This window comes from Pseudomonas sp. CFII64 (genome assembly GCF_000416235.1).
GTDB lineage: Bacteria > Pseudomonadota > Gammaproteobacteria > Pseudomonadales > Pseudomonadaceae > Aquipseudomonas.
In genome coordinates this window covers 1-56,998 of sequence record NZ_ATLO01000032.1, presented here as the reverse complement: position 1 = coordinate 56,998, position 56,998 = coordinate 1, and the positions used below count along the sequence as shown (strand labels likewise).

51 protein-coding genes and 2 pseudogenes (1 of these 53 cut by a window edge) are annotated in these 56,998 nt (G+C 58.0%); 31 read left to right on the top strand and 22 right to left on the bottom strand.

All coding sequences use genetic code 11. The features are described 5' to 3' along the window. Both CFII64_RS14840 and CFII64_RS14835 read right to left on the bottom strand, forming a co-directional pair. A protein-coding gene (locus tag CFII64_RS14840) for a D-hexose-6-phosphate mutarotase (protein WP_020291611.1) crosses the window boundary here: on the bottom strand, positions 1 to 66 show its beginning. Its footprint begins 858 nt before the window's first position; the window shows 66 of its 924 coding nt (coding positions 1-66); it begins with the start codon at positions 64 to 66; its stop codon lies beyond the left edge, outside the window. A 97-nt stretch (positions 67 to 163) separates the two neighbouring features. Beyond that, positions 164 to 565 carry an acyl-CoA thioesterase gene (locus tag CFII64_RS14835; protein ID WP_020291610.1) on the bottom strand — a complete coding sequence of 134 codons (402 nt, stop codon included), beginning with the start codon at positions 563 to 565 and terminating at the stop codon, positions 164 to 166. Positions 566 to 1,007: 442 nt separating this feature from the next. Here CFII64_RS14835 and CFII64_RS14830 point away from each other — a divergent pair, with 442 nt between their 5' ends. After that, a complete protein-coding gene (locus CFII64_RS14830; protein WP_020291609.1) occupies positions 1,008 to 2,309 on the top strand; it encodes an MFS transporter in 1,302 nt (433 codons plus the stop codon). Positions 2,310 to 2,363: 54 nt separating this feature from the next. On the opposite strand, the gene CFII64_RS14825 is transcribed toward CFII64_RS14830, so the two are convergent. After that, positions 2,364 to 3,734, bottom strand: a complete 1,371-nt coding sequence (locus CFII64_RS14825; RefSeq protein ID WP_020291608.1) for a hypothetical protein — start codon at positions 3,732 to 3,734, stop codon at positions 2,364 to 2,366. Between the two features lie 265 nt (positions 3,735 to 3,999). Here CFII64_RS14825 and CFII64_RS14820 point away from each other — a divergent pair, with 265 nt between their 5' ends. The 7 genes from CFII64_RS14820 to CFII64_RS14790 all read left to right on the top strand — a co-directional run bounded on the left by CFII64_RS14820 (position 4,000) and on the right by CFII64_RS14790 (position 13,080). Further along, positions 4,000 to 4,995 (top strand): phosphate ABC transporter substrate-binding protein PstS family protein, encoded by a 996-nt coding sequence (locus CFII64_RS14820; RefSeq protein WP_020291607.1) that lies wholly within the window; start codon positions 4,000 to 4,002, stop codon positions 4,993 to 4,995. 413 nt (positions 4,996 to 5,408) lie between these two features. After that, positions 5,409 to 7,418, top strand: a complete 2,010-nt coding sequence (locus CFII64_RS14815) for an ABC transporter permease subunit (protein WP_177325426.1) — start codon at positions 5,409 to 5,411, stop codon at positions 7,416 to 7,418. 69 nt (positions 7,419 to 7,487) lie between these two features. Beyond that, positions 7,488 to 9,104, top strand: coding sequence for a phosphate ABC transporter permease PstA (gene pstA, locus CFII64_RS14810; protein WP_177325425.1), 1,617 nt, complete (start codon positions 7,488 to 7,490; stop codon positions 9,102 to 9,104). 72 nt (positions 9,105 to 9,176) lie between these two features. After that, positions 9,177 to 10,010 (top strand): phosphate ABC transporter ATP-binding protein PstB, encoded by an 834-nt coding sequence (pstB, locus tag CFII64_RS14805; RefSeq protein ID WP_020291604.1) that lies wholly within the window; start codon positions 9,177 to 9,179, stop codon positions 10,008 to 10,010. A gap of 75 nt (positions 10,011 to 10,085) precedes the next feature. Then, positions 10,086 to 10,847 (top strand): phosphate signaling complex protein PhoU, encoded by a 762-nt coding sequence (gene phoU / locus CFII64_RS14800; RefSeq protein WP_020291603.1) that lies wholly within the window; start codon positions 10,086 to 10,088, stop codon positions 10,845 to 10,847. A gap of 205 nt (positions 10,848 to 11,052) precedes the next feature. After that, positions 11,053 to 11,946, top strand: coding sequence for a response regulator (locus CFII64_RS14795; RefSeq protein ID WP_020291602.1), 894 nt, complete (start codon positions 11,053 to 11,055; stop codon positions 11,944 to 11,946). Positions 11,947 to 12,183: 237 nt separating this feature from the next. Further along, positions 12,184 to 13,080, top strand: a complete 897-nt coding sequence (locus CFII64_RS14790; RefSeq protein WP_020291601.1) for a M23 family metallopeptidase — start codon at positions 12,184 to 12,186, stop codon at positions 13,078 to 13,080. A gap of 1,114 nt (positions 13,081 to 14,194) precedes the next feature. Here the strand turns inward: CFII64_RS14790 and CFII64_RS14785 are convergent. The 3 genes from CFII64_RS14785 to phoB form a co-directional block, all read right to left on the bottom strand. Continuing rightward, positions 14,195 to 15,535, bottom strand: a complete 1,341-nt coding sequence (locus tag CFII64_RS14785; protein WP_020291600.1) for a hemolysin family protein — start codon at positions 15,533 to 15,535, stop codon at positions 14,195 to 14,197. A 110-nt stretch (positions 15,536 to 15,645) separates the two neighbouring features. Continuing rightward, positions 15,646 to 16,959, bottom strand: a complete 1,314-nt coding sequence (gene phoR, locus CFII64_RS14780; protein ID WP_177325423.1) for a phosphate regulon sensor histidine kinase PhoR — start codon at positions 16,957 to 16,959, stop codon at positions 15,646 to 15,648. Between the two features lie 51 nt (positions 16,960 to 17,010). After that, entirely contained in the window at positions 17,011 to 17,700 is a 690-nt protein-coding gene (gene phoB, locus CFII64_RS14775) for a phosphate regulon transcriptional regulator PhoB (protein ID WP_020291598.1), read from the bottom strand. Positions 17,701 to 17,860: 160 nt separating this feature from the next. Here phoB and CFII64_RS14770 point away from each other — a divergent pair, with 160 nt between their 5' ends. Further along, positions 17,861 to 18,241 carry a hypothetical protein gene (locus CFII64_RS14770; protein WP_020291597.1) on the top strand — a complete coding sequence of 127 codons (381 nt, stop codon included), beginning with the start codon at positions 17,861 to 17,863 and terminating at the stop codon, positions 18,239 to 18,241. Positions 18,242 to 18,280: 39 nt separating this feature from the next. On the opposite strand, the gene ubiA is transcribed toward CFII64_RS14770, so the two are convergent. After that, positions 18,281 to 19,171, bottom strand: coding sequence for a 4-hydroxybenzoate octaprenyltransferase (gene ubiA / locus CFII64_RS14765; RefSeq protein WP_020291596.1), 891 nt, complete (start codon positions 19,169 to 19,171; stop codon positions 18,281 to 18,283). Continuing rightward, positions 19,171 to 19,731 (bottom strand): chorismate lyase, encoded by a 561-nt coding sequence (locus CFII64_RS14760; protein WP_044901409.1) that lies wholly within the window; start codon positions 19,729 to 19,731, stop codon positions 19,171 to 19,173. The genes ubiA and CFII64_RS14760 overlap by 1 nt, the downstream gene beginning before the upstream one ends. A gap of 202 nt (positions 19,732 to 19,933) precedes the next feature. On the opposite strand from CFII64_RS14760, the gene CFII64_RS14755 reads away from it, so the two are divergent. The 3 genes from CFII64_RS14755 to CFII64_RS14745 all read left to right on the top strand — a co-directional run bounded on the left by CFII64_RS14755 (position 19,934) and on the right by CFII64_RS14745 (position 21,752). Beyond that, positions 19,934 to 20,101 (top strand): rubredoxin, encoded by a 168-nt coding sequence (locus CFII64_RS14755; RefSeq protein WP_003437744.1) that lies wholly within the window; start codon positions 19,934 to 19,936, stop codon positions 20,099 to 20,101. Between the two features lie 38 nt (positions 20,102 to 20,139). Then, positions 20,140 to 21,288 carry an NAD(P)/FAD-dependent oxidoreductase gene (locus CFII64_RS14750; protein ID WP_020291594.1) on the top strand — a complete coding sequence of 383 codons (1,149 nt, stop codon included), beginning with the start codon at positions 20,140 to 20,142 and terminating at the stop codon, positions 21,286 to 21,288. Positions 21,289 to 21,476: 188 nt separating this feature from the next. Further along, on the top strand, positions 21,477 to 21,752 hold the full coding sequence (locus tag CFII64_RS14745) for an HU family DNA-binding protein (protein WP_003213368.1): 276 nt from the start codon (positions 21,477 to 21,479) through the stop codon (positions 21,750 to 21,752). Between the two features lie 82 nt (positions 21,753 to 21,834). Here the strand turns inward: CFII64_RS14745 and CFII64_RS14740 are convergent, their stop codons facing one another. The 4 genes and pseudogenes from CFII64_RS14740 to CFII64_RS14730 form a co-directional block, all read right to left on the bottom strand. Further along, positions 21,835 to 22,125: a hypothetical protein gene (locus CFII64_RS14740; protein ID WP_020291593.1), complete on the bottom strand. Its 291-nt coding sequence runs from the start codon at positions 22,123 to 22,125 to the stop codon at positions 21,835 to 21,837. Positions 22,126 to 22,427: 302 nt separating this feature from the next. Next, a pseudogene (locus CFII64_RS30060) lies at positions 22,428 to 22,706 on the bottom strand (type VI secretion IcmF C-terminal domain-containing protein); the annotation flags it as partial. Further along, positions 22,645 to 22,860, bottom strand: a pseudogene (locus CFII64_RS29785) (type VI secretion system baseplate subunit TssF); the annotation flags it as partial. The pseudogenes CFII64_RS30060 and CFII64_RS29785, both read right to left, overlap by 62 nt. Before the next feature lie 286 nt (positions 22,861 to 23,146). Then, positions 23,147 to 23,665 (bottom strand): Hcp family type VI secretion system effector, encoded by a 519-nt coding sequence (locus tag CFII64_RS14730; RefSeq protein ID WP_020291591.1) that lies wholly within the window; start codon positions 23,663 to 23,665, stop codon positions 23,147 to 23,149. A gap of 444 nt (positions 23,666 to 24,109) precedes the next feature. Between CFII64_RS14730 and tssA the strand changes: the two genes are divergently transcribed. The 17 genes from tssA to CFII64_RS14645 all read left to right on the top strand — a co-directional run bounded on the left by tssA (position 24,110) and on the right by CFII64_RS14645 (position 44,330). Next, a complete protein-coding gene (tssA, locus tag CFII64_RS14725) occupies positions 24,110 to 25,663 on the top strand; it encodes a type VI secretion system protein TssA (protein WP_020291590.1) in 1,554 nt (517 codons plus the stop codon). Between the two features lie 33 nt (positions 25,664 to 25,696). After that, positions 25,697 to 26,203 (top strand): type VI secretion system contractile sheath small subunit, encoded by a 507-nt coding sequence (gene tssB, locus CFII64_RS14720; RefSeq protein WP_020291589.1) that lies wholly within the window; start codon positions 25,697 to 25,699, stop codon positions 26,201 to 26,203. A 28-nt stretch (positions 26,204 to 26,231) separates the two neighbouring features. After that, positions 26,232 to 27,707 carry a type VI secretion system contractile sheath large subunit gene (gene tssC, locus CFII64_RS14715; protein WP_020291588.1) on the top strand — a complete coding sequence of 492 codons (1,476 nt, stop codon included), beginning with the start codon at positions 26,232 to 26,234 and terminating at the stop codon, positions 27,705 to 27,707. 13 nt (positions 27,708 to 27,720) lie between these two features. Then, the gene (tssE, locus tag CFII64_RS14710; protein WP_020291587.1) at positions 27,721 to 28,128 is read left to right on the top strand and encodes a type VI secretion system baseplate subunit TssE; all 408 of its coding nucleotides are present in this window, start codon (positions 27,721 to 27,723) and stop codon (positions 28,126 to 28,128) included. A 164-nt stretch (positions 28,129 to 28,292) separates the two neighbouring features. Continuing rightward, positions 28,293 to 30,080, top strand: coding sequence for a type VI secretion system baseplate subunit TssF (gene tssF, locus CFII64_RS14705; RefSeq protein ID WP_020291586.1), 1,788 nt, complete (start codon positions 28,293 to 28,295; stop codon positions 30,078 to 30,080). Then, a complete protein-coding gene (gene tssG, locus CFII64_RS14700; protein ID WP_020291585.1) occupies positions 30,044 to 31,057 on the top strand; it encodes a type VI secretion system baseplate subunit TssG in 1,014 nt (337 codons plus the stop codon). Before tssF ends, tssG begins: the two co-directional genes overlap by 37 nt. Further along, positions 31,057 to 33,678 (top strand): type VI secretion system ATPase TssH, encoded by a 2,622-nt coding sequence (tssH, locus tag CFII64_RS14695; RefSeq protein ID WP_177325422.1) that lies wholly within the window; start codon positions 31,057 to 31,059, stop codon positions 33,676 to 33,678. The genes tssG and tssH overlap by 1 nt, the downstream gene beginning before the upstream one ends. 89 nt (positions 33,679 to 33,767) lie before the next feature. After that, positions 33,768 to 33,908: a hypothetical protein gene (locus tag CFII64_RS14690; protein WP_020291583.1), complete on the top strand. Its 141-nt coding sequence runs from the start codon at positions 33,768 to 33,770 to the stop codon at positions 33,906 to 33,908. Positions 33,909 to 33,928: 20 nt separating this feature from the next. After that, complete coding sequence (gene tagH, locus CFII64_RS14685) at positions 33,929 to 35,137, top strand: type VI secretion system-associated FHA domain protein TagH (protein WP_020291582.1); 1,209 nt, start codon at positions 33,929 to 33,931, stop codon at positions 35,135 to 35,137. Positions 35,138 to 35,147: 10 nt separating this feature from the next. Next, complete coding sequence (gene tssJ / locus CFII64_RS14680; RefSeq protein WP_020291581.1) at positions 35,148 to 35,624, top strand: type VI secretion system lipoprotein TssJ; 477 nt, start codon at positions 35,148 to 35,150, stop codon at positions 35,622 to 35,624. Further along, on the top strand, positions 35,621 to 36,952 hold the full coding sequence (tssK, locus tag CFII64_RS14675; RefSeq protein ID WP_020291580.1) for a type VI secretion system baseplate subunit TssK: 1,332 nt from the start codon (positions 35,621 to 35,623) through the stop codon (positions 36,950 to 36,952). Before tssJ ends, tssK begins: the two co-directional genes overlap by 4 nt. A gap of 6 nt (positions 36,953 to 36,958) precedes the next feature. Beyond that, positions 36,959 to 37,828 (top strand): type IVB secretion system protein IcmH/DotU, encoded by an 870-nt coding sequence (icmH, locus tag CFII64_RS14670; protein ID WP_020291579.1) that lies wholly within the window; start codon positions 36,959 to 36,961, stop codon positions 37,826 to 37,828. A gap of 14 nt (positions 37,829 to 37,842) precedes the next feature. Then, complete coding sequence (gene tssM, locus CFII64_RS14665) at positions 37,843 to 41,355, top strand: type VI secretion system membrane subunit TssM (protein ID WP_020291578.1); 3,513 nt, start codon at positions 37,843 to 37,845, stop codon at positions 41,353 to 41,355. Then, a complete protein-coding gene (locus CFII64_RS14660; RefSeq protein WP_044901407.1) occupies positions 41,355 to 42,080 on the top strand; it encodes a PP2C family serine/threonine-protein phosphatase in 726 nt (241 codons plus the stop codon). Before tssM ends, CFII64_RS14660 begins: the two co-directional genes overlap by 1 nt. Next, on the top strand, positions 42,077 to 43,057 hold the full coding sequence (locus CFII64_RS14655) for a serine/threonine-protein kinase (protein WP_020291576.1): 981 nt from the start codon (positions 42,077 to 42,079) through the stop codon (positions 43,055 to 43,057). The genes CFII64_RS14660 and CFII64_RS14655 overlap by 4 nt, the downstream gene beginning before the upstream one ends. Positions 43,058 to 43,288: 231 nt before the next feature. Further along, the gene (locus CFII64_RS14650; RefSeq protein WP_020291575.1) at positions 43,289 to 43,744 is read left to right on the top strand and encodes a hypothetical protein; all 456 of its coding nucleotides are present in this window, start codon (positions 43,289 to 43,291) and stop codon (positions 43,742 to 43,744) included. 208 nt (positions 43,745 to 43,952) lie between these two features. Next, on the top strand, positions 43,953 to 44,330 hold the full coding sequence (locus tag CFII64_RS14645; protein ID WP_020291574.1) for an SCP2 sterol-binding domain-containing protein: 378 nt from the start codon (positions 43,953 to 43,955) through the stop codon (positions 44,328 to 44,330). Positions 44,331 to 44,476: 146 nt separating this feature from the next. On the opposite strand, the gene CFII64_RS14640 is transcribed toward CFII64_RS14645, so the two are convergent. From CFII64_RS14640 to CFII64_RS14595, 10 genes are all read right to left on the bottom strand, one after another. After that, entirely contained in the window at positions 44,477 to 46,438 is a 1,962-nt protein-coding gene (locus CFII64_RS14640) for a DUF4105 domain-containing protein (protein ID WP_020291573.1), read from the bottom strand. Then, positions 46,435 to 46,755 (bottom strand): DUF2388 domain-containing protein, encoded by a 321-nt coding sequence (locus CFII64_RS14635; protein WP_020291572.1) that lies wholly within the window; start codon positions 46,753 to 46,755, stop codon positions 46,435 to 46,437. Before CFII64_RS14635 ends, CFII64_RS14640 begins: the two co-directional genes overlap by 4 nt. Before the next feature lie 39 nt (positions 46,756 to 46,794). After that, positions 46,795 to 47,100, bottom strand: coding sequence for a DUF2388 domain-containing protein (locus tag CFII64_RS14630; RefSeq protein ID WP_044901413.1), 306 nt, complete (start codon positions 47,098 to 47,100; stop codon positions 46,795 to 46,797). Between the two features lie 103 nt (positions 47,101 to 47,203). Further along, the gene (locus CFII64_RS14625; protein WP_020291570.1) at positions 47,204 to 47,521 is read right to left on the bottom strand and encodes a DUF2388 domain-containing protein; all 318 of its coding nucleotides are present in this window, start codon (positions 47,519 to 47,521) and stop codon (positions 47,204 to 47,206) included. Positions 47,522 to 47,883: 362 nt separating this feature from the next. Then, positions 47,884 to 48,099 (bottom strand): DUF1127 domain-containing protein, encoded by a 216-nt coding sequence (locus CFII64_RS14620; protein WP_020291569.1) that lies wholly within the window; start codon positions 48,097 to 48,099, stop codon positions 47,884 to 47,886. A gap of 319 nt (positions 48,100 to 48,418) precedes the next feature. Next, positions 48,419 to 49,912 (bottom strand): acetyl-CoA hydrolase/transferase family protein, encoded by a 1,494-nt coding sequence (locus tag CFII64_RS14615; protein WP_020291568.1) that lies wholly within the window; start codon positions 49,910 to 49,912, stop codon positions 48,419 to 48,421. A 183-nt stretch (positions 49,913 to 50,095) separates the two neighbouring features. Next, positions 50,096 to 51,541 carry an NAD(P)(+) transhydrogenase (Re/Si-specific) subunit beta gene (locus CFII64_RS14610; protein ID WP_020291567.1) on the bottom strand — a complete coding sequence of 482 codons (1,446 nt, stop codon included), beginning with the start codon at positions 51,539 to 51,541 and terminating at the stop codon, positions 50,096 to 50,098. Further along, a complete protein-coding gene (locus tag CFII64_RS14605) occupies positions 51,538 to 51,861 on the bottom strand; it encodes an NAD(P) transhydrogenase subunit alpha (protein WP_003438157.1) in 324 nt (107 codons plus the stop codon). Before CFII64_RS14605 ends, CFII64_RS14610 begins: the two co-directional genes overlap by 4 nt. Positions 51,862 to 51,872: 11 nt before the next feature. Continuing rightward, positions 51,873 to 52,994: a Re/Si-specific NAD(P)(+) transhydrogenase subunit alpha gene (locus CFII64_RS14600; protein ID WP_020291566.1), complete on the bottom strand. Its 1,122-nt coding sequence runs from the start codon at positions 52,992 to 52,994 to the stop codon at positions 51,873 to 51,875. A gap of 415 nt (positions 52,995 to 53,409) precedes the next feature. Further along, positions 53,410 to 54,330, bottom strand: a complete 921-nt coding sequence (locus CFII64_RS14595; protein ID WP_020291564.1) for a LysR family transcriptional regulator — start codon at positions 54,328 to 54,330, stop codon at positions 53,410 to 53,412. A 159-nt stretch (positions 54,331 to 54,489) separates the two neighbouring features. On the opposite strand from CFII64_RS14595, the gene CFII64_RS14590 reads away from it, so the two are divergent. Both CFII64_RS14590 and CFII64_RS14585 read left to right on the top strand, forming a co-directional pair. Beyond that, the gene (locus CFII64_RS14590) at positions 54,490 to 55,671 is read left to right on the top strand and encodes an acyl-CoA dehydrogenase (protein ID WP_020291563.1); all 1,182 of its coding nucleotides are present in this window, start codon (positions 54,490 to 54,492) and stop codon (positions 55,669 to 55,671) included. Between the two features lie 11 nt (positions 55,672 to 55,682). Further along, a complete protein-coding gene (locus tag CFII64_RS14585) occupies positions 55,683 to 56,906 on the top strand; it encodes a CaiB/BaiF CoA-transferase family protein (protein WP_177325424.1) in 1,224 nt (407 codons plus the stop codon). The last annotated feature ends 92 nt before the right edge of the window (positions 56,907 to 56,998 follow it).

Here is a 56,998-nt window from a genome sequence, read left to right as displayed (position 1 = left end):
GCCGTGGCGGATGCGCCAGCAATTCAGCTCATCGATAGTGACGGTTTCAACCTGGGGCGTTGGCATCAGTAAGTTCTCGCTCAAGGACGGTGACAGAAATAGACCGTACAAAAGTCGTCGAGTTTACCGTGAAGCGGCCACTGCATGCCTCAGGTGCGGCAAATTACCGCCGTGCGGGGACCGAACGCGTGCGGCCGCTGCCGTCAATGGCGACGAATACGAACACCGCTTCAGTGACCTTGCGCCATTCGCTGGACAGCGGATCATCGCTCCACACTTCAACCATCATCTGGATGGAGCTGCGGCCGATTTCCAGGGCCTGGGTGTAGAACGACAACTGCGCGCCAACCGCCACCGGCACCAGAAACGCCATGCGGTCGATGGCGACGGTGGCGACGCGTCCGCCCGCGACTTTGCTGGCCATTGCGGTGCCAGCGAGGTCCATCTGGGATACCAGCCAGCCGCCGAAAATATCGCCGAAACCATTGGTTTCACGGGGCAACGCGGTGATTTGCAAGGCAAGGTCGCCCTGTGGAATTGGATCTTCTTGTTCGAGCTCGATCATTGCATAGGGTGCCTCTGACCCATGACGCTTAAGTCTTTGCCGCGGTGAATAGACGACGCTGTTACGAGCCGGTTGATGGTTCGAAGCGTCTGAAGGGAAACTCTGCGAAAGCGGCTGTCGGACAGTTGATTTCGCACAGCACCCCCGATACTTTTTCACACACGCTGTAGCCATTCGCGATCTGCGAGTATATCGGGCCGTGCGTCAGGCTACGACCCGTGGACAGGCGATTTAGACCACTTGCAGCTTCTATCTGTGTGCATTTTGAAACAATTTGCTATCGTGCCGGACCCGATCAGGCGGCATGACTGCTTGTATCACGCAATTTTGGTGCCTATCCGCACCCATTGCTTGAGAGAATCGCGGCTGTACGCCATCCCGCCGCAGTCAGCATTGCTATCGCTTACCCATAAGAGACGTCCCTAAGAGAAGAAGCCTTGCCATGTCCTCAGTGCCCTCAAGTATTGCGCAACCGGCGCGCCCGCTGACCCGAAACGACTACAAGACGTTGTCTTTGTCCGCTCTGGGCGGCGCGCTGGAATTCTACGACTTCATCATTTTCGTGTTTTTCGCGACGGTGGTCGGCAAGCTGTTCTTCCCCGTGGACATGCCGGAATGGCTGCGCATGATGCAGACCTTCGGCATCTTTGCTGCCGGTTATCTGGCTCGGCCGCTGGGCGGCATCATCATGGCGCACTTCGGCGACCTGCTGGGGCGCAAGAAAATGTTCACCTTGAGCATTTTCATGATGGCGGTCCCGACCCTGATCATGGGTTTGTTACCGACTTACGCACAAATCGGCATGTGGGCACCCATCCTGCTGTTGCTGATGCGCGTCATTCAAGGTGCAGCCATCGGCGGCGAAGTGCCGGGTGCCTGGGTGTTCGTTTCCGAGCACGTTCCGGCGCGCCACATCGGCTACGCTTGCGGCACGCTGACCTGCGGCCTGACGGCGGGCATTTTGCTGGGTTCGCTGGTCGCCACCTTCATTAACAGCATCTACACCCCGATTGAGGTGGCCGATTACGCCTGGCGTATCCCGTTCCTGCTCGGCGGTGTGTTCGGCCTGTTGTCGGTTTACCTGCGTCGCTGGCTGCACGAAACGCCGGTGTTCGCCGAACTGCAACTGCGCAAGGCCTTGGCCGAGGAAGTGCCGCTCAAGGCGGTGTTGCGCGACCATCGCGGGGCGGTCGCCATTTCGATGTTGCTGACCTGGCTGCTGTCGGCGGGCATCATCGTGGTCATTCTGATGACCCCGACCATTCTGCAAAGCGCGACGTTCGGCTTTCCGGCTGCCGTGGCGTTGAAGGCCAACAGCCTGGCGATTGTCTTCCTGAGCCTGGGTTGTGTGGGCGCCGGTGCGCTGGCCGACCGTTTCGGCGCTGGCTGGGTATTCCTGCTGGGCAGCCTTGGTCTGTTGATCAGCTCGTGGACGCTGTATCACAGCCTCGGCGCGCATCCTGACTGGCTGTTCCCGCTGTACGCCGTGACCGGTCTGTTCGTCGGCACCATCGGCGCGGTGCCATACGTCATGGTCAAGGCCTTCCCGCCAGCGGTGCGCTTCTCGGGTCTATCGTTCTCCTACAACCTGTCCTACGCCATCTTCGGCGGACTGACGCCGATGGTCGTGACCTTCATGCTCAAGTCCAGCCCGATGGGGCCATCGTGGTATGTGGGGATTCTGTGTGTGATGGGCATGGGGATGGGGCTTTACCTGCTGAAGACCGAAGTACGTCGCGGGTAAGCGATTGCACGGATACAAGGCACAGGCCTGCTTTCACAGGCCTGTGCTCTGACTTCAAACCTTGATGGCCAGTACCGCGCCGGAACCTTCGGCTGCGCCAGCGCACAGGATTGTTCGCGGATCTGCACCCTCTACGTAGTTGCCATTGAATGAAAACACTGCGTTCGAGGGTGAGCCGACACTCGAACCGTCGGTAAAACTGGTATCGGGTTTACCTGTTGCATGGAATCGGCCAGCCACTGACCAAGTGTCGATTCCTACTCCACCTCTGCCGAAAGCCACGATCTTCCCGGCCTCGTCTATTAGTGTTCTTGCGTAGTTCCAGGCGTCCCCCGTCGAGGTTGGATGACACCTCAAATACACCGGTTTACCTTGATTGAAACGTTCATCGGCCTTGCCATTGGCCGAGCGCCTCGCAAGCAGGCTTTCCACAATGTCCAACGTCCGATTGAAATGTGAGCCGCTGACCAATAGATGTGTTTCATCACTAGAAATCGAAACATCCTGTATGTGGATTACCTCATCAGGCTCCAGGTCGACAAAACCATCCTGACCAAAGTCAGGGTCAAGGTTGCCATCAGTGTCTAATCGGGCCATGAATCCCACTTTGTGTCCTGTGGGCACATCGTAATAACCGTAGGTGAATAGGTGAGAGCCCATTGCATTCAGCTTTAAGCCATAGAGACGAGTCCCTTTCGCTGCTGAGCGTTGAAACTCCAGGATGCCTCGGTCGGCGAAACTTTCATCCAGTTGCCCGTTGGCGGTAAGCCGTATCAAGAGTGAGCGGGTTTCTGCCACTCCCCGGATGGATGCCGCAAAAATGATCTTTCCATCAGGTAACACGACCGTGCCGACGACCCAGATTGTTTTCTCGGTAAGTGCGGTAAGGTTGAGTACTCCGTCATTGCCAAAACTTTTGTCCAGGCGACCGTCGGATTCAAGTCGCGACATCATCATATTTTCAAAATCGTCTACTTCGGCTTCTGCAAACCGCCTATGGCGTCCGCCGACTAATAGTTGACCATTCTCGAGTTCGATAATCTGCTGCAGCAGTGAATAGTGGGTCGTGCCAAACCTCACCTCAACTGTGCCGTCACCACGCGTGCCGAATGAAGTGTCAACTTTGCCGTCCGAATCAAAACACACCAGCCCGGCATTGTTTGTATAAGGGTCGGGGTTGCCTGGAGTCAGACCTTCATAATAAGTGGCCAGATACCTTAAGCTGTTGCGCATCTGTACGATAGATGACACCGAGTGCGTCTTGCGTCCTCCCATATCGATCAGCAACTTTCCATTGCGACCAAAAGTTTCGTCATACTGCAGCGGATTCAGAGGCGAGGCGCGATCTGAATGACTGCCGTGGCTGGGCGCTTTGAATGCCTGTTCTTCCATCTCCAAGTGTTTACTGCTGAATGTGGGTTCCATGTGTTAAGTCTCCATGACTTATAAGTATTAAAAAGTGATAACGCCTGTTAAGCATAATCAGCGGCTGAAGTGCAATAATATTTTTTGGCAATTGGTGGATAGAAAATTATCGCGAAGCGCTATGTTGCTCAGCCCGTGACAGCAGGCCCAAGCCCTGTTGGTGAAAGAGTCATGCAACTGTCACAATCTTTTCATAAAGTCGTCACGCCGCCCGCCAATACTGACGGCCACGGATTTTTTTGACTCACCTCGCTCGGAGCCGGGTATGAAACTCAAGCGTTTGATGACTGCACTGACCTTCGTAGCCGCTGGCGTGGCGACTGCCCATTCCTTTGCCGCTGTTGATCCTGCGATCAAGCCTTATGTGAAGACCTCCGGCGTGTCGGGCAATCTGTCCAGCGTGGGTTCCGATACGCTGGCAAACCTCATGACCTTGTGGGCCGAGGCCTACAAAAAGGAATACCCCAGCGTAAACATTCAGATTCAGGCGGCTGGCTCGTCCACTGCGCCACCGGCCTTGACCGAAGGCACCGCCAACCTTGGGCCGATGAGCCGCAAGATGAAGGACGGCGAGCTGTCGGCTTTCGAGCAACGTCACGGCTACAAACCTACGGCGATCCCGGTTGCGGTCGACGCGCTGGCGGTTTTCGTCCACAAGGACAACCCGATCAAAGGCCTGACCATGGCGCAAGTGGACGCGATTTTCTCCGTCACTCGTCTGTGCGGTGCCAAGGCTGATGCCAAGACCTGGGCCGACGTCGGTGTCACCGGCGATCTGGCAGGCAAGCCGATCCAATTGTTTGGTCGCAACTCGGTGTCCGGCACGTATGGCTACTTCAAGGAAGAAGCGCTGTGCAAAGGCGACTTCAAGGCCAACGTCAACGAACAGCCCGGCTCGGCGTCGGTGGTCAGCTCCATCAGCAGTTCACTGAACGGCATCGGTTATTCGGGTATCGGTTATAAAACCTCCAGCGTGCGCACGGTGCCGCTGGCCAAGAAAGAAGGCGCCGAGTTCGTCGAAGACAACGAAGCCAACGCACTCAACGGCACCTATCCGCTGGCGCGCTTCCTTTACGTCTATGTTAATAAAGCGCCCAACAAGCCACTGGCCCCGCTGGAAGCTGAATTCATCAAGCTGGTGCTGTCCCGACAAGGCCAGGAAGTGGTCATGAAAGACGGCTATATTCCGCTGCCGTCGAAGGTCGTGACCAAGGCATTGGCGGATCTGGGCTTGCAGGAAGGTGCGGTCGCGGCGAAATAATCGTGAATGCGGCGAGGGCTGCTTGAATCAGGCCTCGCTATTAACTGTACAGTCCGCTGCCAGGATCGTGGGTGGCGGGCTTTTTTGCGTCACCTCGCTGTAATGTTTTTGTCATACAGGACCGCTAGGGTGTGCGCATGAATGATTTGGCCAAGCCTTCGATGAATCAGAATTCACCCGCCAAGCGCATTGATTTCAATACGCCGCAGATGCAGCGCAAGCGCCGCGTGCGTGCTTTCAAGGACCATTTGACCCGTTGGTACGTGGCCATCGGCGGCCTTGCCGTGCTCGCTGCAATCACGCTGATCTTCTTTTATCTGGCCTACGTCGTCGCGCCGCTGTTTCAAGGCGCGACCCTGACTCAGGAAACCCCGGTCAAACCGGGGTGGCTGAACGACGCCGGCAAGCCGCTGATGCTGTCCATCGAGGAACAGAATCAGGTCGGCATGCGGATTTCCGATCTGGGTGAAGCCGTATTTTTCAATGCCCAGACTGGCGCAGAACTGCAACGCATCAGCCTGCCGTTGCCTGCTGGCGTGACAGTCGCGTCCATCGGCAAGGACCAGCCCGGCACTCCCTTGATTGCGTTGGGGTTGTCCAATGGTCAGGTGCTGGTGTTCCGCCACAGCTACCAGATCACCTATCCCAATGACCTGAAAACCATCACCCCCGCGCTGCTCTGGCCCTACGGTGAAGCGCCGCTGACCGTTGATGATCAAGGCCGGGCGCTGGATCACGTGACCCTCAATGCCAATGGCGAAAGCTTGTTGATCGCCGCGTCGACCGGTCCGCAGCTGCATGTGCTGGCCGTTGAACAGAAAGAAAACATGATGACCGGCGAAACCAGCAGCGAGCTGAGCCGCATCGAATTGCCGCAGTTATCGGAGGCGGTCAAAGCGATCTATGTCGATCCGCGCCAGCAATGGCTGTATGTGATCAACGGGCGCGCCCAGGCCGACGTGTTCAGCCTGCGTGATCGCACGCTCAACGGGCGCTACAAACTGCTTGAAGACGGCAATGCCGAAATCACCGCCAGCACGCAACTGGTGGGCGGTATTTCGCTGATTATCGGCAATTCCAAAGGCGGCATGGCCCAGTGGTTCATGGCCCGAGACGTCGATGGCGAACAGCGCCTGATGCACATCCGCGACTTCCAGATGAGCACCGCGCCTATCGTGCAGATCCGTGCCGAGCAGCGGCGCAAGGGTTTCATCGCCATGGACGCTTCCGGCAAGCTGGGCGTGTTCCATAGCACCGCGCATCGCACCTTGCTGGTTCAACAAGTCGCCGACGGCGCAGGGCTGATTACCTTATCGCCGCGTGCCGACCGGATCATGGTCGAGCAGGGCGGCGCGTTGTTGCCGATGGTCCTGAAGAATCCGCATCCGGAAGTGTCCTGGAGTTCGCTGTGGGGCAAGGTCTGGTACGAAAACTATGACGAGCCTAAGTACGTCTGGCAGTCCACCGCCTCCAACAGCGACTTCGAACCCAAGCTGAGCCTCGCGCCACTGACTTACGGCACGCTGAAGGCCGCGTTCTACGCCATGTTGCTGGCCGCGCCGCTGGCCATTGCCGCCGCCATCTACACCGCTTATTTCATGGCTCCGGGCATGCGCCGCAAGGTCAAGCCGGTGATCGAATTGATGGAAGCCATGCCGACTGTGATCCTCGGCTTCTTCGCCGGACTGTTCCTGGCGCCGTATCTGGAAGGCCATTTGCCGGGGATTTTCAGCCTGTTGCTGCTGACGCCGATTGGCATTCTGGTGGCCGGTTTCGCCTGGAGTCGTTTGCCTGATTCGATTCGTCTGCGCGTGCCCGATGGCTGGGAAAGCGCGATTCTGCTGCCGGTCGTCCTGCTGGTTGGCTGGGCGTCGCTGGGCATGAGTCCGCATCTGGAGAACTGGTTCTTCGGCGGCGACATGCGCATGTGGATCTCCAATGATCTGGGCATCACCTACGATCAGCGCAATGCGCTGGTGGTCGGCATCGCCATGGGTTTCGCCGTCATCCCCAATATTTATTCGATTGCCGAAGACGCCGTGTTCAGCGTGCCGCGCGGCCTGACGCTTGGCTCGCTGGCGCTGGGCGCAACACCTTGGCAGACCTTGACCCGCGTGGTGATCCTCACCGCCAGCCCGGGGATTTTCTCGGCGCTGATGATCGGCATGGGCCGCGCGGTGGGCGAAACCATGATTGTGCTGATGGCCACCGGCAACACGCCGATCATGGACATGAACCTGTTTGAAGGCATGCGCACACTGGCGGCGAACGTCGCGGTGGAAATGCCGGAGTCGGAAGTGGGAGGCAGTCATTATCGAGTGTTGTTCCTCGCAGCCCTGGTGCTGCTGACGTTCACGTTCGTGATGAACACCTTGGCGGAGCTGATTCGTCAGCGTCTGCGCAAGCAGTACTCGTCTCTCTAAGGAAGGTAGAAGTTCGTGAAAAAGAACTCCCTCAAGAGTTGGTTCAAAAGTGGCGCCCCCGGCGTCTGGATGAGTGCGGGTGCCGTTTCCATTGCCGTGATCATGACCATTGGCCTGCTGGCGGTGATCGCCGTGCGCGGCCTCGGGCATTTCTGGCCGGCGGACCTGACCTACGCGCAGTACGACGTACCCAATCAGGAAAAGCATGTTCTGATCGGCGAAGTGGTCGAGCAGGAACAAGTGCCGCGCGCCCGCTTGAAAGGCTCAGGCTTGCCGGTGCCCGATACCGGTCCGGAATTCATGACCCGCGAACTGGTCAAGGTCGGCAACCGCGACCTCAATCCCAGTGACTTCACCTGGGTGGTGGGCGAATGGTTGACCCAGCAGAGCAAACCGCAGGAACTGATGACCCTGGAACGCCGCGAGTGGGGCAACTTCTACGGTTATCTGGTCAATGTGAAGGAAAACGGCAAGATCGTTGCCGAAGGCGAAGCGGCCTGGCCGACCCTGCAGGAGCGCATCCAGCGCATCAATAGCCTGGCGCGCGAACTGTACGGGCTGGAAAAGAAAGACATCGGCGCCATCAACCATGGCATCGAGCGCTTGCGCCTGCAGGCGCGCAAACTGGAGCTGCAAGGCACGCTGGACCCGCAAGCCCAGGCCGACATGGCCAGCGAACGCGCCGAACTCGACAGCCGCTATAAAGACATCGAAGCGCAACTGGGCGCGCTGCACACCGCCTTCAATCGCGACAGCCTGACCGCGCGGGATGCCAACGGCCAGGAAGTCGAAATCAGCCTCGGCAAAGTGGTGCACGCCTATCAGCCCAACGCCATGGGCACGTTCACCAAGCTGGGTTTCTACTTCAAGAAGCTCTGGGAATTCCTCAGCGAGGACCCGCGTGAAGCCAACACCGAAGGCGGCATCTTCCCGGCGATTTTCGGCACGGTGATGATGACCTTGATCATGGCGGTGATCGTCACCCCGTTTGGCGTGCTGGCGGCGGTCTACTTGCGCGAATACGCCCGACAAGGCCCGGTGACGCGGCTGATCAGAATCGCGGTGAACAATCTGGCCGGCGTTCCGGCGATTGTCTACGGCGTGTTCGGCCTGGGTTTCTTCGTTTATGTGCTGGGTGGTTCGGTAGATCGCTTGTTTTTCCCCGAAGCCTTGCCCGCGCCGACCTTTGGCACGCCGGGTTTGCTGTGGGCGTCCTTGACGCTGGCGCTGCTGGCCGTGCCGGTGGTGATTGTCGCCACCGAAGAAGGTCTGGCGCGCATCCCGCGGACCTTGCGCGAAGGCTCGCTGGCGTTGGGCGCAACCAAGGCTGAAACCCTGTGGAAGATCGTTTTGCCCATGGCCAGCCCGGCGATGATGACCGGCTTGATCCTCGCCGTGGCCCGTGCGGCTGGCGAGGTGGCGCCGCTGATGCTGGTGGGCGTGGTCAAGCTCGCACCATCGCTGCCGGTGGATGGCAACTACCCTTATCTGCACCTGGATCAGAAGATCATGCACCTGGGGTTCCATATTTACGACGTCGGCTTCCAGAGCCCGAATGTCGAGGCCGCACGTCCGCTGGTGTATGCCACGGCGTTGCTGCTGGTCTTGGTGATCGCCTTGCTCAACCTGTCTGCGGTGACGATTCGTAACCACCTGCGCGAGAAATACAAAGCGCTGGATATCTGATTGGCAACAGCACCGCTCCCTCGAAGAGGCGGGCGGTTCGATGAACAGAATGCTTGGCAACGGGAGCAATCCATGCAGCACGACAACCCGACTCACGGCGTCAACATGACGACCCTGGGCCGCAAGCGACAAGGCCTGCATCTGGCCGACGAGACCGTGGCCATCGAAGTGCCGGGTCTGAATCTGTTTTATGACAACAAGCAGGCACTGTTCGATATCAGCCTGAATATTCCCAAGCAACGGGTCACGGCGTTCATCGGGCCGTCCGGTTGTGGCAAGTCGACGCTGCTCCGCACCTTCAACCGCATGAATGATCTGGTCGATGGTTGCCGGGTCGAGGGTGAAATCAACCTGTGGGGCCATGACATCTATCGCAAGGGCGAAGATGTTGCCGAATTGCGCCGCCGTGTCGGCATGGTGTTCCAGAAGCCCAATCCGTTCCCCAAGACCATCTACGAAAACGTGGTCTACGGCTTGCGCATTCAGGGCATCAACAAGAAACGCGTGCTCGATGAGGCCGTGGAATGGGCGCTCAAGGGTGCAGCGTTGTGGGACGAGGTCAAGGATCGCCTGCACGAGTCCGCGTTGGGCTTGTCCGGTGGTCAGCAGCAACGTCTGGTCATCGCCCGCACCATCGCGGTCGAGCCTGAAGTGTTGCTGCTGGACGAACCCTGTTCGGCGCTTGATCCGATTTCGACGCTAAAAGTCGAAGAACTGATCTACGAACTGAAATCCAAATACACCATTGTGATCGTTACCCACAACATGCAGCAGGCGGCGCGGGTCTCGGATTACACCGCATTCATGTACATGGGCAAGCTCGTCGAGTTCGGTGATACAGACACGTTGTTCACCAATCCGGCGAAAAAACAGACGGAAGACTACATCACCGGTCGTTATGGCTAGGTGAGATGTGCTTCGTCAGCCCCTGAACCACCGCTGCGTTTTTGCACTCAATCGGACGTTCCAAGGACACCAAGCATGATCCATAAAGACAGCCTCACGCATCACATCTCACAACAGTTCAACGCCGAGCTCGAAGAAGTGCGTAGCCATTTGCTCGAAATGGGCGGATTGGTCGAGAAGCAGGTCAATGATGCGGTGACCGCCTTGATCGAAGCCGACTCGGGGCTGGCCCAGCGGGTTCGTGAGGTCGACGACCGCATCAACATGATGGAGCGCAATATCGACGAGGAATGCCTGCGCATTCTTGCCCGTCGTCAGCCAGCGGCTTCTGACTTGCGCCTGATCATCAGCATCTCCAAGTCGGTGATCGACCTGGAACGCATCGGTGACGAAGCCACCAAGATCGCCCGTCGCGCCATTCAACTGTGCGAAGAAGGCGAATCGCCGCGCGGTTATGTCGAAGTGCGACACATCGGCGATCAGGTCCGCAACATGGTCCGCGATGCGCTGGATTCGTTCGCGCGCTTCGACGCCGAGCTGGCCTTGTCGGTTGCCCAATACGACAAGATCATCGACCGCGAATACAAAACCGCGCTGCGTGAGCTGGCGACCTACATGATGGAAGACCCGCGCTCCATTTCCCGGGTTCTCAATGTGATCTGGGTGCTGCGCTCGCTGGAACGCATCGGCGACCATGCGCGTAACATTTCCGAACTGGTCATCTATCTGGTGCGCGGCACCGACGTGCGTCACATGGGCCTCAAGCGCATGAAAGAAGAAGTGCAGGGTATATCGACCGAAACTCCTAATGTTCCGGCCCAGCCTGACGATAAATAAGACTGCCTGCGAAAAAAACGCCCAGCATGCTGGGCGTTTTGCATTCCAAGGCTTTGAATTTTTCAGCCGCCCGCGAATTAAATGTCCTGGCGTCGTCAACAGTTTGGCCGCTGGCCATCAGCCAGCGCTATGCTTGCCGAAATAAAGGGCGTATCAGCATCACCGCAGTTCGCCAGTCATGGCGGATACGCCCGCAGGAGCGTCGATGAGTAAAGTCAGTGTATTGATTGTGGATGACGCGACTTTCATTCGCGATCTGGTTAAGAAAGGCCTACGCAACTATTTTCCGGGGATTCACACCGAAGACGCCGTCAACGGTCGCAAGGCCCAGACCATGCTGACTCGGGAGAGCTTCGACCTGATTCTGTGCGACTGGGAAATGCCGGAAATGTCAGGCCTTGAGTTGCTGACCTGGTGCCGTCAGCAGGACGGCTATCTGAAGACCGTCCCTTTCATCATGGTGACCAGCCGTGGCGACAAGGAAAACGTCGTACAGGCGATCCAGGCAGGTGTTACCGATTTCGTCGGCAAGCCGTTCACCAATGAACAGCTGCTGACCAAGGTCAAGAAGGCGCTGGCCAGGGTCGGCAAGCTCGATGCAGTAATGACCAGTGCGCCAAGCCGGATGGCATCGCCCATCAATGAGTCGCTCAGCGCGCTCACCGGTGGCAGAGCCGAAGTTATCAGGCCAGCGGCAACGGCCTCGGCCGGCATCGCCAAGCCGCCTCCAGTGGCCGCTGCAGCGTCTTCACAGGCGCCGACCGGGCGTGGGCAGGGTCAGTTGCGTCTGTCCAGCGGCATCCAGCAGTGTGTGATCAAGGCGCTGACCCTCAAGGAAGCCTTGCTGATCGTTCGCCGCACCGACAACCTGCCGCAGATTCTGGAGCAGGCGGTGCTGGACCTGGAACAGGGCGAAAACGCCGAGGTTGCCCGTCTCAATGGTTATCTGCACGCCATCGTGGCGTTCGAGCAGAAACCTGACAGCGACTGGCTGCAACTGACCTTCCGCTTTACCGATCAGGATGCACAAAAGCTGGATTACGTGTCCCGCCTGATCGCGCGCGGCACCGCTCAGAAGCACTTTGTGCCGGGCGGTTGATCGCGGTTGATACAACCCCATAGGACCGGCTTTAGCCGGGAGCAGACAGGTACATTCGCAGCGGTTGTGTCGTCAGACGGACCGCCCTCCCGGATGAATCCGGCCTACGGGACATCAACCCTGATCTGGCGCGATTTCCTTGACGCTCCTTCTATTACCGATTGAAACAGCTGAGTCCTCAACAGCACGGATCGCTGGTAGTCTGGCCCAACATCTTTACAACCCAGACTGAATCCCATGCTCGAGCGCTTACTGATCCTGTGTGCTCTGTTGCTGGCCGCGCAATCGGCCGGGGCCGTCACCATCTATAAATTCACCGATGCCAACGGCGTCGTGTCGTTTACCGACCGGCCGACACCAGGCGCTTCGGTGGTGAAGTTTCGTGATCGCATGGTCGAGCACATCGAGCGTCAGGTGCGTCTGAGCACCAAGAAAGAAAAGGGCGTGGACAGCCTGTACGTGCGCAACGATTTGTACGCGCCAGTTGAAGTCGAACTGAAAATTTCCGGTGTGAAGAACGTGCTCGGCGTGTCGGACCAATCCATCCGGCGCACTATCGCCCCGCGCAGTAACGAGCGGCTATTGGTGTTGAGTCCGCAGGTGGCCAGTCGGGCCATGAGTTACAAGACCAACCTGCGCTCTATCGTCGGCGATCCCCAGCGGTCGAGCCTGGCTTACCGCTACCCGCTGCCGTGGATTGGCGGACCCTTTCGCCTGAGCCAGGGGCCGAACGGCAAATACAGCCATTTCGGTGCCAAGGGGCGTTACGCCATGGACATCGCCATGCCCGAAGGCACGCCCATCGTCGCAGCGCGCAGCGGCGTCGTGATCAAGACCGAAAATGAGCAGAGCGGCAAGGGATCCAACGCCTCAGGCAACTTCGTGCGCATCCTGCACGACGACGGCACCATGGGCGTCTATCTGCACTTGATGAAAGGCTCGGTGAGCGTCAAGGAAGGTCAGCATGTGACGGTCGGCAGCGCCCTGGCGCGCTCCGGCAATACCGGCAACAGCACCGGCCCACACCTGCACTTCGTGATCCAGCGCAACGTCGGCCTGGCGCTGGAATCCATCCCCTACGAATTCGCCCAACCCGTACAAAGCCTGCCCAACTTTGCGGTAGGCGGGAATTGAATAGCGCTAGAGCTTGGGACGTGCCACCGGCCCGTAGGACCGGCTTTAGCCGGGAGGGCGTCGGTCGCTTCGACGCATCCTCGTTGCCGCAAAGGGCGCTCTCCCGGCTGAAGCCGGTCCTACGGTTCAATCGATCAATCGAGCTTGACCACCTTGGCCAGCACGATTTTCGGTAGGCGGGAATTGAATAGCGCTGGAGCCTGGGACCTGCCACCGGCCCGTAGGACCGGCTTTAGCCGGGAGGGCGTCGGTCGCTTCGACGCATCCTCGTTGCCGCAAAGGGCGCTCTCCCGGCTGAAGCCGGTCCTACGGTTCAATCGATCAATCGATCAGGCAATCAATCGAGCTTGACCACCTGGCCAGCACGATTTTCGGTAGGCGGGAATTGAATAGCGCTAGAGCCTGGGACCTGCCACCGGCCCGTAGGACCGGCTTTAGCCGGGAGGGCGTCGGTCGCTTCGACGCATCCTCGTTGCCGCAAAGGGCGCTCTCCCGGCTGAAGCCGGTCCTACGGTTCAATCGATCAATCGATCAGGCAATCAATCGAGCTTGACCACCTGGCCAGCACGATTTTCGGTAGGCGGGAATTGAATAGCGCTAGAGTCTAGGACCTGCCACCGGCCCGTAGGACCGGCTTTAGCCGGGAGGGCGTCGGTCGCTTCGACGCATCCTTGCTGCCGCAACGGGCGCTCTCCCGGCTGAAGCCGGTCCTACGGTTCAATCGATCAATCGATCAGGCAATCAATCGAGCTTGACCACCTGGCCAGCACGATTTTCGGTAGGCGGGAATTGAATAGCGCTAGAGCCTGGGACCTGCCACCGGCCCGTAGGACCGGCTTTAGCCGGGAGGGCGTCGGTCGCTTCGACGCATCCTCGTTGCCGCAAAGGGCGCTCTCCCGGCTGAAGCCGGTCCTACGGTTCAATCGATCAATCGAGCTTGACCACCTTGGCCAGCACGATTTTCGGTAGGCGGGAATTGAATAGCGCTAGAGTCTAGGACCTGCCACCGGCCCGTAGGACCGGCTTTAGCCGGGAGGGCGTCGGTCGCTTCGACGCATCCTTGTTGCCGCAACGGGCGCTCTCCCGGCTGAAGCCGGTCCTACGGATCAATCGATCAATCGAGCTTGACCACCTTGGCCAGGACGATTTTCGGGCCTTTCATCTTTTTGATGATGATGCGCAGCCCTTCGACTTCCATGACTTCCTCGACTTCCGGTACCCGCTTGAGCGAGTCGTAGATCAGGCCGGCCAGGGTTTCGGCTTCCACGTGGTCCAGATCGATGCCCAGCAGGCGCTCGACCTTGAACAGTGGCGTGTCACCGCGTACCAGCAGCTTGCCCGGTTGATACGCGAGAATGCCGCGCTCGACCTTGCGGTGTTCGTCCTGAATGTCGCCGACCAGCACTTCCAGCACGTCTTCCATGGTCAGATAACCGATGATCTTGCCGTCGGCTTCCTCCACCAACGCAAAGTGCGCGCCGCCCTGGCGGAACTGCTCCAGCAGGCGCGACAGCGGCATGTGCTTGGAAACACGCTCCAGCGGGCGGGTCAGCTCGGCCAGATTGAACGACTCGGGAATGTGATCCAGCGCGGCCAGCTCCAGCAGCAGATCCTTGATGTGCAGCAAGCCGACAAACTCGCCACGCACCGCGTCGTAGACCGGATACCGGCTGAACTTGTGACGACGAAACAGCGCGAGGATTTCCTTGAGTGGCGCGTTGCAATCCAGCGTCACCAGGTCTTCACGGGAATTGGCCCAGTCGACCACTTCCAGCTCGCCCATTTCCACCGCCGATGCCAGCACACGCATGCCTTGGTCGCTCGGGTCCTGACCACGGCTGGAGTGCAGGATCAGCTTCAATTCTTCGCGGCTGTAGCTGTGCTCGTGATGCGGGCCGGGTTCGCCCTGACCGGCGATGCGCAAGATACCGTTGGCGCTGGCATTGAGCAGATAGATCGCCGGGTACATCGCCCAGTAAAACAGGTACAGCGGCACGGCGGTCCACAGCGACAGCAGTTCAGGCTTGCGAATGGCCCAGGATTTGGGCGCCAGTTCGCCGACCACGATGTGCAGGTAGGAAATGATGAAGAAGGCGGAGAAGAACGACACGCCTTTGACCACTTCAGGCGAGTCCACGCCCACGGCGCTCAACAGCGGCGCCAGCAGGTGCGCGAACGCGGGTTCGCCGACCCAGCCAAGGCCCAGGGAGGCGAGGGTGATACCGAGCTGGCAGGCCGACAGATAAGCGTCCAGCTGGCTGTGAACGGTGCGCAGGATATGCCCGCGCCAGCCGTTTTTTTCTGCAATGGCTTCGACCCGGGTCGAACGAAGTTTGACCATGGCGAATTCTGCCGCAACGAAAAAACCGTTGAGCAGGACCAGAACCATTGCGAAGAGAATCATGCCGAAGTCGGCGAACAGCGAAGCGAAGTTAAAACTAGGGGAAGGGTCCATGGTGGAGGTTTACAGGTTCCGTTATGACTGAAGAAGAAGGCTGCCGCATCGGGATCGAGGGCATAAGAACGGCAATGTAGCGGCTAGAAGCCAGCTTGCCTAGTCGCGCTTCAGGGATTGATCAGCTGAATGGCCGGAAAATGGCAGATAAAAACGCTGCCCTTGCCCGGCACGCTGTTGATTTCCAGTGTGCCGCGATGGCGCAGCAGCACATGTTTGACGATAGCCAGCCCCAGCCCGGTGCCGCCGGTATTCGACGCACGGCTCGAATCCACGCGATAGAAGCGCTCGGTGAGGCGCGGCAGATGCTTGGTCTCGATGCCGATTCCCGAATCCTGCACGCTCAAATGTGCGCCCTGCTCATCGGCCCACCAGCGAATGTGGATGCTGCCCTCGGCCGGGGTGTATTTCACTGCATTGAAGATCAGATTGGAGAACGCGCTGCGCAGCTCGGTTTCGCTGCCCTTGAGTTGCACATCGCTGTCCAGGTCCAGGCTGATCTGCTGATTCTTGTTGGCCGACAACGCCCGTGCATCGCCCTTGATGGTCTTGAGCAGCATACCGACTTCGATGGGATGACTGTCGGACGGGTAATCAGTGGCTTCAAGTTTGGCCAGCAACAGCAAATCATTGAGCAGCGTTTGCATGCGGCCGCCCTGTTGATGCATTTGTTGCAAGGCGCGGACCCAGCGCGGATTCACCTCTTCGACGTTATCGAGCAGGGTTTCCAGATAGCCGAAAATCACCGTCAATGGCGTGCGCAACTCGTGGGAAACGTTGGCCACGAAGTCTTTGCGCATCTGCTCCAGTTGATGAATCCGCGTGACATCACGGACCAGCATCAAATGCTCGTTGTTGCCGTAGCGGGTGATCAACAGCTGAATACGCATGCGGTCGTTGGTGGGCGAGGGGATTTCCAGCGGGTCGGCGTAATTGCCCTGCTCGAAATATTCCTTGAAGCGTGGATGGCGCACCAGATTGCTGACCGGCTGACCGCTGTCTTGCGGGGTCTTGAGCCCGAGCAAGGTCTCGGCGGCGCGGTTCCACCACTCAAGATTGCCTTCGCTGTCGAGCATGATCACGGCATCCCTGAGGGCCGCCGTGGATTCCTGAACGCGGTCGATCACCGCTTGCAGCCGGCCGCGCACCCGTTGGTCGCGGCGTTGCAGATGATAAATGCTGTCGAAGACTTCGCCCCACAAACCGTAGCCATCCGGCGGCGGCTCATCGGCCTTGTGACGGCTAAGCCAGTCGTGCAGGCGCAATAACTGTTTGAGGGTCCAGGCCAGATAAAGCCCCAGCGCGATTGCCAGGCACCAGCCATATTGATTGCTGATCAGACCCGCCAGAAGGGCGGCCGCGACCAGCATCAACATGTGGCGGATCAGGGTGCCATACCAGTTTTGATTCAATTGAAAGCACATCCTTGGCTGGCGCGGACTTCATGGTTGCGCTGTCTGCTTACAAAACGGCGATCAATTCTTGGTGGAAAACCGATAACCCGTGCCGCGCACGGTTTGTACCAGATTTTCGTAGGCGTCGCCGAGTGCTTTGCGCAGGCGACGAATGTGAACATCAACGGTGCGTTCTTCGACATAGACATTGCCACCCCAGACCTGGTCCAGCAGCTGGCCGCGCGTATAAGCACGTTCCTGATGGGTCATGAAGAATTGCAGCAAACGGTATTCGGTCGGGCCCATTTCCGCAGGCTTGCCGTCGATGGTGACCCGATGACTGATCGGGTCAAGCAGCAGGCCGCCCACTTCAATCGGTGATTCGCCATCCGTCGGACCGGCGCGGCGCAGCACGGCTTTGAGGCGCGCGACCAGTTCGCGTGGCGAAAAGGGTTTGGTGATGTAGTCATCGGCACCGACTTCCAGGCCCTGGATCTTGTTGTCTTCCTCGCCCTTGGCCGTGAGCATGATGATCGGGATGTCGCAGGTCAGCTCGTCACGCTTGAGGCGGCGAGCCAGCTCGATGCCCGATGTGCCGGGCAACATCCAGTCGAGCAGAATCAGGTCCGGCTTGCGGTCGACAATGATTGCATGGGCTTGCTGAGAGTTCTCTGCTTCCATGCAGTCATAGCCGGCCATTTCCAATGCAACGGCGATCATTTCGCGAATAGGCGCTTCGTCGTCAACGATCAGAATGCTCCTGCCAACCATGCTCGAACCTCTTGTCATTTAACTGTCTTGGGGCGCATTAGATAACGGAATTATTGCAGTCGTGTGACAGCTTGGGAGAGGACTAGCATGCCACGTTGTTACAGGTCTAAGCTTGCGGGTCTGTCCTGAAATAATTTTTACAACAACAGAGGATTACGCAATGGCTAAATTTTCATCAACTTTGCTGGGCCTGCTGGCTGCCGCCGCACTGGCATCGTCGGGCCTGGCGTTTGCCGCCGAGCCTGGAATGATGGGTGATAACGGCATGCTGACCGATCATAGCGGCAAGACGCTCTACACCTTTGATAAGGATGCTGATGGCAAATCCGCGTGCAAGGATCAGTGCGCGATCAACTGGCCGCCATTGACCGCCACGGCGGCGGACAAAGCTTCGGGCAAATGGACCGTTATCAAACGCGATGATGGCTCCATGCAATGGGCCTTCGAAGGCAAACCGGTGTACTTCTATAAAGATGACAAGAAAGCCGGTGATATGACTGGCGATGGCAAAGGCGGTGCCTGGCACGTCATCAAACCTTAAGCCTGCTGTGGCGCTGACTGCCAGCCACGAACCTGTCAGTCAGCGCAGCGCGTAATCGGCGACGATGCCGACGAAAATCGCCAGCCCCGCCCAGTGGTTATGCAAAAACGCCTTGAAGCACGCCTGTCGGTCACGACTGCGCGTCGACCAGAACTCCCAGGCGAAACACCCGGCCGCCACCAGCAGGCCCAGATAGAAACAAATCCCCATCTCGAAGCGTCCGCCCGCCAGCAGCAGGCAGCCCAGCGCCAGTCCTTGCAAGGTCAGAATGATCACCCGATCCGCATCGCCGAACAGCACCGCTGTGGATTTCACGCCGATTTTCAGATCGTCTTCCCGGTCGACCATCGCGTAATACGTGTCATACGCCACGGTCCACAGCAGGTTGGCGATATACAGCAGCCACGCCGCAGCGGGCAAATCGCCGGTTTGCGCAGTGAACGCCATCGGCATGCCCCAGGAAAACGCTGCGCCCAGCACCACTTGCGGGTAATAGGTGTAACGCTTCATGAACGGATAGCACGCCGCCAGCGCCAGGCCGCCGAACGACAGCCAGATCGTTGTGGGATTAGTCAGCAAGACCAGCAGGAAACTGACGATCACCAGCAGCGCAAACAGCGCCAAGGCCTCTTTCGAGCTGATCTTGCCGCTGACCAGCGGTCGCTGCTCGGTGCGTTTGACGTGGCCGTCCACCTTGCGGTCGGCGAAATCATTGATCACGCACCCGGCCGCGCGCATCAGGAACACACCGACCACGAAAATGATGATATTGGCCAGCGACGGCGCGCCTTTGCCGGCAATCCACAATGCCCACAGCGTCGGCCACAGCAGCAGGTAAATACCGATGGGCTTGTCCAGGCGCATCAACTGAATGAAATCCCAGGCCCGTGGATTCAAGCGATTCAGGGATTTGAGCAGCGTCAGGTACATCAGCAGTGTTCCCCGGTGTGAATTGCCTGCCAGAGTGTTGGCAAGAACACTTCGGCGACCAGTATTTTCAACGGGCCGCGACTGAAGCACGAGCGGCGTCCCCATAGATTGTCGGCGGCGTCCGGCGTCGGCAGCCAGGCCGTCGGGTAATGACAGATCTGCAAGGGGCCGCGCAGGAAGGCCTCGTCGCAGAACAGCAATTCGCCCAGTGAACGCGTGCCCAGCTCGTCCATATTCAAGCCGCCTTCCTGCAAGGCACTGCGCGCCGCGACGCTGCGGGCGAACACCCACTTTTCGTCATGGCCACGCAGATACACCTCGCGAACCCAGCCGATGCTGCGTTCAGGCAGATTCAACGCCGCGCACTCGTCGTCGCGAAGCGGTTGCCAGCCCTCGAAAAGCGGCGTGACACTAAAGCGATTGCCCGACAGCGCGGTCAGTCGGCGCGTCAGGGAATCCTCATGGAACAGCCACTCAAGGACCACGGGCGCAGGCGTCTCGATGAGAGACTCGCGCTCCAGCCAGATCGGGGTGGGAAATACGGGTGTTTGCTGGGTCACAATAAGCAGATATTGGCGTTTATAAAGGCGGCGAGCTTAGCATGATTGACCGTCGCAACCGATGACCCACGACGCGCCGCAACAATGATCGGGCTTGCATCTGGGCGTCCCGATCAGTACAAAACGCCCTGAGCACGGTGGCAAGCGCGATACCCATCGACCGCCATGCCGGCGACACCCTGAAAACCTGAGAGAAATTCCGATGAAAAAGTGGCAATGCATTGTCTGTGGCCTGATCTACAACGAAGCCGATGGCTGGCCGGATGACGGCATCGCGCCGGGCACGCTGTGGCAAGACGTCCCTGAAGACTGGCTGTGCCCGGATTGCGGCGTCGGCAAAATGGATTTCGAAATGATCGAAATCAACTGATTCAGGCTTGAACCGTCCTTAACTTCCTGGAAAACCCCATGAACGCACCTGTCGTGATAATTGGCACCGGCCTGGCGGGCTACAACCTGGCCCGGGAATTTCGCAAGCTCGATAGCGAAACGCCGCTGCTATTGATCACCGCCGATGACGGTCGCTCGTATTCCAAGCCGATGCTCTCCACCGGCTTCGGCAAAAACAAACCCGCCGACGGCCTGAGCATGGCCGAAGCGGGCGTCATGGCCGTGCAACTCAACGCCGAAGTGCGCAGCCATACACGCATCAGCGGCATCGATGCGGGGCACAAACGCCTGTGGATCGGCGAAGAAGCGGTGCATTACCGCGACCTGATCCTGGCCTGGGGCGCGGAAACCATTCGCGTACCTATCGAAGGCGATGCAGCTGACGCCGTTTTCCCGATCAATGATCTGGAAGATTACGCGCTGTTTCGTGACGCAGCCGCAGGCAAGCGGCGCGTGTTGATCCTCGGTGCCGGCCTGATCGGCTGTGAATTCGCCAACGACCTGATCCTGGGCGGTTACGAAGTCGATCTGGTTGCGCCTTGTGAGCAAGTCATGCCCACCTTGCTGCACCCGGCCGCAGCAGCTGCGGTTCGCACAGGCCTCGAAAGCCTCGGCGCGCGCTTCCACCTCGGGCCGGTCCTGACCCGCCTGCTGCGCACTGACAACGGGCTCGAAGCGCATCTGTCGGATGGCGAAGTGATTGCCTGCGACCTGGTGGTGTCAGCCATTGGCCTGCGGCCACGGGTCGATCTCGCAGCGGCGGCGGGCCTGCAGACCAGCCGGGGCATCCTCGTCGACCGCCACCTGCAAACCTCCCACGCCAACATCTACGCGTTGGGCGATTGTGCGGAAGTCGATGGCCTGAACCTGCTTTACGTCATGCCGCTGATGAGCTGCGCCCGGGCGCTGGCACAAACCCTGGCTGGCACCCCGACGGCGGTTAAATATGGCCCGATGCCAATCACGGTCAAAACTCCGGTTTGCCCGCTGGTAGTCTCTCCGCCGCCACGCGGGACTGAAGGTGTGTGGACGGTCGAAGGGCAGGGCGCTGATATCAAGGCGCTGTGTCACGACGCGGACGGCAACCTGCTCGGCTACGCGCTGACCGGCACCGCCGTGATGGAAAAGCTTGCCCTCAACAAGACGCTCCCGGCGCTGCTGGCGTAAATAAGGGTCGTTCTGTCGGATAAGCCGCGTTTTTGTTCGCATAAACCGCAAGCCCGCACTGGCGCGGGCCTGTACGGCATGCCATCCTCACTATTGACTGCCGCCACGTAGAGCCGTTGCGGCGCCTTGGGCTGTTCGGGAAGAGCAGCGCGGGACATAAAAACAAAAAACCGTAAAAGAGGCTTCATATGCGTAAACCAGAACTTGCAGCCGCCATTGCTGAAAAGGCGGACCTCACCAAAGAACAAGCCAACCGCGTTCTTAATGCCGTCCTCGAAGAAATAACCGGCGCCCTGCACCGCAAGGACAGCGTCACGCTCGTCGGCTTCGGCACCTTCCTGCAACGCCATCGCGGCGCCCGCACCGGCAAAAACCCGCAGACGGGCGAGCCTGTGAAAATCAAGGCCAGCAACACGGTAGCCTTCAAACCCGGCAAGTCACTCAAGGACAGCGTGAATCCATAGACACCCGCTGTACGCCTTCGCAAGGCGAGCAGTGAAAGAACGGGCACACCAACGAGGTTGGGTGCCCGTTTTTTGTTCGTGTTCAGGCCGGGTTGGCTTCCCACAGGCGCTGTTCAATCACGCGACTCACATCGCAGGCCTCCTGCATGAGTAGATGAGCCGTACCCGCCATGGCGCTCAAGTCGTAATCGTCTGCGCTGCCAGATTTGCCGCTCGACACCGCGTCGAGAAACTCCGTCGCCAGCCGCACCCGCAAATCGACGCAGGCGTGCAGGTCTTTGAGCGGCGCCTGACTGTCGAGCAGCAGGACAGTGCCGTCGAGGCCGTGTTGGGTTAGGGGGATGTAGCGTGGAGAATTGGGGTTGTTAGGCATTGATGAAAGCTCCTATACCAAATGAGACCACCTGAGATGTCGTCAAGCAAACAGGTGGCGGCTGAACGCAGGTTGACGAACCGGAGGTACAGGAACCCGGTAGATCCGAAGATCTCCCACGTGCAGCCGCCATAACATGGTCTCTGCTACATCCGTACCAGCGGATCGTCAAATCCGGTCGTTGAATGAACGACGACGCAAAGGTTAAAGGTCCGGCAGAGCGCAAGTGCGGTATTTATCACTATTGTTGGAGATGTTTGAAGCGGCCAAATGCAACAAGGTGTGGCCTCGACGGCCAGCCATTACAGCACCGCCGGTAAGCGAAACCCGCGCAACTCTCCCAACTCAAACGGATTCGGCGAACGCTGGCTCATCAATAGGTAATTGACTCGACGACCTTCGATATTGGCCTTGAGCATCAACACGTCGCGGCCGCTGTGGAACTCGCTGTCCAGGCGTTCGATCAGGCGAAACAGCGACCACGGCCCGGTGTTTTCCTGATAACCCACGCGGCGGCCGGTGGGGTGCTCGACAAGTGATTTCCGGATACTCATCATCGATTTTCTGCCTGAGCCGGCCTGTCAGGAATGACACGCCTTCCATCAAACGCTCGACATCAGGATCGCGAGTGTTTTGAGCGAAGAATGCCTTCAATGCCGGATGACGTTGGCTCAGCAACGATGCATGTTGGCGTAGAGCGCTAAGTTCACTTTGATAATAGTCTTTGAACGACACGGTTGAACCCGAAAGCTATAAGGCATGGCGAGCGGTTGACGCCTGAAATTACAAGCGCATGCAAGGCTTTATGTGAAAGCCAGCTATTGCAAAGCGTTTCTGTGCAATAGCTGAGAGCCATAGTTGCTCAAATCACGGCCAGATAGATGTAGGCGCAAGGCTGCTTTGTTGTGGGAAATTTCGCAGATGAATAGCGGCGCTGTCATAAAAAATAACGAGCACAAAAAAGGGCACGCCAGCTTTATGCTGGGTGCCCTTTTTTATTTAGCGTGTCGTAGCGCGGGATTTAGCTCGCTACAGGGACGCGCCAGTCATCGGAGCCAGACGTGCCGGATACTTCATGGGTCCAGATGATTTTACGGTAGGTGAAGTACACGTCTTCCAGATGCGTGAAGTGCGACTGGCCAGGATCCTGGCAATTGGGCATGCGGGACGTCACGTCGACGATGATTGCGTCCTCCAGTTTGATGGTGAAGTAATGCTGCTGATTGCCTTCGGCAGAGGTGCGGTACCACTTCAACTCACATTCAGTCAGCAGTTCGCCTGTCGTAAGTGCAGTAAAGATCAGCGGTGAAGACTTGTCGAACACCTTGGTGATCATCAAAGGCTTGTGTATGCGCTGGCCCGTTGGCTGGCCTGACTGCGGATCACGAGGAATGATGACCTGGTGGTCGAAAGCCTGGACCAGGATTTCGTCTTCGTGGCCTTCCTGATAGATATTGCCCACGGAGTCCGATGTAAAGGTGCCCTCGGTAATAAGCCCTTGTTTGGTTCCCTTGATGGTTAGATACGCTGGTGTTGGCATCGGTGCACTCCTGGCTTGTAGTAAGGGTATTTAACGGTGCTTCTCAACAAAGAAATGCCGTGATGGCTATGTACTTGCCGCACTTGTAAGAAGCAGAATTTTGATTGTCGGCGATGCAGCTTCGACAAGCTGGCGCACTCTACGACTTTTATCTGTGCGGCTCTGTAGTCCGTATTTGTACGATAGTGTAGGAAAATTCATTAAAGTTTGTGTGATGTTGTTCGATGTATTAATTATCTATTTTCTCGGCTTTTTTTCTTGCGTGTTCTGGCTTTTGCTGGCTAGTATTGCCGCACTTGCTCAGGCTCGATTACAGGTAATTCTGACGGGGTTTGTGAATTTCAAACATGTTTAAACATATCTCCTGGTTTGTTTATTTTGTCGTGCTGATTGTTATGCCTCTTTGATGTTTCTCCATGCCTGTTCTAGCGAAGTCTAAAAGCTATGTCCCCAACTAACGGTACTGCTCGCTATCTGAAAATCGCTCAGACACCGATTTCCAAAGGCGATTATGCAGGGCTGGATGCTCGTTATTCGCCAGAGTACGAGGCGCTTGAGGTCGAGCTGGGAAAGGCGTTGGCTCTGCATGAAACCGGCAAGGTCGACTGGCAAAAGGTTCAGGAGCACAGCGAGGTGATTCTCGCGAGCCTCTCCAAGGATATTCGCGTTGCCTGCTGGTTGAGCTGGGCGCTTTACCAGCTTCAGTCATTTGCGGGGCTGGTTGCCGGTTTCGGCATGCTTTGCCATTTTTGCACGCACCACTGGGCGCAGATTCACCCCGCCAAATCGAGAACGCGTTCGGCTGCGATCAGCTGGTTGATCATGCGACTCGAAAAGGTGCTGGACTCCAGTGTTCCCGTAAAGGATCAACTGGAGGTATTCCGCCAGTTGGTAAAGCTGCTTGAGGAACTGGATGCGGTTCTTACGCAACACCTGAAGGCTGAGGCCCCGCTGATATTGCCGCTGCGCAGGCGTCTGGCGAGCATGGTCCAGCGTGCCTCGGATAACCGGCCTGAACCCGGTCCGGTAGAAGCTGCGATAGCGCAGGTCAAGCAGACCGCCGCGCAGTGGTTTACCGGCGACTCTGTGATCGAAAACGAAAAAGATGCGCAAAAGGCACTGCGAGGACAGCAGGAAAATGGCCTCGCGTTGTGTACCTGGTGGTTGCGCCAGAATGCGACCGATCCTCGAGCGTTGCGGCTCAATCGAACGCTGACCTGGCTGTCGATAACTTCAGTGCCTCAGCAGAACGCGGAGCGAATGACTGATCTTCGAGCGCCACCGCCAGACAAGCTCAAAAGCTACCGCAGCCTGTTCGAGCAGGGGCAGTACGCGGATCTGCTCGTCCAGCTTGAAGCCAGCATCGCTCGAGCGCCGTTCTGGTTTGATGGTCAGCGCATGGTCTGGGAGTGTCTCGATGCTCTTGATGCCGAGGTTGCCAAACAAGAGCTGGAGATTCATTTCGCGCTATTTCTGCTACGGCTGCCAGGGATCGTTGAGCTGCGCTTCCACGATGGCGTGGAGTTCGCGAACGTCGAGACCCGGGACTGGATCACTACGCATGTCATGCCGCGTGTCCAGCCAATCGCTGCGCCCAGGAAGCTGGAAGACGCCGGGACTGCACCTGCCTGGCAACTTGCGCTGGAGAAGACCATCCCCACGTTGCGCAAGGGCGGTTTAAAGGCTGCAGTCCGGGAGATGAAGCAGGGACTGCAGAGCGCTCAAGGCGGACGTGAGCGGTTTTTCTGGCAGTTCAGCCTGGCCCGTCTGTGCCACCAGGCCAAAAAATACGACCTGGCAAGGGCGCAGCTCGAAACCCTTGATCAGCAGCTGCAGCAATCAGGCTTGCATCTCTGGGAGCCGGACCTGGCTCTGGAAGTCCTGCACCTGCTCCACGGCTGTTACGGGTTACTGCCCCAAGGTCACGAGGTGCGGGAGCGCAAGGACGAGATTTATCGCAGGTTGTGCCACTTGGACCTTGAAGTGGTACTCGAATAGGCCCTCGGGTCGTAACAGTGAAGGAGAAAAACTGTGGCCAAAGAAGGCTCGGTAGCACCAAAGGAACGCATCAATATTACGTTCAAACCCGCCATTGGCGGTGCCCAGGAAGAAATTGAGCTGCCGCTGAAATTGCTGGTGCTGGGCGATTTCACCCAGCAGGCAGACGAGCGCAAGCTGGAAGACCGCAAGCCCGTCAGCATCGACAAAAACAACTTCGACGAAGTGTTGGCCAACCAGAAGCTGGGCCTGACCTTGAGTGTGTCAAACCGTTTGCAGGACGAAGACGACTCTCAGGAGTTGGCAATGGATCTGCGTATCAACTCGATGAAGGACTTCAATCCGGCAAGCCTTGTGGATCAAGTGCCGGAGATGAAGAAACTGATGGAGCTGCGCGACGCATTGATGGCCCTCAAAGGACCTCTTGGTAATGCTCCGGCATTCCGCAAGGCGATCGAAAGCGTGCTGGAGGATGACGATTCGCGCGCTCGTGTGCTGGGCGAGATCGGTCTGAACGCGCCCGCCCCGAAGGACGCTTGAGTCTGTAATAGATAAGGAAGCCAATATCATGAGCACCCGTGCAGCACAGCAGAAAAACAGCGAAGCCACCGAGTTCGGCATACTTGACCAGATCATTGCCCAAACCAGCCTGACACCGACCGACGATGCCTATGGCATCGCCAAGCGCGGCGTCGCGGCATTCATCGAAGAATTGCTCAAGCCTCATAACAGCCAGGAACCCGTCAAAAAAGCCTTGGTCGATCGCATGATTGCCGAGATCGACGGCAAGCTCAGTCGGCAAATGGACGAGATCCTGCACCACCCGGAATTCCAGGCGCTGGAGTCTTCATGGCGTGGCCTGTCGCTGCTGGTTGAGCGCACAAACTTCCGCGAAAATATCAAGATTGAGGTGCTGAACGTCTCCAAGCAAGACTTGCTGGACGACTTCGAAGACTCGCCCGAAGTGATGCAGGCCGGTCTGTACAAACATATCTATACCGCCGAGTACGGTCAGTTTGGTGGCCAGCCAGTTGGCGCGATCATTGCCAACTATTTCTTCTCGCCTAGCTCACCCGACGTCAAGACCCTGCAGTACGTTTCCAGCGTCGCCTGCATGTCTCACGCGCCATTTATCGCAGCAGCGGGCCCCAAATTCTTTGGCCTGGAAAGCTTTACCGGGCTGCCTGACATGAAAGATCTAAAGGATCATTTCGAAGGCCCGCAGTTCGCCAAATGGCAAAGTTTCCGCCAGCAGGAAGACGCGCGTTACGTCGGCTTGACCATGCCGCGCTTCCTGCTGCGCAACCCCTACGACCCTGAAGAAAATCCGGTGAAGACATTCGTTTACCGGGAAAACGTCGCCAATAGCCATGAGCATTATCTGTGGGGCAACACCGCCTACGCATTTGGTACGCGGTTGACCGACAGCTTCGCCAAATTCCGCTGGTGCCCGAATATCATCGGCCCGCAAAGCGGTGGTGCGGTTGAAGATTTACCGCTGCATCACTTCCAGAGCATGGGTGAAATCGAAACCAAGATTCCGACCGAAGTGCTGGTTTCCGATCGCCGCGAGTACGAGCTGGCCGAAGAGGGTTTTATCGCCCTGACCATGCGTAAAGGCAGCGATAACGCAGCGTTCTTCTCCGCCAGTTCGGCCCAGAAGCCGAAATTCTTTGGCATCAGTGAAGAAGGCAAAGATGCCGAGTTCAATTACAAGCTGGGCACTCAGCTGCCTTACCTGATGATCGTCAATCGTCTGGCTCACTATCTGAAAGTGCTGCAGCGTGAGCAGTTGGGCTCCTGGAAAGAGCGCACGGATCTCGAGCAGGAATTGAACAAATGGATTCGTCAGTACATTGCGGATCAGGAAAACCCCAGCGCTGAAGTTCGTGGCCGCCGTCCGTTGCGCGCCGCCAAAATTGTCGTCAGCGATGTTGAAGGTGAGCCGGGCTGGTACCGCGTCAACCTGAACGTGCGGCCGCATTTCAAGTACATGGGTGCCGACTTCACCCTGTCGCTGGTTGGCAAACTCGACAAAGAGTAATCGGAGCTGAGCAATGTCCGGGTATGGCAGCCTTTTTGAGCGCCTTGCTGGCGAGGCCGACAAGCGTGCTGGTTGGAAACACGAAGAAAGTGCCGTGGCCTCAGTGGCTGCCCACTTGGCGAAAATGCTCAGTACCCGTGCGGGCAGTGTGCAAACGCTGCCCGCCTATGGCCTGCCGGATCTGAATGATATGCGCTTGAGCCTGCATGATTCATTGATGCAGGCACGACAGGCGATTGAGGGTTTTATCGGGCTGTATGAACCGCGACTGACGCAGGTGGAGGTCATTTCCCTTCCGGGTGACGGCGATCCGTTTCGTCTGGCCTTTGCTATTAATGGGTTGCTTGAAGTTGCCGGAGTCAAACGGCAAGTCAGCTTCTCCGCTCGACTGGACGCTTCCGGGAACGTGAAAGTTACCTGAAGCATCAGGTAGTACAAAAGTTTCGTTGTTAGTTGTCACGTGCTTGTAGCTGTTGTTTCAAGCGTTTCGTAGTTGCCGGTATTACCCATCGCATCTACTTGATCAACCCATTACTGGCAGTTTTGTCAGTGCATTTTCCGTGCTTCCAGGGAACAGGACGCCCCATGTCTTTTAATGATTACTATCAAAGCGAGTTGACTGCCTTAAGGCAGATGGGTCGCACTTTTTCTGAGCGTAATCCCGCACTGGCACCTTTCCTTGGGCAAAGTGGTCGCGATCCGGATGTCGAGCGTCTGCTGGAAGGTGTTGCGTTCCTCACCGGGCGTTTACGTCAGAAGCTCGACGATGAATGGCCCGAGCTGACGCATTCCCTGATGCAGTTGCTATGGCCCAACTATATGCGGCCATTGCCATCGTTCAGCATTGTGCAGTTTCAACCTTTGGATCAGGCAGGACCGGCAGTCCATATCGAGCGCCAAACGCCGATCAACAGCGAAAAAGTTGAAGGTGTCAATTGTCGTTTTCGCACCTGTTTCGCCACTGAGGTTCAGCCTCTTGAACTGAGCGACTTGAACTACTCCGTTCAGGGCGAAGGCGCTCTGCTGAGCCTGCAACTCACCCTCAAAGGCAGTGGTCATCTTGGCCAGCTCACGCTTGATCGCCTGCGACTGCATTTTGCCGGAGAGCGCTACATCAGCCAGACGCTTTATCTGAACATGCTGCGCAATCTCGGCAGTATTGAAGTCGTGCTGCTGGATGCGGAGCACAAGCCACTCAAGCCTGATGGCGACAGCGTGACGTCATTCAAGCTTCAGGCTACAGATGTTGAGCCAGTGGGCTTTGCCGACGACCACGCGCTGATTCCCTATCCGCTGAATACATTCCGGGGGTATCGATACCTCCAGGAATATTTTGCGCTACAGGACAAGTTTCTTTTTGTCGACGTGAAAGGCCTTGAGCCGATTAGTGCGATGCCGGAAGACATGCTCAAGCAGTCTGTCGGTTTTGAATTACGTTTCACTATCAAGAAAAACGCCATCCAGCGGGCGCGCCCTGCCAGGGACAACATCAGACTGTATTGCACACCTGTGGTGAACCTGTTCAACGAAGATGCTTTGCCTATTCGCCTTGATGGCAAGCAGGATGAGTACTTGTTGCTGCCTTCCAGATTTGAGCAGAAACACTGCGGCGTCTATTCGATTGAAAGTGTGATTGGCCGCGAGCAAACACACGGCGGCGAGCGGCATTACGTGCCTTTCGAATCGTTCAAGCATGACCCCAGTTTCGACGTGCTGCAGGCTTCGCCGTATTACAGCGTTCGGCAGCGTTCGTCACTGTCCCACAGCGGACTGGATACCTATTTGAGTTTCGATATTCGCCACTGCGACAGGCAGGAGGCGTTGTCCATTGATCTTGTCTGTACCAACCAGAATCTGCCGCTGCGGCTCAGGGATGGGGACATATGCATCAGTGGAGAAGGTGCGCCGGAGACCGCTGGTTTTCGGAATATAACCGCTTGCACTCCTCACTACGCGCCGCCCCTGACTGAGAATTTTCTTTGGAAACTGATCAGCAATATGTCGCTGAACTACCTCTCTCTGGAGAACGTCGATGCGCTGAAAGTCATTCTCGAAACCTACGATTTTCCGCAGTACTACGACCGTAACGCGGCAAGCGTCACCCGCAAGATGCTCGGCGGGCTCAAGTCGATTCGTCATGTAGCGACCGACCGGTTGTTCGGGGGATTGCCGCTGCGTGGCGTGCGCACGGAATTGATGATCGATTCGGAGCAGTTCATCTGCGAAGGGGATGTGTTCGTCTTCTCTTCGGTGCTCAACGAGTTCTTTGCGCTGTACACCAGCCTCAATTCTTTTCACGAGCTTCGCGTCAAAACCATTAAAGGAGAGGTGTACGCATGGACGCCACGAATGGGGCAACAACCCCTGCTCTGAATGGGCTGACCCGGACGATTCGCGAGTATTCGCTTTTCCAGGCCGTGCTGCTGGCGCTGGATACTGTGCGTCAGGCCTGCCCGGATCTGAGCGAAGAGCAACTTTACGATCAGCTCGAGTTTGAAGCCAATCCGAGCCTGGGATTTCCTGGGAGCGATGTCGACCGTATGCAGTTCTTCAGTGAGGACGGGAAGCTTCGCGCCCGCATGCGCCTTAACCTTCTCAGCCTTTCCGGGGCCGGGTCACCCTTGCCGGTGTTTTACGCCGAACAGTCGTTAGGCGATGGCGATGACGCCAATACGACGCGGATGTTTCTTGATCTGATCAACCATCGACTGCACCGCCTGGTGACGCCGATCTGGCGCAAGTACCGCTACCGGGCGAGTTTCCAGAAGGGTGCAGTCGACCCCTTTTCACAGCGCTTGTTCGCGCTGGTCGGGCTGGGGGGCGACAAGATTCGCCTGGCCAGGGAGATCAACTGGAAGCGTCTGCTGCCGTACCTCGGTTTACTCAGCCTGCGCGCCCACTCGGCAGCATTGATCGAGGCGGTGCTGCGTTACTACTTCAAGCACGCAGAAGTCGGTATCGAGCAATGCGTACCGCGTGTTGTGGACATTCTCCAGGATCAGCAAAACAGCCTCGGCCAGCAGAACAGCCGCCTGAGCCACGACCTGGTGCTTGGCGAGCGGGTGCGTGATCGCAGCGGCAAATTCCGGATTCACATCGGTGAACTCGATTGGCAAAGCTTTCATGAGTTCCTGCCAATCGGCGCTGGCTATCAGCCGCTCTGCGCGCTGGTGCGATTCAGTCTGCGAGACCCGCTGGACTACGACATTCGCCTGGCGCTGCGCCATGAAGAAATACACGAGTTACGCCTTCATGCGCAGAGCGCCTGCCGTCTTGGCTGGACAAGCTGGCTTGGCCGCGAAAAGGCCGACGGAATTGTGACCCTCGGCAGCAATATTCATAAGGACTGATGCTCATGATCAATGTAGACCTGCAACAGCTGATTCAGGCGCTGGACGCCGAAACCCGGCGCGACCTTGAAGCCTGCGCCGAGCGCTGTGTGGCACGCGGTGGCAGCAAAATCCTGATTGAGGATCTTCTCCTGGCGCTGCTGGAGCGGCCCCAAGGGCTTTTGGCGCGCGCGTTGCTGGATGCCGAAGTAGACGCAGGAGAGCTGGCGGCGGCATTGCAACCGCACGTCGAACAGAGCGCGTCGCGCAATCCGGTCTTCGCCCTGGAACTGGTGCAATGGCTGCAGGATGCGCTGTTGGTTGCGAACCTTGAGCTGGGCCAGAGCCAGGTCGAGCAGGCGGCGCTGATCCTCGCCTTGCTGCGTAATCCGCTTCGTTATGCGGGCACTCGCTACCAGCCTTTACTGAGCAGATTGAACGCCGAGCGGCTACGTGATTTTGCGCTATCCCAGAAAACCGACACGACCACCAATGGCTCCGCGCCGCAGAGTGAATCCCTGCTGCAGCGATTCACCCACAACCTGACCGAGCAAGCGCGGGACGGCAAACTGGATCCGGTCCTGTGCCGTGACGATGCGATCCGCCAGATGATCGATATCCTCGCTCGTCGACGCAAGAACAACCCGATTGTGGTGGGTGAGGCGGGCGTCGGCAAAACCGCCGTGGTGGAAGGGCTGGCATTGCGGATTGCCGTTGGCGAGGTGCCGCAAGCCCTCAAGGGTGTCGAGTTGCTGTCCTTGGACATGGGGCTTCTACAAGCGGGCGCGAGCGTCAAAGGTGAATTCGAACGCCGACTCAAAGGGGTGATCGATGAGGTCAAGGCGTCGCCAAAACCCATCGTGCTGTTTATTGACGAAGCCCATACCCTGATCGGCGCGGGCGCACAGGCCGGCGGCTCTGACGCGGCAAATTTGCTCAAGCCAGCGCTGGCTCGTGGCGAACTGCGCACCATCGCGGCAACAACATGGGCGGAATATAAAAAGTATTTCGAAAAAGATCCGGCACTCGCGCGACGTTTCCAGCCAGTGCAACTGCATGAGCCCACGGTTAGCGAAGCGGTCACCATATTGCGGGGCCTGGCCTCGGTCTACGAGCAAAGCCATGGCATCTATCTGCGTGACGATGCCGTGGTGGCTGCCGCCGAGTTGTCGGCGCGATATCTGACGGGTCGGCAACTGCCCGACAAGGCGGTGGATGTACTCGATACGGCGTGTGCCAGAGTTCGTATCAGCCTTGCCGCCGCACCGCAAAGTCTGGAGCGGCTACGCAGTGAATTGGCCGAGGGCGGGCGGCAACAACGAGCGTTGTATCGCGATGCCGAAGCGGGTTTGCCCGTGGACCGCGAAGCCCTTGATGCGCTGGGCAGTCGTCTTGTTCAGGCACGCAACGAGGAAGAGGATCTGCAACAGCGCTGGCTCGCACAACAGCATTTGGCGGAGCAGCTTCTGGAGTTGCGCCAGATGCGGGCGAACGCGTTGGTTACCAGTAGCGAGACCCTTGACGACGCGGACGCGGGGCAGCAGAAAGACGTCGGGAGTCTGGTCGATCTTGACACCCGGCTGCAGCAAACCCAGCAGGCGCTGATGCAAGCGCAGGCAATTGAGCGTCTGGTGAGCTTTGAAGTTTGCCCAAGGCTGGTCGCCGAAGTCGTCAGTGCCTGGACGGGCGTTCCGCTCGAGCAACTGGCGCGGGAGCACAACGCCAGGGTCGCGAGTTTCGCGGTGGATTTGCGCCAACGCATTCGCGGTCAGGATCAGGCGGTGCACGCACTCGACCGATCAATGCGCGCTACCGCAGCAGGCCTGAACAAGACCGACGCGCCAGTGGGTGTGTTTCTTCTGGTGGGCCCCAGTGGGGTAGGCAAGACCGAAACAGCTTTGGCGCTGGCCGACCTTTTGTATGGTGGTGAGCGATTCGTCACCACCATCAATATGTCGGAGTTCCAGGAAAAACATACCGTGTCACGTCTGATTGGCGCGCCTCCGGGTTACGTTGGTTATGGCGAGGGCGGGATGCTCACCGAGGCGGTACGTCAGAAACCCTATTCGGTGGTGCTGCTCGATGAGGTAGAGAAAGCCGATCCGGACGTGTTGAACCTGTTTTACCAAATCTTCGACAAGGGCATCGCCAACGATGGCGAAGGGCGCGAAATCGATTTCCGCAATACGTTGATCCTGATGACATCGAACCTGGCGAGTGATCGGATCGACGCGCTGTGCCGGGATGGCAATCGACCTGAAGCAGATGCGCTTGAGGCCGCTATTCGGCCGACACTGAGCAAACATTTCAAACCTGCCTTGTTGGCACGAATGCGCGTCGTCCCTTACTACCCGGTTGGCGGTCCGGTGATGCGCGAGCTTGTCGAACTCAAGCTTCAACGCCTCAGCGAGCGTCTGCGCCGGCGCAAGCTCGCGTTCAGCTATAGCCAGTCATTAGTCGACCACCTGACGGAGCGCTGTGTGCAAGGCGAAAGCGGAGCCCGGCTTATCGATCACCTGATTGACCTTCATTTGTTGCCACTGATTGCCGACCGACTGCTGGAGGTCATGGCAGCAGGGCAAACCCTGGCTGAGGTACATGCCACGCTCAATGAAAACAGCGTCGCCTGTGAGTTCGCGTGATCATGAAATTCCCCTTGCGCAATTCCTGTGCGCGGCCTTGCGAGACTCGCGGTCGCTGCTCCCCATCTGTTTTTCTGGAGAACTCTTCGATGTCTGCTCGCCTGCGGCAAGTCGTGCTGGTTTCGCTCATTGCCACGTTTGGCCTGACCGGCTGCACGGGGCACTACACATTCAGCGATGACGAATACCGCGCTCTCGGTGATCCGCAAACCATCAATCGCGGCAACTGAAAATTGAGGAGGAACTCAAGATGGAGCTGATTTTCGAGTTACTTGATAACGGTAACGTCGCGGCTGGACAAGCGTCGCACAAGGTGTTCAGGCAGGCGGGAGGTGTGATCGGCCGGGACAACCAATGCGACTGGATGATTCTGGATAGCGGTTGCCACCTTTCCGGCACACACGCCCAGATCACTTTCCATGATGGCGACTTTTACCTGACGGATATCAGCACAAACGGCACCGTTGTCGCCGGGAGTGAACAGGCTCTGAGTCGTGGTGAAAGTCATCGTATTGAACATGGCACCATCTATCGACTGGGACGATTCGAGATCCGTGCGCGCCTGATCAAAGATCCTGGCAGTTTTATCGGTGTGGATGCCGGAGTCGGCGTTATTGACCACCCGCCGCTGGCCGGGAATCTCATTCCGGACGATTCCTTTCTTGAACTCGATCTGCTGGCGGATGTGGCTCAACCGTCCCGTCGTGGTTCGGATTTTGACGAGCTTCTGTCTCCGGGACTGGCTCAGCAAGCCTCCGAGCAAGGCGTCGATTACGGGCCGGCTGATACGCAAAGCCTGCTCGTCCCAGAGTTGATCGCCATACCTCAAGTTGCGGCACCGCCTGTTCCGGAGGAACCCGAACGCCAGAGCGATAGTTTCTGGCAGCTTTTTGGGGCCGCGCTTGGGGTCGAACTGGATGCTATGGATCAGGACAGTCGCGAGACGTTGGCCGTAGAAGCTGCGCGATTGCTCAAACAGAGCATTGGCGGGTTGCAGCAAAGCCTGCGCACCCGAACCGAGCTGAAAAACGAGTTGCGCATGGCTCAAAGCACCGCGCAACACAGCAGCCTTAATCCGCTCAAGTACACCGGGGATGCCGGTGAAGCGCTTGGGCTTTTGCTACAACCCCCAAAACCAGGGCAGCGAACGGCGCAACAGACGGTCGCTCAAGGATTTCGGGATGTTCAAGCTCATCAAGTGGCGATGTTGGTGGCAAGCCGAGCGGCCCTGCGTGGCGCTCTTGAGCATTTTTCGCCTCAACAGCTGACATTGCGTTTCGAGCGCGACACTCGCAAATCGCTGTTCTGCACAGCGGGCACGCGCTGGCGGGCTTATGAGCGGTACTACCAGACCTTGCGCGAAGACGATGACTGGAGCGAGCGGTTGCTGGCCCGCGACTTTGCCCAGGTTTACGCCGATCAAGTGCGTTTGATTGCCACGCTGCATTCCGGAAATTGAGGATATCCCCATGTTGCGCTTTTGTGCCCCGATTTTGTTGGGCCTTGTTTTGCTGTTGGTCGGCTGCTCGGCGCTTTCGCCGTATTCGACCCAGACTCGCCTTGAACTGGAACTCACCGCCAGCGATCAGCTGAATCCTGATATCAACGGTCGCCCGTCGCCCATTGTGTTGCGCCTGCTGGAGTTGAAAAATCCGGTGCTGTTTGAAACCGTGGACTTCTTTGGCCTGTATAGCCAGGCAAAGGAGCTGCTGGCTCCGGATCTGGTCGCCAGCGAAGAGCTTGAACTGCGCCCCGGGGAGCGCCTGCAGCTCAAATTGCATGTCAAGGAAGGCAGTCGCTACGTCGGCGTCCTGGCGGCTTATCGTGATCTGCCGGAAACCAAATGGCGTCATGTGATCCGCGTGACCCCAGCTGACATGACCCGTGTAGAGCTGAACCTCGACCACCGTGGTATCCATGATGGCAGCGAGGCGGATGGCCGATGAACAACCATAAAGTCATCTGGCAGGAAGGCATGTTGCTTCGCCCGCAACATTTCCAACACAACGATCGTTACTTCGAAAGTCAGATCAAGGCTCACACGTTGATGCTCAAACGCAACGCCTGGGGCTTCTTCAATCTGGCGATTGATCCGCAGTACTTCAATATGAGCAAGATCGTCGTCACTCAAGCTTCAGGGGTGTTCCCAGACGGCACTTTCTTTGATTTGGCCTTTAGCAAAGAATTGCTTTCAGTGGATATCGCGCCGGACAGTGGCAACGCCTCGGTGTACCTCGCCTTGCCACTGTCGGCGGGCGATAGCGTTGAGTCCCGGGACTCGAAGCAGGTCGACGTGCTGGCTCGCTATACCCGCTATACAGACGAAATTTCTGATTCAAATGCGGACAGCGATTCACGCAGCGACATCAACTGCGGACGCCCGGATTTCCGGCTGCTGGTGGGTGATGAGCTCACCGACAAGGCGTTTGTAAAACTCAAACTGTGCGAGTTGACGGGGGTGACGGCCAACGGCGGGATCACGCTCAACGCCGAGTTCTGCGCGACGTTTCTGCATCTGCGCCACAGCGAATATTTGCTGGCCTGCCTCAATGAAGTCGTTGCTTTGCTGACCCTGCGTGGTGAAGCCATCGCCGAGCGTATTCAGGCCAGCGGCAAAGGCGGTGCAGCGGAAGTGGGTGACTTCATGATGTTGCAGCTGATCAACCGCACCGAGCTGGTGTTGCGCCAGATGCTGGAGCTTGATCAGGTTCATCCCGAAGAGTTGTACACCGTGTTGCTGGGCATGCTGGGGGAGTTATCGACGTTCGCCAGTGACAGCAAACGTCCGCGCCTGGAAACGTTTTATTCCCATGCAGATCAGGCGGGTTGCTTGCGGCAGCTGATGGGTGAGGCCCGACAACTGTTGTCGATGGTACTTGAGCAACATGCGGTTGCACTGCCTTTGCAGGAGCGTCAGTACGGCATTCTTGTCGCGCCACTGCTGGATCGATCACTGTTGGGCTCGTCCATTTTTGTCCTTGCCGCCAGCGCGCATTGCGATTCCGAAGCGTTGCGCAAGCGCCTTCCCGCCTACCTGAAAGTAGCGCCCGTCGAAAGTATCCGTCAGTTGGTCAACCTGCACCTGCCGGGCATCAAGGTCAAGCCGCTGCCGGTCGCCCCGCGGCAAATCCCCTTTCATGCCAATAAAACCTATTTCCTGCTCGAACTTCATTCGCAGGAACTCGCCCAGCTGGAAAGCTCTGGAGGCTTTGCCTTCCACGTTTCCGGAGACTTCGACGGGCTTGATCTGAATTTCTGGGCCATAAGGAGCTGAACCTGAATGAGCATGGATATCGAAAATTCTGGGAATAACAAGACTGTTTTGCTGGGTATGGACGGGCCAGGACCGTCCCCAAGCCCGTTGACTGATTTCAAATCGGAATCACGGGTTGAGCGTCTTGAAGATCGGATGGTGTATGCCGCGCGCATTCGGCCACCCGAGTCATTCAGTGTCAGCATGAACGTGCTTGTCTCAGCGGCTGCGCCACTGCTCGGCGAAGTGACCGCTCTCAAGCGCGAAGATAAAACGGAAGAACTCGCCACGCTCAATGCCCGGTTGTGCGAAAGCATGCGGGCGTTTGATGTGGCTGCCGCGCAGAGCGGCGCCGAGAGCAGCCAGGTTCAGGCCGCTCGCTATGTGCTCTGTACTGTCCTCGATGAGGCAGTGGCCATGTCGCCTTGGGGCGATCGCAGTCAATGGTCGAAGATGAGTCTGCTGAGTAAGTTTCAGGGCGAGACGTCCGGTGGTGAGAAGTTCTTTCACCTGCTTGATCGAGTCCTGCAAAACCCGTCGAAGTATCTGCCCCTGCTTGAGCTTATGTACGTCTGCCTTTCACTCGGTTTTGAGGGCAAGTACCGAGTCCTGCCCCGAGGCAACGTGGAACTTGAAGCCATCCGCGACAGCCTGTACCGCCAGATCCTCAACCAGCGAGGCGAGATTCCACGCGAGCTTTCGCCCCATTGGGAAGGGCTCAATGACGGCCGTCGCAGCCTGGTTCGCATCGTTCCCTGGTGGCTGGTGGTGATCTTCACCCTGATCAGCCTTGCAGCGATGTATTCCGGTTTTGCCTGGGTGTTGGGCGAGCAGCGCGAAACAGTCCTCCAGCCCTATCAGGCGCTCGATCCTATATCGGGTCAGACCCGGTCGTAATACAGAGAAGTGTCATGAAAGATTTTTTTAAAAAACTGGCCGCTGTGCTGCGCAAAACCTGGGCCTGGTCGTTGGTTCTAGTGCTTTCATTTGCGCTGTTGATCTGGTTTGTCGGGCCACTGGTTGCGATTTCGGATCATAAGCTCTGGGAGGATTCTGCTACCCGGCTGCTGAGCATTTGCGTGCTGTTATTGCTATGGGCATTGCTGATGGTATTCATCAGTTGGCGGGGCAATGTTCGCAAGAAACGGGAGGAGGAAAGTGCTGTCGGGCAAGAGCGCTTGCAGAACGCCGAAAAGATAGCCAATGAACAGAAAGAGGTGCGCGGACTTTTTGCCGAGGCGGTGCACACTCTGAAAACCTCAAGTCTGTACCGTGGACGCAGCGAGCGCTGGCGCGATGAATTGCCTTGGTATCTGGTCATCGGGCCAACGGGTGCAGGCAAGACCAGTCTGCTGGATTTCTCCGGGCTGGATTTCCCGCTCAATAAAATAGAACGCAAGCTGACCCGCGATACTCAAGGCACGCGTCAGTGCGATTGGTACTTCGCCAATAACGCGGTGCTGATCGACACGGCTGGCCGTTATCTATGTCAAAACGAAGAGATCGATAGAGCCTCGTGGTCAACGCTGCTGGGCCTGCTGCGTGCCCGCCGCCGCAATCGCCCGCTCAACGGGATTCTCGTGTCGGTGGACATAAATACCCTGAGCGGCGACGAGGACAAGCTGGAAATCCTGGCCCGCCAGGTGCGTTCGCGGCTGCAGGAAATCCATCAAAGGTTACATGTGGATGTTCCGGTGTATCTGGTGTTGAGCAAAGCAGACGAATTGCCTGGCTTCAGCACTTTTTTCGATCAACTTTCCCGCGAAGAAACCGAGCAGGTATTAGGGGCGACTTTTGGTAAGGAGCAGAACGGAACCGACGCTGTCATTCTGCGCGCCGCATTCGATGCTCTGTTGCAGCGTCTGAATAGGCAAGTGGTCAGCCGGATGCATCTTGATCGGGATATCAAACGCCGGGGTTTGATTCTGGAGTTTCCCAATCGACTCGGGATGGTTGGCGAGCGCCTTTGCCTGTTCGTCGACATGGCCTTCACCGGCAGCCGTTATCAGCGCTCCAGTCACTTGCGCGGTTTTTACCTGACCAGCGCGCCTCATCTCGCCAGCAAACTGAACAAGGACACAGCCGCTATCGGCGCAAGTTCAGGCATGGCCAGCAGCGTATTGCCAACCCTGCGTAGCGGGCGCGCCTTGTTCATCAATAATCTGTTGGCTCGCGTGATCTTTCCCGAGGCCGAACTGGCCGGACTCGACAAGCGAGAGGCGCACCGCATCCACTGGCGGCATCGTATTCTGTACGGCGGGTCGCTGGCGGCTTTGAGCCTGTTCGCTCTGGCCTGGGCCAGCGGCTTTTCGGGGAACCAGCAGCGGCTTGAGAATTTACGCGATCTGGCCAGACAGCTGACCCAGGAGCACACGGCGCTGACTCCGTTGGATGATGAGCTGGCGGCGCTCAAGGCCCTGGACTTGAGCTATCAGGCCAGCAATGTGTTTCCTGACAAGCAGCAGATTGGTTTGCATGAGCGCAACGGCCTGTATCAGGGTGAGCCCAGCAACCTCGTACTCGATGCGGCTTATCGGCGCGAACTGAAAACCCTGTTATTGCCCCGGGTGGCTCGTCTCCTGGAGGCGCAGATTCGCTCCAATCTTCAGGATCGCGAGCAGTTATCCGGCAGCCTGCGTGCTTATCTGATGCTTAACCTTCAGGAGCGGCGAGATGCAGCGTGGCTCAAGGAGTGGGTTGCTGCGGATTGGTCAGTGCGTTTCAGCGGAAACACGGTAGCGCAAAATAGTCTGAACGAGCATTTTCAGCGCCTGTTTGATCGCCCGTTCAGCCACTCGCTGAACACCGAATTGGTCACGCAGGCGCGTCAGGTACTGCGCAGTGAGTCACTGGCGACTGTGGTTTATCGCGCGCTGCGTGATCAGGCCAAGGACTTGCCGCAGTACCGCCTGAATCAACATCTCGGGCCGCAGGGTTCGATATTCACCGGGACTGATTACGTTATTCCGGGGTTCTATACCCAGCGCGGTTATCAGCAGAATTTCGTGGTGAAAGGCCCCGCGCTGGTAACGGGCATCCTGCGAGATAACTGGGTTCTGGGGGAGGGGACCGACATCAGTGGCATGGACCTGCGGCGTTTGATGGTCGAGCTTGAGCAGTTCTACTTCCGGGATTATTCAAATCACTGGGGTGAGGCGGTCGGTCGGGTGCGATTGCAGTCGTTTACCTTTGCCGCCGACGGCGCCGATCAGGTGGCGAGCCTGACCGCAGCGAGTTCGCCGTTATTGCAGTTGCTCATGGAGGTGCGGGACCACACCCGCTTCCAGGCCACCGCTGAAAGTGTCGAGCCGCTGACGTCTGCCGAGCCTGCCAAGGCTGGCGCACTCGGTAAAGTCGCGGCCGCTGCCGCCGAGCAGGCCAAGGATGCGTTGGCCAGGAACCTGCCCGACACCGCCAAGAAGTCCATGCAGCGTCGTTTTGAACCTTTGCATCGGTTGCTCGACGACAGCAACGGCCCGGCTGCCGATCTGACCCCGGCGTTTCAAGCGCTCAATGAGCTGCAATTGCAGCTGTCGAGTCTGGCGCGCTCCAGTCAGCAGGATCAAAGCGCGTATGAGTTGGCCAAGGCGCGCATGGGCGGTCAGCGTGACGTGTTGAGCGCGTTGCGCAATACCTCCACGCGCTTGCCGCAGCCGGTCAGCGGTTGGTTCAGCGCGGTTGCCGATGACACATGGTCGATGGTCCTCGGCGACGCGTATCAGTACCTCAATCAGCGCTACCAGAACGAGCTCTACAGCTTCTACGGCAAGGCCATCGACAAGCGTTATCCGTTCAACGCCCACAGCACCAGCGATGTGGCGCTCAACGACTTCCGCGAGTTCTTTCGGTCCCAGGGTCTTGCGGAAAAGTTCTTCGATACCTTCATGCGCCCCTTCGTCAGTGGCGACCCCGGCAGTTACCGTCTGCGTAGCGTCGACGGGCGAACCCTGCCGATGTCTCGGGTGTTTCTGGAGCAAATGTCACATGCAAACGTGATCCGTCGCAGCTTCTTTGCCGAGAACCCGAACGAGCCGCAGATTCTGTTCAAGCTTGAACCCTACACCCTGGATCCAAGTGTCAGCCGTGCCGAGTTTCGTTTGGGGCACCAGCAGCTGGAATATCGCCATGGCCCGGTCGTCCCGGCGTCCTTCAAATGGCCTACTGATGCAGATGACGGTCGCACCAGTCTGGTACTGGAAAAAATCGCCGGTCGAGCCTTGGGGCTAGAAGAAAACACAGGTCCCTGGTCGCTGTTCCGGCTGTTTGATCTGATGCAGACCGAATACTTGCGAGGGCGCGACGTGATGGTGCTGAAGGCCAATGTCGGAGGCTTGCGGGCCAACTATCTGCTCACCAGCCAGCGTTCGCCGAACCCCTTTGATGTGACTGCCGTTCGGCGCTTTCGGTTGCCGGGACAGCTGTGATGGCTTATCGACCTGCTCACCGAAGCATGGCGCGGACTGATCAGGGTAAGGTCAGGACGCGCAATGAGGACGCATTTCTCGACTGCCCCGAGCGAGGCCTCTGGGTAGTCGCCGATGGAATGGGTGGTCATCGAGGCGGAGACATTGCCAGTCAGTTGATCGTGAGCAGCCTGGCCGGGCTGGAATGGCGGGGTTGTCTTGAAGAGCGGCTGAATGCGGTGCGTCAATGCCTGCAATGGGTGAATCGACGTCTTGGCCAGGAAATGACGGTCATTCCCGGCCAGGATCCAACCATCGGCAGCACGGTGGTCGCTCTGTTGGTCGAGGGCAAGCGTGCGGTCTGTTTGTGGGCTGGGGATAGCCGGTGTTACCTGTGGCGTGATCATCGGCTCTACCAGCTTTCACGCGATCACTCGATGTTGCAGCACTTGATGGACAGCAAGCAGTTGACCCTGGAGCAGGCCGCGCAGCATCCGGCCGCCCATGCCTTGACTCGTGCTGTGGGGGCGGATGATTCACTTTGTCTGGAGGTCATCGAACTCGATCTGCAGCGGGACGATGTGTTTCTGCTTTGCTCCGACGGGCTTTATCAAGCGCTCGGCACGCATGCGTTGAGCGACGCCCTGAGCATGAATTCATCCGGCCTGGCGTTGGATCTGTTGTTCGAACGCGCTTTGCTCGGCCCGGCCAGCGACAATCTGACTGCGGTGGTGATTCGCCCATGAGCGAGCCCACCGCACTTGTCGGCACCGAGGAAGGGGCTGGTCAGTTGACCTGTTTTGCCTTGGCTGGAGGGCTGGGCTCGGCGCAGCCCTTGCCGACATCGTCCAAAGCGTTGTTGGCTGATTTACCGCGAATACTCTGCGGGCGCTATCAGTTGCAGGATGTGCTGGGCGCTGGTGGCATGGGCGTGGTGTATCGCGCCCGGGATCTGCTGCATGAGCAGTACGGCGAGCCGGACCCTTTCCTGGCAGTGAAGCTGCTCAACGATGAGTTTGTCGACGCACCGGATGCCGACGTATTGCTGTACAGCGAATTTGCCCTGACGCGGCATTTGCGCCACCCCAATGTGATCCGCCTGCATGCATTTGAGGTCGAGCCTGAGTGCCAAAGAGCTTTTGTTACACAGGAATTGATGCGCGGCATCGGGCTGGACAAGCTGCTGACCGAGCAACCGACCGGACTTTGCGTCGACGAATTACAACGAGTGGCTGTGCCCTTGCTTGATGCACTTGCCTATTCCCACGAGCGTGGCGTGCTGCACGGAGACTTGAAGCCAAGCAATCTGATGCTTACGGATGACGGGCCGAGGATTTTTGACTTCGGATTGGGACGGGCATTGGAGGGCGTTCTGACCGGGCTGCCGAAGTTGAGCCGTGAGCGTTTCAAGGCCTGGACGCCCGGCTATGCCGCCCCGGAGCTGCTTGAGGGGGCTCCGCTGTCTACTCGCACGGATGTGTTTGCCATAGGTTGTGTTCTTTACGAGCTGGCGTGCGGCAAACACCCGTTCCCGCAGATGTTATCGACTCAAGCGAAAGCGCAACGGCTGTGGGCCAAGCTGCGTCCTCCTGCCAATCTCCCCATCCGCTTCTGGCCCGCCCTGCGCCTGGCATTGGCGCTGGATGCAGACATCCGCAGCATCACCCCCCGCGAACTCCACGATGCCTTCTGCACCATCCCCATCGGCCGCATGCAATTCTGATTGCCGGGTCCGGCACTTCGTTTGTAAATCAACTACTCGCTACTCATATTTTTCCTACTTTATGTCAGGAGTTTTCGAGTTTTGTCTGGGTATTACCGTGTCAGAAATTTCCCTACAACTAAGTATTGGGGACTACGCGATCATCGGAATTTTCCGACTTTTTAAAATTTCTTATTCCCTTAAAGTTCCGCCGCTGTTGATAACCCCTAAAAAACTACCCAGGAAAGTGTTATGAAAAAGCTATGGATGTCTGCTGCGATTGCGACCTTGATTGCGACCACCAGCGGCTGCGTCAGCTACAACATGAGTCAGCCAAGTGCGCCGCTGGAAGGCGTTGTCAAAAGTGATCTGAAAGCAGACGTCAAGGTTGGCGAGTCCATCAGTGGTCAATCGTCTACCAATATCCTGTTCAACTTCTTTGCCTTCGGTGGCGATACTCAGTTCGCGGACGGTGTGGTGTATGGCGCTGGCGGCAGTGGTGGCGGTGCATTGGGCGGCCTGGGCCTGCCAATCCCTGATCCGGTTGCACAGGCGAAGGCAGCAGCGGCCTACAAGGCTGTGAAGTCTTCGGGCGCTGACCTGATCGTTGCGCCTCGCTATGAAGTGAACATCAAAGACTACTTCATCTTCAAGAAGGTCGACGTCAAGGTTACTGGCAACAAAGGCAGCATCAGCAGCATCCGCTGATTCCTGTTTGATCCGTTGAACCCCCGGGCAAGCGCCATTCTTTCTCAGCATGGCGCTTCGCTTGTCCCCGCAAACAGTGACCGATCAGTCACGTTATTGCCGCGATCTTCGCCGAACAGGAATGCATATTCCTGCTGAAGTGCGTCATGCGAACCGCTACACTGCTGCGCCGGTTGCTCCGACCGGAACTCTCAACCGAGGCAGTGTCATGAAGTTTCGTTTTCTCCTCTGGATGCTGGGCCTGTTGATGTCTCGGGCCAGTCGCAGCAATCCTGCGTTTCAACAACAGTTGGCCGGCAAGGCCCTGACGTTTCAGCTGCAAACCTTCGATGGCAAAGTGGCGCGGCATTTCGTGGTCAGTGACCAGCGCATCAGCAGTCGTGCCGGTACCGTTGCGGAACCCGCGTTCGCCATTTGTTTCAAGGATGCGGCGTTCGGCTTTGCCACGATGCAGGCCAGCAACAAGCAGCTGGCTTTCATGAAGGGCATTCAGGATCAGGATATCCAGATCAAGGGCAATCCCGGTCTGGTGATCTGGTTTCAGGGCTTGATGAAGTATCTCAAGCCGAAAAAGAAGAAGGTTTAGCAGGTGCTCGTTTCTGTAGGACCGGCTTTAGCCGGGAGTGGGCTAGATTGATCGCGAGAGGGTTGCCTGACACGACTCGTTGCCAGTGCTGCCGCCCTCGCGAATAAATTCGCTCCTACAGCATTCAGCATTTCGTCTGCAAACACTCAAGGCAACTCCAGCCCGCCCGCCGCTTTGTGCAGTGCGCGCAGGTGCTCGCCCAGTTGTTTGAGGTTGGCTTCGTTGGCGGCTATTTCGGCGGCGCGTTCGGGTTCGAGCAGGGCGCGGACTTCTTTATCCAGGTCACCGCTCAGGCGTTGCAGCTGCTTCTGGCGCTGGCCGCTTTCATCTTCCAGTCGCTTCCATTCCGCTGCTTGCGGCAAGCCATAGCCGCCACTGTCCAGCAGTTCCGCCGGTCGACTCAGGAAGCCGCTGCTGGCGAGGATCTCCTGCAGCGTCTGGGTGGCTTTGGAGACGCTGCCGTCTTTTTGTTCGCGAGCGCTCAGGTAGCGTTGCTTGACTTCATCCTGAGCGGTCAGCAATTGCCGACGCAGGCTGGCTTGTTCAAGCAGCAGCATTGCCGCGCTGCTTTGCAGATCGGCTTTGGCGAACCACGGCTTGCGTTCCTCGGCGGGCAGCGACAGCCAGTCTTCAACGGTGGTCTGTTTGATGGGCAGGCGTTTGCGCACGACTTCGAACATCGCTTGATAGCGGTCGCGGTAGGAGTCAAAACGATAGCCTCGGCGCAAGGCTTCCTTGGGATCGTCCAGCACACTGGTGTCGGCCAGGCCGCGACCTTTCAACACTTCCAGCAAGCCATTGGGCAGGATGCTGTCCAGATCGCCAAGCCGAGGATTGTGGGTGCCACTGCGCAGCAGCTTGAGGTTTTCCACGGCGCAGTTATTGGAGATGAAGAAGTAATTGCCGTCGTAGCTCCAGTGCATTTCCGCCGCGTGTTGCACCAGCCCGTCGATCTCCGGGCGGGACAGTTTGAGCGGCACTGATGCCAGGCTGCGCAGTTCGGTTTTGGTGTATTCGTCGATGACCTGGCCCAACGGCAGGACGAACAGCCGCGACGGGTAAGCGCCCATCAAGCCATCCCAGCTCGACAACTGCACGTCGCCAACGAAAGCGCGATAGGACAACACCAGATGCTGGTCCAGATCCAGTCGGCAGTCGGGCCCGCGCGGGCGACCCGGTTTGCAGATCACCAGACGCAGCATGCTGTGGCCCCAGCGACTCATCATGTTCTGATTGGCTTCGGCCAGCAGGTAATCGACCTCATAGACGCGCTCGGGATCAAGCTTGCCCAGCGGCTGGCGACCGAAGTCGCTGCCGGCGTTCAGGTAGGGATAAAACGTCGGGCAGGCGTCTTTCGCTTTGGGTGCCCAGCCGAAGTGTTGCTTGTAATACTCGTACAGGGCCGGGCGGCGGCAGGCGTAGGCCGGATCAAGCAGGAAATACTCCATGTTGACCGCGACGAATTCCAGCGGGCTGGTGGTTTCGTAAATGTCCGGGCTGCGTGCGACCTGGCCATTGTGCTGTTCGCGCTCGCCTCGGCGGCCCACGTATTGCGGCCAGCCGGCAAGGTCCAGCAGGCGCGGGTCGTCGCTGAGGGTGAAGCGTCGATCGGTTTCGCCCCGGCAGTCTTCCGGCAGGCCGACTTTGCCCAGGGTGTTGCTGCGTCGCGAGCATTTGATAATCAGCGAGCGTTGTGGGGCTTGCCAGAGTCGCGCGCGATCATAAATGTGAGTCAATTCATGCAGCACAGTCGCGAGCATTTCGTTGCGCACGGTGCCGTGGGGTCGATTGGTTTTCGCGGTGGCAGCCGAACCGTCAGTGAGGCCGGCCAGCAGACTGCTGTTGAGGTCCAATCGATAAGGCCCGGACGCCTGGCCATAGGCGTTGGCCGGCATGTCGGCGGACCAGCGCACTTCGACGCGCCGATCCAGATCGCGGACAAAGCTCGGCGGCAGCGCGAGCAGCGCTTCGTCGAGCAATGTCTGGGTCGCCTGCTGTTGCGCAGGGCTGAGCCCGTCAGCGGTCAGCGACAGGTTCAGGCTGGCTAAGGCGCTCGTGGCGGTCAGCGACAGGGCGCACGCCAACAGCCAGGCACCAAGGTGCCTCACAGTGCGAGGATGGCTTCGGCGAGAACCTGGTCGCTGGCATTGCGGGCTTCGGGAACGCGGGTGCGCAGCATGTCGAAGGCGGCTTCAAGTTGCGCGCCATGGATATCGCCACGGCTGGCAACGTAGCTGGCGGCATCATCTTTCGCTTCGACGACGAGCTTGGAGTCGCGCACCGAAGTGGTGGTGTCCGACGTGAAGTCGATAGTGCGGGCAAACGCGTTGACGATGATGTGACTGGTCTGTACGACGGTTTCAGCCTGGGCAACGTTGGTCAGCAACAGCAGGCCCAAAGTGGCGGCAATCAGCGGGGTACGCATGAAACGTCTCCAAAAAAAATGCAGAAGAGTAGAAAGCGGTTATTGGACGAGGATTGCCTGCGCCAGTTCAAGGTCGCTGGCACGAAGTTTTGGCTGGGTCTGACGCAAATACAGCAACGCCGACTCAAGCTGTGCTCCTCGCAGTTGGCCATCAGTGGCGATAAACACTGCAGCGTCATCCTGGGCGGCAATTATCAGCTTGTTGTCGAACGGGCCGGTCGTCACCTGGCTGGTGGCATAGCCACTGATCACCAGGCTTTGCGTGGTCGTATCGAGCGCCTGGGCCGGGGCAGCCCAGATCATGATCGCCAAAGGCGTCAGCAATTGAAGTGGCAGTAAACGCATAGTCTTGAAAACTGGCGAAACGAGGCCCAAGGCTAGCGCAATGGCCGTTCCAGAGCCAGCCCGGCAGATCGACACATCAGCGTCGACCGCCGTCGCAACGTCATCAGATGGTCAGGATCGCTTGAGCCAGTTGGGCGTCGGTAGCGTCCAGTTGCGGAGCCAGTTGACGGATATGCTGGAAGGCGCCTTCCAGCTGAACGCCACGGATCTCGCCAGCACTGGCAACAAAGCTTGCCGCGTCATCGCGAGCGGCGCGCACGATCTTGTCATCTTTGAAGGAAGAGGAAATGTTCGAAGTGGCGTTGGTGGAAGCATCCACTGCACGCACGACCGCATCCGTAGTAACGACAAAGCTGGAAGCGCTTGCGCTTGTTGCGGCGGCCAGCAGGACTACAGCGCTGAGCAAACGTAGGCGGGACATGGTGAAACTCCATTGGTAAGGAAGTGCGGGTGTTTGGGTGCACATGAAACCAGGCCAGAGAGTTGACTCATCAAGCGTGGCCGTAATAACCCTTAAGCCTATCCCAGCAATCGCACCTGTGCCATCGCGGCGGATAGCCGGTGACTGATCGACGGAACTGTACAGGTGGTTATTAGCTTATATCAAACTGTACCTGTTCAGGACGCCTTCCCGGACAAGTCCGGTCCTGCCGAATCTGTGCAAAAAATCCCGGGCCCTGAAATGACAAAACCCGTCGGCAGTTACCTGCGACGGGTCTTGTATGTAGCAATTCGGGTTGCTGGTGAGAGACCTTGGAAGGTCAGGGACCAGCGTGCGCTAAATTAGCGCCAGAACGGCTTGCTCAGCTCTTCGTAGCGTTGCGACTCGCTGATACCAGCATCAGCCAGCAAACGCGAATCCAGGCGAGCCAATTGGTGGCGGCTGGAAAGGCGACGCTGCCAGAGCATCAGGTTAGCGAATGCGCGCATCGGCCATGCAGCTTGAGCGGTAGTAGCGGTGTTTTCGTAGAACATGTCGGAACTGACTGTACGTTCCATGGTGTGACTTCCTTCCGCTTGTGGCGGGTTTAGATAGTGGCTTGACTGGTGCCAATCTTCCTCTCAGTTGGCCAGTCTCAGTAGACACAGTTCACTTGTATTGTGAGGGTTCAGTTAACTGTTTAGAGGCACTGTTTTGTTCGTAAATGGGGCAACTGTACCGGTCAGCACCTAAATGGTGCATTTTGTGCGTCAAAGTAGTGAAATTGACGTTTTAGGGCTGGAAAAGCACCGGTACAGAAGTACAGTTTTTCAAGTTATGGCCATTTCAGTTTTCAGGCGGGCGACAAATTGTATTGTTCACCCGCAACTGTTTGCGTCAAACCGGCAGCATGCTGCCGGTTTCATCCAGCCTGAAGTGCCAACTTAGTGCTTCGCGCAGCACATGAGGGGTGTGTCCGCCCTTGGCGCAAGCGGCATCGAAGTAGGCGTTGAGCGCGGCGCGGTAGGCTGGGTGCACACAGTTGTCGATGATGACCCGGGCGCGTTCGCGAGGTGCCAGGCCGCGCAGATCGGCCAGGCCTTGCTCGGTGACCAGAATGTCCACGTCGTGCTCGGTGTGATCCACATGGCTGACCATCGGCACGACGCTGGAAATGGCGCCGCCTTTGGCAATCGACTTGGTGACGAAGATTGCCAGATGGGCGTTTCGCGAGAAATCGCCGGAGCCGCCAATGCCATTCATCATGCGTGTGCCGCACACGTGAGTGGAGTTGACGTTGCCGTACAGATCGAACTCAAGGGCAGTGTTGATGCCGATGATGCCGAGGCGACGGATGATTTCCGGGTGGTTGGATATTTCCTGAGGACGCAGCACCAGACGCGACTTGTAGCGGTTGAAGTCGGCGAAGACTTCGGCGTGTTTGCTGGCCGACAAGGTCATGGAGCTGCCGGAAGCAAAACTCAGTTTGCCGGCGTCGAACAGTTCGAAGGTCGAATCCTGCAACACCTCGGAATACATGGTCATGTCGTGAAACGGCGAATCGACCAAGCCGTGCATCACGGCGTTGGCGATGGTGCCGATCCCGGCCTGCAACGGCATGAGCTTGTTGGTCAGGCGGTCTTCGCGCACTTCTTTCTTGAAGAACTCCACCAGGTGATTGGCGATGGCCTGGGTGTCGGTGTCCGGCGGCAGCACAGTGGAGGGCGAGTCGGCCTGATTGCTGATGACGATGCCGACGATTTTTGCCGGGTCGATCTGCACGGCGGTGCTGCCAATACGCGTATCGGCATTGAGTACCGGGATCGGCAAACGGGTCGGGCGATAGCTGGGTATATAGATGTCGTGCAGGCCTTCCAGCTCCAGCGGCTGGGCGAGGTTGATCTCGACGATCACTTCTTTGGCAAGAATCGCGAAACTCGCGGAGTTGCCCACCGAAGTGCTCAGGACCAGATGGCCTTCCTCGGTGATTGCCACGCATTCGATCACGGCCAGGTCCACAGCCTTGATCTGCCGGTTGCGCAGTTGCTCGACGGTGTCGGACAAGTGGCTGTCGATGAACATGACCGAGCCATCGTTGATGGCCTTGCGCAGTGTGCTGTCGACCTGAAACGGCATGCGGCGCGACAACACGCCGGCTTCAGTCAGCTGTTTGTCCAGGTCGTTGCCCAGGCTGGCGCCCGTCATCAGGCTGATCTTGAGCGGGAAGTCTTTGGCGCGTTCGGCCAGTGCCTTGGGCACCGCCTTGGCTTCACCTGCACGGGTGAAACCGCTCATGCCGACGGTCATGCCGTCCTGAATCAAGGCTGCGGCATCAGCCGCGCTCATCACCTTGCTCATGAGCGAAGGCAAGCGGATACGGTCACGGTACATTGGATTCTTATCTCGGGGGTGGAAGCGAGGACCCAGTTTAGTGAGTTGGGCGTTTTTCGTCCCGCTACCAAGGTCGCATCTGGAGGCTCTAATTAGCGGGTTGCAACGCAAAACACTGTTACATGGAATGTAAAAAGCCCCAGCCGACTCGCGAACTGGGGCTTCGAAAAGCGCGTTTGGAGACTACGCGTTGTCGACCGCCTTCACCATGTCCTCGATCACCTTTTTGGCATCGCCGAACACCATCATGGTTTTATCCAGATAGAACAACTCGTTGTCCAGACCGGCATAGCCGCTAGCCATCGAGCGCTTGTTGACGATGATGGTCTTGGCCTTGAACGCTTCCAGAATCGGCATCCCGGCGATGGGCGATTTGGGATCGTTTTTCGCCGCCGGGTTGACCACGTCGTTGGCACCGAGCACCAGCACCACGTCGGCCTGGCCGAACTCGGAGTTGATGTCCTCCATCTCGAACACCTGGTCATAAGGGACTTCGGCTTCGGCCAGCAGCACGTTCATGTGGCCGGGCATGCGTCCGGCAACCGGGTGAATCGCGTACTTCACCGTGACGCCGTGGTGAGTGAGTTTTTCCGTCAGCTCTTTAAGCGCATGTTGCGCCCGTGCCACTGCCAGTCCGTAGCCGGGCACGATGATCACGGTGTCGGCATTGGTCAGCAGGAAGGTCGCGTCGTCGGCCGAGCCGGACTTGACCGGACGCGCTTCCGTGGCGCCCGCCGGGCCGGCAACGTCCTTGGCCCCGCCGAAGCCGCCGCCGATCACATTGAAGAACGAACGGTTCATCGCCTTGCACATGATGTACGAGAGGATTGCCCCGGACGATCCCACCAGCGAACCGGCAATGATCAGCATCGAGTTATTCAGCGAAAAACCGATACCCGCCGCCGCCCAGCCTGAATAGCTGTTAAGCATCGAGACCACGACCGGCATGTCTGCGCCGCCAATCGGGATGATCAGCAGCACACCGATCACGAACGCCAGCGCCAGCATCACGGCAAAGGCGCTCAGGTTGCCGGTGAACATGAAGATCAGGCCAAAAAACAGCGTGGCCAGGCCCATCACCAGATTGAGTTTGTGCTGGCCGGCGAACTGTACCGGTGCGCCTTGAAACAAGCGGAACTTGTACTTCCCCGAAAGCTTGCCGAACGCGATCACCGAACCGGAGAAGGTCACTGCGCCGATAGCGGCGCCGAGGAACAACTCCAGGCGATTGCCCGTGGGGATCGCATCACCCAGGTTAGCCACAATGTTCAGGGATTGCGGCTCGACCACTGCAGCAATGGCGATGAACACCGCAGCTAGGCCGATCATGCTGTGCATGAATGCAACCAACTCCGGCATCTTGGTCATCTCCACGCGCTTGGCCATGATCGAGCCAGCGGTGCCGCCTACCAGCAAGCCAATCAGGATGTAGCCGATGCCGGCGCTGGTGTTGGACAGCGCCGCCAGTTTGTAGACCAGGCCGATGGTGGTGATCACCGCCAGCCCCATGCCCAGCATGCCGAACAGGTTGCCCCGGCGTGATGTGGTCGGATGAGAAAGACCCTTGAGCGCCTGAATGAAGCAGATCGCAGAGACCAGATACAGCACGGTGACGAGATTCATGCTCATGGCTTGCGCACCTCTTCCTTGGCTTTAGGTGCTTTTTTCTTGAACATTTCCAGCATGCGGCGGGTGACTAGAAAGCCACCGAACACGTTGACGGCGGCCAGCGCCACGGCCAGCGTGCCCATGGTTTTGCCCAGCGGTGTAACGGTCAGTGCGGCGGCCAGCATGGCGCCGACGATGACAATGGCCGAGATCGCGTTGGTCACGGCCATGAGCGGGGTGTGCAATGCGGGTGTGACGTTCCAGACCACGTGATAACCCACGTAGATCGCGAGAACGAAGATGATCAGGTTGTAGATACCTGGGGAGATCAGCTCTTCCATTATTTTTATCCTTAACCGTTCTTGCGGATAACTTGGCCGTCGCGGCACATAAGGCACGCGACGACAATGTCGTCTTCGAGATTGATGTGCAGTTGCCCGTCCTTATCGAACAGCAGCTTCATGAAATCCAGCAGGTTGCGGGCATACAGCGCGGACGCGTCAGCGGCGACCATCGCAGGCAGGTTGGTGTGACCGACGATAGTCACGCCGCTCTCGACCACGACTTGATCAGCAACCGTCAGCGGGCAATTGCCGCCTTGCGCGGCGGCCAGATCAATGACCACCGAACCGGGCTTCATTTGCGCCACTGTTTCAGCACTGAGCAACACCGGAGCCTTGCGGCCCGGAATCAGAGCGGTGGTGATAACGATGTCCGATTGTTTGGCGCGCTCATGTACGGCAACGGCCTGGCGCTGCATCCAGCTGGCAGGCATCGGGCGCGCATAGCCGCCAACCCCGACCGCGCATTCGCGTTCTTCGTCGGTTTCGTACGGCACATCAATAAACTTGGCGCCCAGCGATTCGATCTGCTCTTTCACGGCCGGACGCACATCGGACGCCTCGACCACCGCACCCAGACGTTTCGCCGTCGCAATCGCCTGCAAGCCGGCCACACCAGCACCCAGCACCAGAACACGAGCGGCCTTTACGGTGCCGGCGGCGGTCATCAGCATTGGCATGAAGCGCGGATAGTGATGCGCGCCGAGCAGCACGGCTTTGTAACCGGCAATGTTGGCTTGCGAGGACAGCACATCCAGGCTTTGCGCGCGGGAAGTACGCGGCGCCGCTTCGAGGGCGAAGGCGGTAATGCCTTGCGCGGCCATCTTGCCGATGGTTTCGCTGTTGAAGGGGTTGAGCATCCCGACCACGATCGCGCCGCTCTTTATATGCGACAGCTCGCTATCGTTGGGGGCTGCGACCTTGAGCAGCAACTCGGCGCCCAAGGCATCACTGAGCGTACCAATAGTGGCACCTGCAGCTTCATAGGCGCTATCCGGGACACTGGCGTTTAGGCCTGCTCCACTTTGCACCGTGACGCGGTGGCCATGACCGATCAATTTCTTGATGGTTTCCGGGGTTGCAGCTACCCGCTTTTCACCCGTTTGGGTCTCGAGAGGAACGCCAATATGCACGTGAAGTCTCCTGCGTGATCTTTTTATAGTTCTCAATGAGTCGAGAGCGCCAGAGCGGTACTTTTAGCTGCCGATCAGCACGACCCAGCCGAACAAGGGCGGGCGCGGCATTTTGCAGGCGAAGTTCGGTCTCTTCAACAGATTCTGTAATGAGACCATAAATTAACTACAAGTCATCCTGTGACCTAATGTCGCAACGATCGACTACAGCCCTTTATATACGGGGCTTTAAGGGAAAATAGACGATTTTTTCGAAGTTGATGATTTAAAAATTAAAAAAGATCAAAAGTTGCCTTGAACAGGCCTGCAGCCCTTGTATTCCGGCGGTTTATGGCTGCTATTCCTGGCGGGAATACAGTTTCAACAAGGCGACATAAGTTTATATATGTAGTTGTTGCTATCAAGCACTACATATTCAGAGTGTCTGTGGAACCCCTGATTTCATTAGCTCGTAAGCTTTTGCCTGTTCTATCAGCCAGTCTCGAAATGCGCGTAAAGAGGCCGATTCGGCTTTTCGCACAGGAATCATCAAGTAGTAAGCCTTGATACTCGACAGCGCGTAGGTGTTGGCAATCACCAGGCGCTGTTCGGCCAGCTCTCGCTGGATCAGGAAAGGCGGTATCAGCGCGACCCCCATTTCGTGAATGGCCGCCTGGGCGAGCATCGAGAAGAGTTCGTAGCGCGGGCCTGTCATGTCCCGTGGGACGCTGAAGTTGAGCCCGCCGAACCACTGCCGCCATGCATAGGGCCGAGTGGTTTGCTGCAGTAGCGGCAGCTCGGCTATTTCGTCCGGGGCGAGGTGGGCTCGGTCATTGAGCAATGCCGGGCTGCACACCGGCATGGGATTTTCGCCCATCAAACGATAGGACTCGGTACCCGGCCAGTCGGCATCGCCAAAATAAATCGCCGCATCGAACTCGGTATCCGCGAAGAGAAAAGGGCGCGTGCGGTTGGTGAGATTGACCGTCACTTCAGGATGAAGCTTTTGGAAATCCTTGAGCCGTGGCAGTAGCCATTGAGTGCCGAAAGTGGGCACGACCGCCAGTTCGATGACATTCGTCCCTTGCTGGCCCATGACTGACAAGGTGTCCCGCTCGACCGCGTCCAGTTGCATCGCCACGCGTCGACTGTAGGAAAGGCCCGCTTCTGTCAGCTTCACCCCGCGCCGCGAACGTCGGAACAATTCCACGCCGAGGAAAGACTCAAGGCTGCCGATCTGTCGGCAAATAGCGCTTTGGGTCAGTGAAAGTTCTTCAGCGGCCTTGGTAAAACTCTCATGGCGTGCAGCGGCTTCAAAGCTGACCAAGGCGGCAGTACTGGGTATTTTGCGGCGCATGTTCGTAGCACTCACTAATCAGCAATGAATATTGAGGGTTGAGCAATCTCGGAGTGAGAAATTAGCACAAGAGTATGCGAAATCCTCGTTTGTGACGAGGCTGCTGCGGGTCTAGGATCAATGCACAACACATCTGCATGACTGAGTGAGGGTTTTTTCATGGGTGCCAAGGCAAGCTTCAACTGGATCGATCCACTGCTGTTGGATCAACAGCTCACTGAAGAAGAGCGCATGGTGCGCGACAGCGCTGCGCAGTTCGCCCAAGGCAAGCTGGCGCCCAGAGTCCTCGAAGCATTTCGTCATGAGCAGACCGATCCGGCGATTTTCCGCGAGATGGGTGAAATCGGCCTGCTGGGCGCCACGATTCCTGAGGAATACGGCGGTAGCGGCCTGAATTACGTGTGTTACGGATTGATCGCTCGGGAAGTGGAGCGCGTGGACTCCGGCTATCGTTCGATGATGAGTGTGCAATCCTCGCTGGTGATGGTGCCGATCAACGAGTTTGGCACCGAGGCGCAAAAACAGAAGTATCTGCCCAAGCTCGCTTCCGGCGAATGGATCGGCTGTTTCGGCCTGACCGAGCCCAATCATGGCTCGGACCCTGGCGCGATGATCACCCGTGCCAGAAAGGTTGAAGGCGGTTATCGGTTGTCGGGCAGCAAGATGTGGATCACCAACAGCCCGATTGCCGATGTCTTCGTGGTCTGGGGTAAAGACGACGCCGGTGACATCCGCGGTTTCGTTCTGGAGAAGGGTTGGTCCGGACTGAGTGCTCCGGTGATTCATGGCAAGGTCGGTTTGCGTGCGTCCATCACTGGCGAAATCGTCATGGATAACGTGTTTGTGCCCGAAGAGAACATATTCCCGGATGTGCGCGGCCTTAAGGGCCCGTTCACCTGCCTGAACTCGGCGCGCTATGGCATTTCCTGGGGCGCACTGGGCGCAGCCGAATTCTGCTGGCACACCGCTCGGCAATACACGCTGGACCGTCATCAGTTCGGCCGCCCGCTGGCGGCTAATCAGCTGATCCAGAAAAAGCTCGCAGATATGCAGACTGAAATCACTTTGGCATTGCAAGGCTGCTTGCGTCTGGGTCGTATGAAGGATGAAGGCACCGCTGCCGTGGAGATAACGTCCATCATGAAGCGCAACTCCTGCGGCAAGTCCCTGGATATCGCGCGCATGGCTCGCGACATGCTCGGCGGTAACGGGATCTCCGATGAGTTCGGTATCGCGCGCCATCTGGTCAACCTGGAAGTAGTGAATACCTATGAAGGTACGCACGACGTTCACGCGCTGATTCTCGGGCGCGCGCAAACCGGCATCCAGGCGTTCTATTAATAGAGGGGCCGATCATGGGTGCGCTTTCACACATAAGGGTGTTGGATCTGTCGCGGGTTTTGGCCGGGCCCTGGGCCGGGCAGATCCTGGCGGACCTCGGTGCCGAGGTTATCAAGGTCGAGCGCCCCGGCAATGGGGACGACACGCGCGCCTGGGGGCCTCCTTTTCTAAAGGACGCCGACGGCGAGAATACCAGTGAGGCGGCTTATTACCTCTCCGCGAATCGAAACAAGCAGTCAGTCACCATCGACTTCACCCGACCTGAAGGTCAGAAACTGGTGAGGGAGTTGGCGGGCAAATCCGACATCGTGATCGAGAACTTCAAAGTCGGCGGCCTGGCTGCATACGGCCTGGATTACGAGTCGCTCAAGGCAATCAATCCGCAGCTCATCTATTGCTCGATCACTGGCTTCGGACAGACTGGGCCTTATGCCAAGCGCGCCGGCTATGACTTCATGATTCAAGGCCTGGGTGGGCTGATGAGTCTGACCGGGCGGCCTGAGGGTGATGAGGGGGCGGGGCCGGTGAAGGTTGGTGTTGCGCTGACGGATATTCTGACCGGGCTGTATTCGACTACGGCGATATTGGCCGCCTTGGCGCATCGTGATCAGGGCGGCTCGGGGCAGCATATCGATATGGCATTGCTGGATGTGCAGGTGGCTTGTCTCGCCAATCAGGCCATGAACTATCTGACCACAGGGACGGCGCCACAACGGTTGGGTAACGCGCATCCAAATATTGTGCCGTATCAGGATTTTCCGACCGCTGATGGCGACTTCATCCTGACGGTGGGCAACGACAGCCAGTTCCGCAAGTTTGCCGAGGTCGCGGGCCAGTCGCACTGGGCGGACGATCCGCGTTTCCTTACTAATAAGCTGCGAGTCGCCAATCGGGCGCAGCTCATTCCGCTGATTCGCCAGGCGACAGTGTTCAAGACGACTGCGCAGTGGGTTAGCGAGCTGGAGGTCGCCGGGGTGCCTTGTGGGCCGATCAATAACCTTGCGCAGGTGTTCGCTGATCCGCAAGTTCAGGCGCGTGGGCTCGCGATAAGCCTGCCCCACGCGCTGGGTGGGAGTGCTCCTTCGGTTGCCAGTCCGATCCGGCTTTCTGAAACACCTGTCGAGTATCGCTATGCGCCGCCTTTGTTGGGCGAGCATACGTCCGAGGTGCTGCAGGCTGTATTGGGGCTTGATCCGGCAGAGGTCTGTCTTCTGCGTCAGGCGGGGGTCTTGTAGTTCTTCTATATATAGCAGGAGCGCGTTTTTAAGGCGGTTATAAGCTTTTTTGCAGAAAGCCTGAATTAACGGTTGACGGCCTCTCGAATCTG

What these genes read in the sequence shown, in the direction of transcription:
- CFII64_RS14745 (WP_003213368.1), top strand. Translation starts at nt 21,477, where the DNA reads ATGCGTAAACCAGAACTTGCAGCCGCCATTGCTGAAAAGGCGGACCTC.
- tssK (WP_020291580.1), top strand. Translation starts at nt 35,621, where the DNA reads ATGAACAACCATAAAGTCATCTGGCAGGAAGGCATGTTGCTTCGCCCG.
- CFII64_RS14605 (WP_003438157.1), bottom strand. Translation starts at nt 51,861, where the DNA reads ATGGAAGAGCTGATCTCCCCAGGTATCTACAACCTGATCATCTTCGTT.
- tssA (WP_020291590.1), top strand. Translation starts at nt 24,110, where the DNA reads ATGTCCCCAACTAACGGTACTGCTCGCTATCTGAAAATCGCTCAGACA.
- phoB (WP_020291598.1), bottom strand. Translation starts at nt 17,700, where the DNA reads ATGGTTGGCAGGAGCATTCTGATCGTTGACGACGAAGCGCCTATTCGC.
- CFII64_RS14625 (WP_020291570.1), bottom strand. Translation starts at nt 47,521, where the DNA reads ATGTCCCGCCTACGTTTGCTCAGCGCTGTAGTCCTGCTGGCCGCCGCA.
- CFII64_RS14830 (WP_020291609.1), top strand. Translation starts at nt 1,008, where the DNA reads ATGTCCTCAGTGCCCTCAAGTATTGCGCAACCGGCGCGCCCGCTGACC.
- tagH (WP_020291582.1), top strand. Translation starts at nt 33,929, where the DNA reads ATGGAGCTGATTTTCGAGTTACTTGATAACGGTAACGTCGCGGCTGGA.
- CFII64_RS14825 (WP_020291608.1), bottom strand. Translation starts at nt 3,734, where the DNA reads ATGGAACCCACATTCAGCAGTAAACACTTGGAGATGGAAGAACAGGCA.
- CFII64_RS14645 (WP_020291574.1), top strand. Translation starts at nt 43,953, where the DNA reads ATGAAGTTTCGTTTTCTCCTCTGGATGCTGGGCCTGTTGATGTCTCGG.
- CFII64_RS14820 (WP_020291607.1), top strand. Translation starts at nt 4,000, where the DNA reads ATGAAACTCAAGCGTTTGATGACTGCACTGACCTTCGTAGCCGCTGGC.
- CFII64_RS14740 (WP_020291593.1), bottom strand. Translation starts at nt 22,125, where the DNA reads ATGCCTAACAACCCCAATTCTCCACGCTACATCCCCCTAACCCAACAC.
- icmH (WP_020291579.1), top strand. Translation starts at nt 36,959, where the DNA reads ATGAGCATGGATATCGAAAATTCTGGGAATAACAAGACTGTTTTGCTG.
- tssC (WP_020291588.1), top strand. Translation starts at nt 26,232, where the DNA reads ATGAGCACCCGTGCAGCACAGCAGAAAAACAGCGAAGCCACCGAGTTC.
- pstB (WP_020291604.1), top strand. Translation starts at nt 9,177, where the DNA reads ATGCAGCACGACAACCCGACTCACGGCGTCAACATGACGACCCTGGGC.
- CFII64_RS14815 (WP_177325426.1), top strand. Translation starts at nt 5,409, where the DNA reads ATGCTGTCCATCGAGGAACAGAATCAGGTCGGCATGCGGATTTCCGAT.
- CFII64_RS14660 (WP_044901407.1), top strand. Translation starts at nt 41,355, where the DNA reads ATGGCTTATCGACCTGCTCACCGAAGCATGGCGCGGACTGATCAGGGT.
- tssM (WP_020291578.1), top strand. Translation starts at nt 37,843, where the DNA reads ATGAAAGATTTTTTTAAAAAACTGGCCGCTGTGCTGCGCAAAACCTGG.
- CFII64_RS14655 (WP_020291576.1), top strand. Translation starts at nt 42,077, where the DNA reads ATGAGCGAGCCCACCGCACTTGTCGGCACCGAGGAAGGGGCTGGTCAG.
- CFII64_RS14630 (WP_044901413.1), bottom strand. Translation starts at nt 47,100, where the DNA reads ATGCGTTTACTGCCACTTCAATTGCTGACGCCTTTGGCGATCATGATC.
- tssH (WP_177325422.1), top strand. Translation starts at nt 31,057, where the DNA reads ATGCTCATGATCAATGTAGACCTGCAACAGCTGATTCAGGCGCTGGAC.
- CFII64_RS14770 (WP_020291597.1), top strand. Translation starts at nt 17,861, where the DNA reads ATGGCTAAATTTTCATCAACTTTGCTGGGCCTGCTGGCTGCCGCCGCA.
- tssG (WP_020291585.1), top strand. Translation starts at nt 30,044, where the DNA reads ATGGACGCCACGAATGGGGCAACAACCCCTGCTCTGAATGGGCTGACC.
- CFII64_RS14635 (WP_020291572.1), bottom strand. Translation starts at nt 46,755, where the DNA reads ATGCGTACCCCGCTGATTGCCGCCACTTTGGGCCTGCTGTTGCTGACC.
- CFII64_RS14730 (WP_020291591.1), bottom strand. Translation starts at nt 23,665, where the DNA reads ATGCCAACACCAGCGTATCTAACCATCAAGGGAACCAAACAAGGGCTT.
- pstA (WP_177325425.1), top strand. Translation starts at nt 7,488, where the DNA reads ATGAGTGCGGGTGCCGTTTCCATTGCCGTGATCATGACCATTGGCCTG.
- CFII64_RS14750 (WP_020291594.1), top strand. Translation starts at nt 20,140, where the DNA reads ATGAACGCACCTGTCGTGATAATTGGCACCGGCCTGGCGGGCTACAAC.
- phoU (WP_020291603.1), top strand. Translation starts at nt 10,086, where the DNA reads ATGATCCATAAAGACAGCCTCACGCATCACATCTCACAACAGTTCAAC.
- CFII64_RS14690 (WP_020291583.1), top strand. Translation starts at nt 33,768, where the DNA reads ATGTCTGCTCGCCTGCGGCAAGTCGTGCTGGTTTCGCTCATTGCCACG.
- CFII64_RS14620 (WP_020291569.1), bottom strand. Translation starts at nt 48,099, where the DNA reads ATGGAACGTACAGTCAGTTCCGACATGTTCTACGAAAACACCGCTACT.
- tssJ (WP_020291581.1), top strand. Translation starts at nt 35,148, where the DNA reads ATGTTGCGCTTTTGTGCCCCGATTTTGTTGGGCCTTGTTTTGCTGTTG.
- CFII64_RS14610 (WP_020291567.1), bottom strand. Translation starts at nt 51,541, where the DNA reads ATGAGCATGAATCTCGTCACCGTGCTGTATCTGGTCTCTGCGATCTGC.
- CFII64_RS14795 (WP_020291602.1), top strand. Translation starts at nt 11,053, where the DNA reads ATGAGTAAAGTCAGTGTATTGATTGTGGATGACGCGACTTTCATTCGC.
- phoR (WP_177325423.1), bottom strand. Translation starts at nt 16,959, where the DNA reads ATGTGCTTTCAATTGAATCAAAACTGGTATGGCACCCTGATCCGCCAC.
- CFII64_RS14835 (WP_020291610.1), bottom strand. Translation starts at nt 565, where the DNA reads ATGATCGAGCTCGAACAAGAAGATCCAATTCCACAGGGCGACCTTGCC.
- CFII64_RS14785 (WP_020291600.1), bottom strand. Translation starts at nt 15,535, where the DNA reads ATGGACCCTTCCCCTAGTTTTAACTTCGCTTCGCTGTTCGCCGACTTC.
- CFII64_RS14615 (WP_020291568.1), bottom strand. Translation starts at nt 49,912, where the DNA reads ATGTACCGTGACCGTATCCGCTTGCCTTCGCTCATGAGCAAGGTGATG.
- ubiA (WP_020291596.1), bottom strand. Translation starts at nt 19,171, where the DNA reads ATGTACCTGACGCTGCTCAAATCCCTGAATCGCTTGAATCCACGGGCC.
- CFII64_RS14595 (WP_020291564.1), bottom strand. Translation starts at nt 54,330, where the DNA reads ATGCGCCGCAAAATACCCAGTACTGCCGCCTTGGTCAGCTTTGAAGCC.
- CFII64_RS14790 (WP_020291601.1), top strand. Translation starts at nt 12,184, where the DNA reads ATGCTCGAGCGCTTACTGATCCTGTGTGCTCTGTTGCTGGCCGCGCAA.
- tssE (WP_020291587.1), top strand. Translation starts at nt 27,721, where the DNA reads ATGTCCGGGTATGGCAGCCTTTTTGAGCGCCTTGCTGGCGAGGCCGAC.
- CFII64_RS14590 (WP_020291563.1), top strand. Translation starts at nt 54,490, where the DNA reads ATGGGTGCCAAGGCAAGCTTCAACTGGATCGATCCACTGCTGTTGGAT.
- CFII64_RS14755 (WP_003437744.1), top strand. Translation starts at nt 19,934, where the DNA reads ATGAAAAAGTGGCAATGCATTGTCTGTGGCCTGATCTACAACGAAGCC.
- tssF (WP_020291586.1), top strand. Translation starts at nt 28,293, where the DNA reads ATGTCTTTTAATGATTACTATCAAAGCGAGTTGACTGCCTTAAGGCAG.
- CFII64_RS14650 (WP_020291575.1), top strand. Translation starts at nt 43,289, where the DNA reads ATGAAAAAGCTATGGATGTCTGCTGCGATTGCGACCTTGATTGCGACC.